Raw genomic sequence first — 56587 nt, forward strand, 5'->3', positions numbered from 1 at the left:
CCCATCTTAAAAGTCCTTGAGGATAAAAAAGTGACCAAGTCCACCTTTTTCCTTTCTGCCCCTTGGAGTAAAACACATCCAGAGCTTGTGAATCAGATTAAAGAAAGTGGATTTGAAATCGGCAGTCATGGCCATAAACATGAAAATTACAGTAGCTTAAGCGATGAAGATATTCGTAAGCAGATTTCAATTGCTCATACCACATTAACCGAACTGACGGGACAGTCCCCGAAGTTGATCCGTATGCCTAATGGCGACTTTGATAAAAGGGTCCTTCAGGTTGCCGGCACTTTAGGCTACAAAACCATTCAGTGGGATACAGATTCCCTGGATTGGAAAAACCCTGGTACTCAGGTCATAATCGACCGTGTTGTAAATAAAGCGTATCCTGGCGATATCGTCCTTCTGCATGCCAGTGATTCCTGTAAACAAACGCATGAAGCCTTGCCCGTCATTATCGACAAGTTGCGTGCACAGGGCTATGAATTCGTGACTGTATCTGAACTGCTTCAACAGGGTACAGTAAAAGGCAAAGAGGTACGCGATCAGGCACTGGGTCTTTAAGGAGTTATTTTACATCGTTCTCAGCTAAAAACCAAAAGCAAATCGACATATTTCTCCCCATTCATCCGCATACTATCCACATTCATGATGAAGGAGGAATACGGCCATGAATTGGACTCGTTTGCGATTTGTTAGCACGGTATGCGTACTGGGCGTTGCACTGAGTGGATGCGGCTCGGATCAGGGTTCTGCGCCCCCCCAGAACAGTTATAAAGAGATGAAAACGATGGTTGTCGATATCCTGAAAAGTGATGACGGAAAAAAAGCGGTAGAGGAAGCTTTAACTGGGGAAAACAGTTCATCCAAAGAAGGACAATCCGGTCAAAGCAGTGAAGAGGGTGGATCTGGTGGTGGGGCTGGTGGCAGCATGGGAATGAAAATGCTTATGCCCATGCAATCGGCTGAGCAGATGAAGATCGCAGTCAAAGATACTTTGATATCACCTGAATATAAAAAAGAAATCGAAAAGATTATGACTGATCCGCGTTTTGCCGGAGAATTTGCCAAAGCCATCAACAGCCAAAGCAAACAGCTTCATATGCAACTTATAAAAGACCCCTCTTATCAAAAATCAATTGAAGCAATGCTCAAGTCGCCAGAATTAACCAAAATGTATATGGACTTAACTAAAACCCCTGAATATCGCAAACAATCTATGACAGTCATGCATGACGCCATGCAAAATCCGATTTTCCGACTTGAGGTTATGAATTTACTCAAAACCGTCGTACAAGAGGAGCTTCAACCCAAGGTTGAGAAAAAAAGTGGTGAGCAAGGCGGTGCAGGCGGCGATAAGCAAGGTGGTGGGGGCGGCGAAGGTGGGGGCGAAGGAGAACAAGGAGGAAGCCAATAATAAAAAGGCTGGTTTAAAAACCAGCCTTCAGATTGTCGAGAAACCCCGTCATTTTGAGACGTGGGTTTCTTTTTTACATCATAATGCTCTGGTCTCTGGAGAAGCAGGGGGGGTACCCCTGTTTCTCCAGGCGAGCTAGGTGGATCGCCATCTTCTTCATGTTCTGCACGGCTGCCGTCATAAGGGCTTGTTCCCTGACGTTTGGAAGACCGCGCAAACGGCAATAGCGAAACCCATGGAGCTCTTTGGCATCCGCGAAGCTTCGCTCAATCGTCTCTTTTCGTTTGCGGTACAGCTTTTTACCAGATGGGCTCAGCCGGTTGCTCCGTACCCACTCTTTGCTGTCTTCCCAGACATGCCGAGTCACCACTTTGCGGTGGTTTCGAGACTGGGTACACTGACTTAGCAGTGGGCAATGCTGGCACTGAGCTGGGTCAGAGGCATACTGCCGGTATCCCTTACGGTCCGTCGTTCGGTAGGGCAGTTCCTGTTGGGCTGGGCATCTATACGCATTGCGTTTGGCATCGTATTCAAACTTCCATTTCGGAAACAGTCCTTGTCTGGGATGGAATCTTCGGTGAGCAATCACGGCAAAAATCTTTCGGTTCTGCAACCCTCGGCAAATCGGCGTTGTTAAATAACCTGAATCTAGTGCAACAGCTTCTACTTGAAAACCAAAACGTTCTCTTTGGCGATCCAAACGGGACAAATAGGGGACAGAATCATGTACATTCCCTGGTGTCACATGCACGTCCGTAATCAGATTGTACTTCATATCCACCGTGCGGTGGTCCAGATAGAAGAAGCCTTCGGGCTTGCCATCACGGATCATATAGCCGCTGTCCGGGTCTGTTTTGCTCACTTTAATTTCTTTTTCTTCGTTCACTTCCTCTCGGGATTTTAAGGCTTTTTTCCGTGGTTTCTCCGGTCATCCTTCACCGCTTCGTTCAGCTCGTCCATATAGTCTTTAGTATTCTGCAACACTTGTTCTTTGGTGTACTGGTGCCTGTTAGCATTGGCTTTGACGTGTGTGGAATCGGTGACGAGAACACGCCCACCCACCATTCGGTGAGAGATCGCCTGCAGCACAATTTCATCGAAGATATCTTGAAAGATCGTGGTGTCTTTAAAGCGAGTGCGACGATTCCAGCTAATCGTCGTATGGTCCGGAACTTTATCCGTTAAGCCCAACCCCAGAAACCAACGATAAGCTAGGTTCGTCTGAATTTCTCGCTCGAGTTGCCGTTCTGAGCGAATGCCATAGAAATAACCGAGAAAGATCATTTTAAACAATACGGTAGGATCAATGGCAGGACGCCCGTTGTCTGCACAATACAGTGGTCGAACTTTATCATCGATAAACGAAAAATCGATATACTTATCTACTTTGCGGAGCAAGTGATCTTGAGGAACCAGATCTTCGATGGAAACAAATTCGTAGGATTGTTGTTTTTCGCGGTTGGAGCGTAGCATATCAACACCATCCGTTCTACAATAGTTACCTATATTATACAACATTAACGCGGTGTCGTCTTAAACAAAATTAACATAAAATAGGCTGTCGAGACTTTCTCGACAGCCTGAAGGCTGGTTTAAAAACCAGCCTTTTTTCTTTATTTAGATTTCGTATGCAAGATCATAATTTGAGCAGCAATATCATTGTAAATGGCTCCTGTCGCCGACTCGGATTTATATACTGATGGAGAAAAGTCGGCTTCTGACGGATGATTATCTGGAATACCCAGCGGAATTTGAGCAAGAAGTTTTGTATGAAGAGTGTCTGCCAGCATAGCCCCTCCTCCTCGCCCAAAAACATAGTCCTTTTCTCCAGTGGAGGACACATAATAAGACATGTTCTCCACAACACCGATGACCTTATGATCCGTTTGAAGCGCCATTGCGCCTGCACGTGCAGCTACAAAAGCCGCCGTCGCATGTGGAGTAGTAACAATGATTTCTTCACTCTGCGGAATCATTTGATGTACGTCAAGCGCTACATCGCCAGTGCCTGGTGGTAAATCGAGAATCATATAGTCCAGTTTTCCCCATTCGACATCACTAAAAAACTGTCTGAGCATTCTCCCCAGCATGGGACCTCTCCAGATCACCGGGTTGTTCTCTCTGACAAAGAAGCCCATAGACATGATTTTGATACCAAATCGCTCTACTGGCTGAATGATACCCTCTACGACAGAAGGCACATCCTCTACTCCAATCATATCCGGCACACTGAATCCATAGATATCCGCATCAATTAAACCCACACGCTTCCCCTGTCTAGCTAAAGCAGCAGCCAAATTTACAGCTACTGTCGATTTTCCGACACCACCTTTTCCGCTTGCAATAGCAATAAACCGGACGCCAGATGCTGGGTTAAGCAGCTCATGTTCTTCCATACCGACAGCATGTCCTTTGGTCAAAACCGGGTCAGCGGCGTCCTCGGTATTCTCCCCAGCTTGAATTGCGGACTTTTCATGCTCAGATGCCTCACGAATACGAATATGGACGTGGCTTAATCCCGCCTCTTCTAAAGTCTGCCGGATTTCCCGCTCCAGTTCTGCAAGCGTCTCTTCCTGGTTATTCAGACTAATAGCGGTCAAGGATACACGTTCCTCTTTAACAACCACATCCCGAATAAAATGGAGATCGACTAGACGGCGTCCTGTATAAGGCTCCCGTACTTGTTGAAGTAACTCTATAACTTGCTCTCTTGATTGCATAATTTATCAGCACCTCTGCTTTGATGAATTTACGGAGTGGTAAACACTTACAGTATACCACTATCTGGCCTCAGGTGCTGGTGAGATCCCCTTTTCCCCGGCACAGTAACGCAAAATCCCCTTATATATGGACGCCGCCACCTGTCTTTGATAGTTCACGTCACTTAGTCGTCTGGCCTCCTCTGGATGGGACAAAAATCCGACTTCAACAAGGGCTGATGGCATTTTGAGAGCTTTCAATAAATAAACTGTGTTCACGGTCTTAGCCACTCTGTCCGTATTTTCCAAGTTGCGTTTGATCTCTTCCTGAATTAAAGACGCCAAATTCTCGTTATCTGCATGGTTAGGTACGTAAAAGGTCTGGGCTCCACTCCAACGGCTCGACGGGATACTGTTCATATGAATACTTAGAAAGAGGTCTGCTTTCTGCTCCTCAATTATACGCACACGCTGCTTCAAATCCTCCGTTTTCCTTCTGGAATAACCTTTCGTTTCTTGCTGCGCCAGGTCACGGTCATCCTCACGTGTCATGACAACAACAGCACCTGCTTGCTGTAAATAATCCCGCAAATAAAAAGCGATTGCCAGATTAATATCCTTTTCAATAATCCCTTCTTTGCTAACCGCCCCTCCATCAGGCCCTCCGTGTCCAGCATCTATGGCAATTACTTTACCTGTAAGGGGTAAACTCCAATGGGTCCAAGCTCTCGAAGCAGGTATCTCATACAATGCCAGTGTAATAAATAGAACGGCGAGACAACAGCCCAACAGCATTTTTTGCAACGTCCGATAGCGAATCCACAGTGTAACCTCGTTTTTACGATTATTTTTTTGCATAACAAAACGCCTCCGTCCTATACAGATACTAATAATCTATATGGGACGAGGCGTGTAGATAGTACAACTCAGGCATGAACAAATTCCTTCATACCTTCAATCAGCACTTGAGCAACCTCCGGTCGTGTAAATTCAGGTGGCGGGCAAACCCCAGAGCGCAACAATTCCCGTACCTTGGTGCCCGAGAGCGTTAAATGTTGCTCCTTGGGATGTGGGCATGTTTTACTTGAAGCCATGTTTCCACATCGGGTGCAATAAAAGCTGTGTTCAAAGAACAATGGAGTAATCCCCAGCTCTTCAGGTGTAAAGTGCCTGAAAATTTCCTGTGCCTCGTAGGTACCATAATAGTCTCCTACACCAGCATGATCCCTTCCAACAATAAAATGGGTGCAGCCATAGTTCTTTCGCACAATAGCATGAAAAATGGCCTCTCTAGGGCCCGCGTATCGCATGGCAGCAGGAAATACCCCCAGAAAAGTCCGATCAGCCGGATAATAATTGTCCAGCAGCACCAGATAGCTCTTCATACGCACATCTGCCGGAACGTCATCTGACTTGGTTTCACCAACGAGTGGGTTTAGAAACAATGCATCCACAATCTCCATCGCGCTTTTTTGGATGTACTCATGTGCTCGGTGTACCGGATTTCGTGTTTGAAAACCGACCACTGTTTTCCAGCCTTTTTCTGCAAAATAGTCGCGTGTCTGTGATGGTGTATAGTAAAACTCACTAAATTGTGTGGCCTCCGGCCGATTCAGCACTTGCACAGATCCACCAACATACGTAGCAGGTCGATCTAACAGTTTGTTTACGCCAGGATGAGCCGGGTCATCCGTCTTGAATACTCTTCTGGCTTCCTCAGCCTGATCTACCTGATAAATACTTTCAATATTAAGTACAGCATAAATGGTACCGTCTGTTTCCCCCACTAAAGCCACCTGCTGACCTAATTTCAATTCACTGGCTATACTTTCTGCAACTGCAAGAGTAATGGGAATACTCCAGACTGTACCATCGGCAAGACGCATATCTGTTACCACTGACCTATAGTCAGATTCATTCATAAACCCCGTCAAAGGAGAGAAAGCCCCCACTCCAATCAAATCCAGATCAGAAATGGTCCATGAGTTTACACGGATAGGAAACAATTCCTCTGCGGCCTGCAAAAGTGCTTTTTGCTTCGGTCCTGTAATGATTTTATCAACAAGTGTTCCGCCATGCGGAAGAATTGCAGTCATAATGCACTTCCCTTCTTCTTCATAAATATGACTCATAGCTACCTGAATATCATTTTATTGATGGAGCCCGCACTCCGTTTTCTCATTGCCAGACCAGCGACCTGCACGAGGATCTTCACCTGGTAGGACCTCACGGGTACATTGCTCACAACCGATACTTGGATAATTGCGGTCATGCAATGGATTATACAGCACTTCATGAGTGCGGATATAGTTCCATACATCCTCGGATGTCCAGCTTGCCAAGGGGTTAAATTTAACGAGTCCAAACTTTTCATCATACTCTATCTTTTTTGAATTCGCACGAGTAGGGGCCTGATCGCGGCGAATACCGGTAATCCATGCATCGTATTGCGACAAAATGCGTGTCAGCGGCTCAACTTTGCGTATACCACAACATGTGTTAGGATCTGTTTTCCACAGTTCCTCTCCATGTTTAGCCGCTTGCTCTTCGGGAGTAATTAAGGGAGAGACTCTAACAAAATCCAAGTTGTACCTGGCCTTCATCTGATCTCGCGTATCGTAAGTTTCTTGAAAATGAAAGTCGGTGTCCAAGTAAAAAATGTCGGTGGAAGGGCTAATTTTTTGAAGCATGTCTACTAGTACTACATCTTCTGCTCCGAAGCTACAAGCAAAGGTAAGATTGGGAAATGTAAGAACAGCATACTGGATAATTTCCTCTGGCGTAGCATCTTCCAGTTCAATTGCCTTGACTCTAATCAACGCTTCTTTCTCCAATAAATTCATTATCAATGCGCCTCCATATGAAGATTCATAAATAGTGTCACTCCAATACCGACTAAACTAATAAGATTAAATACAGTATAAAACTTTCTTAATCATTGTCAATCCAAGGCAAAATGTCCTGATGCAAGCATTTATCCACCCAAACTTGTAGGAATGTTGTTCTGTCAGCATTCTTTAATGCTTTCTTGCGTATCCAACCAAGTACATTGACTTTATATAAAATATTCTTATACCAAACATTTGAGAATGGTACATAAGCTCTTTGGTTACTAAAGGTAACTATTGTAGCTGAAAGTATGCTTGAATTAGGGATTTTTTCCGTCAAGAAAGATGGCTTGTTCTCCACCCTGTCGAAGACAAAGATGTACTAACAGTACGCTTTTAAAAAAAGGCCTTTCTTATACAACAACATATGGAAGTAGTTTGGTCCTTGAAGGAATATTCCCTATGGTGACTTTGGAAGAGCAAACCGAACGTACGGATAAGCATTTTTTTGACAACCTATCATGCTACGTAAAATCACTTGGTTGAATGATTTGATAGCCAAAATGTTTTTTTGTACTTAACGTCTGCTTGCGGATTTTCTGAGTAAAATGCTTTAGAGTCAACTAGGAGCAGCGTATCCTAATCCTGTGCCCAGTGCGAGGCAGCCATCGGTAATACTGAACAGCTTTGGGTTGCTTGATCATGCAAAACTATCTATAGAAGATAACAAGCATCGTTTCTGAATCTAAGATTATCGAAGGACGCCAACTGAGGGATTTGAAAATACCTTTAGCTTCAGAATTCTTATTCTGCATTCAAAAGATGAAGTCCGTATGTGGATAAGTTCAGAAGAGGGTAAAAGCGAAATAGCATTTACCCGAATTTTTAGCCAGATGAAACCACTATACTATTCAGGAGCTCTGGCGTCAGCGATACCTTCATTGTGGAAATTATAAAAGAAATGACTCCGCGCTGAATTCTTATTATGCCTCTATCCAATCCTATAGCGCTTGTAGAGGCAATTACCGAACAATTGATCCACTGGACACAAACAAGGCTCTTATCGCTCTGGAAGTCTTTTTAAAGCTGTCATCAATGAGGAGCGATTTTATGAGGGTAAACAGTCGGACAATGCATAGTGCTCCTGTTTATAGTTTGTGGCGATTGCTGTGTAGACTATTTCTATTACCAGCAACAAGTACATCGCCGTTGCAATTGCAGCAGCCTAGGCAGCCGACAGTTAGGTTAAGGATCGTCCTTCTGCTCAGTACACACAAATAAAAAGAGGTATTCCTTGCTGTATCCCTGCTGCGCCCAAAACAGCTCTACAAGAGGCATAGACAGTGCTCCCAGAACATATCAACGAGAACTTTACATAAACAGGTGAAAGCAAAGTACCCTCGCGAAACAGCACTTAGCAGAGAATATTAAGACCAGGCTAAACTAAATAGCCGGACAATATATTTAGTCACAGGTTATAAACATTACAGAATAAACTACGTTGAAATAGCAAACTGTATTTGTGTATAACAATATCATCTTCAATTCCTTCGTGGATAACTTCTCGTTTTCCGTGCATTTGCATGCGGTTATTTATGTATTCGCTGAAACATGCCGAAACTCATAGCTTTAAACTAGGTCTACTTATCCACATGTGGGTAATGATTAGGAAATTAAAAAAAGAACCCTTTCCATAAGGAAAAGGTTCTTCTGTATTCGAAATATTAACGTTTCGAGAACTGTGGTGCACGACGAGCAGCTTTGAGACCGTATTTTTTACGTTCTTTCATACGTGGGTCACGAGTCAAGAAGCCTGCTTTTTTCAAAGCTGGACGGAATTCCGGATCTGCTTTCAACAAAGCACGGGAAATACCGTGGCGAATTGCGCCGGCTTGACCAGAGATACCACCACCATGAGCGATAACGAGTACGTCATAGCTACCAACTGTTTCTGTCAGGTTCAGTGGTTGTTTTACGATCAGTTTGAGAGTTTCCAAACCGAAATATTCATTAATATCACGCTTATTGATGACAATGCGTCCTTCACCCGGTACGAGACGAACACGAGCTACCGAATGTTTACGACGACCTGTCCCATAGTATTGTACTTGTGCCATGAAACTGTCCTCCCTTTTAATTATCCGCGAAGTTCGTAAACTTCAGGTTTTTGTGCTGCATGTGGATGCTCAGTGCCTCTGTAAGCTTTAAGTCTCAGCTTCATTTTCTCGCCTTGACGAGTTTTAGGAAGCATACCGTGAACAGCCAATTCCAACATGCGCTCAGGCTTGTTCTTAACCATTTCTTGTGCAACCGTTACTTTCAGACCACCCGGATGCAGGGAGTGACGGTAGTATTTCTTGTTCTCCATTTTTTTACCGGTCAATACGATTTTTTCCGCATTGATTACAACAACAAAATCACCTGTGTCCACATGTGGTGTAAACTGTGGCTTGTGTTTGCCGCGAATCAACGCAGCCGCTTCGCTTGCCAGACGACCGAGCGTTTTGCCTTCGGCATCAATGATGTGCCAGTTGCGCTCAACTTCATTTGGCTTCGCCATATACGTAGTACGCATGAAAAGTATCCTCCTTAAGTTCGTTAACAGAAATCATCATTTATCTTCGTTCGTTAAGTTGCTGCATTATTGATGGATTAGATGTTACTTTAAAGTGATTATCTTAATTGGGGCTGTGGGAAAGCCATTAAGAAAACACAACTTTTATATTACAGGATAACCATCAATTCCGCAAGAGTAAAATCAATGTTTTTTGATGTTTTCGTCGTACTCTACATTCCAGAGAGTTAAAGCGTGTCCGACGGCCGTAGGTCCAGCCTTTGAACGATTTTTCGCCTCCAAAATGGAAGGAATATCATCCGACGATTTTTTGCCTTCTCCCACTTCCAGCAAAGTCCCCATAATAATCCGAACCATGTGCTGCAAAAATCCGCTACCTGTAATATAAGTATGGATAATTCCCTGATCATCCGAGCCCGGACGTGAAAAGGAATGGTCTACTGTCATATAGGCTTCGTAAATAGTGCGAACATGATTCGTCTTTTGGGAACGTCGAGATGCGAACGAAGTATAATCAAAGGTGCCAACTAAATGAGCCAACCCTTCCTCCATCGCTCTTACATCCAGACTCGTTGGATGATGGGCCTGTGTACGACGGTGAAAGATGTCCGGAAACCGGTTCGCATTAATACTGTACCGATATGTCTTCCGCTTCGCCATGCGGCGTGCATGAAAGGACATTGGCACCTCTCTCGCATCCGTAACGATGATATCACGAGGCAACCAGGCATTAAGTGCCAGACACCAGCGCTGTATTGGTATCGGCGATTCAGTGTGAAAATTGAATACCTGCCCGTATGCATGTACACCTGCATCTGTACGGCCTGAGCCTGTAATTTTAAGACGCTCGCCCGTCAATGAGTAGATAGCATGTTCAAGGCAGTCCTGAATAGTGTTACCGTTAGGCTGCGTCTGAAAGCCATCATAGTGGGTTCCGTCATAGTTCACCTTCATGCACAAGTTCCGCATGCTTCTCACACCTTTATAGGGGTATTCTCTGGCCTTACAAGGAATAACCGAACATAACAAAGGAGAAGTCCCTCAAGGACTCCTCCAAGAGAAAAAAAGGGTTGTTCAGAATCAAGCCGATTCTGTCCACCCTTCCCTCATCTTCGCCTGTTTACGCGCGGTCAACCAATTCCAGATATACCATTGGAGCGGCGTCGCCACGACGAGGTCCCAATTTCAAGATACGAGTGTATCCACCTGGACGCTCAGTGTAACGTGTAGCCAATTCGCTAAACAGCTTTTGGATTGCATCCTGCTCACCATCCAAAGTTTCACGGCGAACGAACGCAGCCACTTGACGACGTGCGTGCAGATCTCCTTTTTTCGCTTTGGTGATCAGTTTTTCAGCAATAGAACGAACTTCTTTTGCTTTAGCCTCAGTAGTTTGGATACGCTCATACAAGAACAGATCGGTTACCAAATCACGAAACAAAGCTTTACGGGCACTGGAGTTACGGCCCAATTTTTGGTATGCCATGTAATTTCCCCTCCTTCACAAAAACGTTGCTGTACTATTCTTCCGTACGAAGTCCTAAACCAAGTTCCTCGAGCTTCTCTTGTACTTCTTCCAAAGATTTGCGACCCAAGTTACGGACCTTCATCATATCTTCTTCAGATTTAGTCGTGAGTTCTTGTACCGTATTGATACCAGCGCGCTTAAGGCAGTTATAGGAACGGACGGAGAGATCCAGCTCTTCGATCGTCATTTCAAGAACTTTTTCTTTCTTGTCTTCTTCTTTTTCAACCATAATTTCAGCATCTTTAGCCTCGTCCGTGAGACCCACGAACAACATCACATGCTCGGTCAAAATTTTGGCTCCAAGGCTCACTGCTTCCTCGGGACGAATACTTCCGTCAGTCCAAACCTCAAGTGTCAGCTTGTCATAATTCGTAACCTGGCCGACACGCGTATTTTCTACGCCGTAGTTCACGCGTGCAATCGGAGTGTAGATGGAGTCGACGGGAATGACGCCGATCGGCTGGTCATCACGTTTGTTCCGATCCTGCTTAACGTAACCGCGACCGCGATTGGCAAAAATACGCATGTGAAGTCTCGAACCCGGTCCGAGCGTAGCAATGTGAAGATCCGGATTAAGAATTTCCACATCACTATCCGCACGGATATCTCCTGCCGTTACAACTCCTTCGCCTTCCGCATCGATTTCGAGTACTTTCTCTTCATCCGAGTGGATTTTAAGCGATAAAGCTTTCAAGTTCAGAATGATCTCCGTTACGTCTTCCTTCACACCGGGAACCGTTGCAAACTCGTGCAGAACCCCATCGATTTGAACCGATGTGACTGCTGCCCCCGGTAACGAGGATAACAGAATACGGCGAAGCGAGTTTCCAAGCGTCGTACCGTATCCGCGTTCCAGCGGTTCTACTACGAATTTTCCATAGGTGCCATCATCATTGACGTCAACCGTCTCAATTTTCGGCTTTTCGATTTCTATCACTGCAATATCCCTCCTTCAAAACGTCGCTCCTATATGAAACATTCACCTTATCCATAGTCTATCATGCAGTATACCTAAACATCCATTCTTGGCAGTTTGTGCCGGATCTATACTACACGCAGAGGAGAAATCTCATTAGACGCGACGACGTTTTGGAGGACGGCATCCGTTATGAGGTACCGGAGTTACGTCTTTGATCAGGTTAACTTCCAAACCAGCAGCTTGCAAAGAGCGGATTGCTGCTTCGCGACCTGCACCAGGTCCTTTAACCATGACTTCGACAGTTTTCATGCCGTGTTCCATAGCAGCTTTAGCAGCAGTTTCTGCGGCCATTTGCGCTGCGAATGGAGTAGATTTACGGGAACCACGGAATCCCATGCCGCCTGAGCTGGCCCAAGAGATTGCGTTACCGTGTGGATCTGTGATCGTAACGATCGTGTTGTTGAACGTGGAACGGATGTGTGCCACGCCAGTCTCGATATTTTTACGGTCACGGCGTTTTGTACGTACAACTTTTTTCGGTTTAGCCATTGAATGTTATCCTCCCTTCTTATTTCTTTTTGTTCGCTACAGTCCGACGAGGACCTTTACGCGTACGAGCATTAGTTTTAGTACGTTGTCCGCGAACAGGCAACCCACGACGGTGACGAACACCACGGTAGCAGCCAATCTCAGTCAGACGTTTAATATTCAAGGAAATTTCACGACGCAGATCGCCTTCTACTTTAACTTCTTTGTCGATCGTTTCACGTAATTTGCTCACTTCATCTTCAGTCAAATCACGAACACGCGTGTTTGCACTGATGCCTGTTTCCTTCAAGATTTTCTGAGAAGTCGTTTTACCGATTCCGAAAATGTAAGTCAAGGCGATCTCAACGCGTTTGTCACGTGGCAAATCCACACCAGCTATACGAGCCATTTTACGCTACACCCCCTTCTATTAACCTTGTTTTTGTTTGTGTTTCGGATTTTCGCAAATAACCATTACATTCCCTTTGCGGCGAATGACTTTGCATTTTTCGCAAATAGGTTTTACAGAAGGTCTTACCTTCATGTTGATTACCTCCTCCAAGCTTTACCCTGGTAAAACTCGCTTCGTGAACATTCACATCGTTTTGCCGAGCAAAACAAGTTTTTTTAAATGATTTACGTTTAATAAAAACCTGCATGAATTACTTGCGGTACGTTATACGGCCTTTGGTTAAATCGTAAGGCGATAACTGTACAACCACCTTGTCGCCTGTCAAAATACGGATAAAGTGCATCCGCAGCTTTCCGGAAACATGAGCAAGAATTTGATGACCGTTCTCCAGCTCTACCTTGAACGTAGCGTTCGGCAGTGGCTCGATTACCGTACCTTCAACCTCAATGACATCTTCTTTGGCCAAAGTCAGTCTCCTTTCTCTTCAGCTTGGTATTCGGACGAATCCAGGAAAGTTTTCACTGCATGGCGCAGCTTTCCATTCGTCACCCGACCGCTTTCGTTTAAACTGTTTACAATCTCGCTACTAATCTTTGGCTGAGGCACCAAATGAAGAACATTTTTCTTCTTCGCTTGATCAAACTTTCGTTTATCCCCATCCGCAATATATACAAACCTGCTATCTGCTACTGAAACGACAACCGCAATCTGTCCGGCACCTCTGCCTTTCAGAATCTTCACCAGCTGACCGATTTGCAGGTTTCCTTGCTGAATCATTCCAATCACCTACGCACTCAGTTTCGTGAAAATGTCCATGCCGCCCGTTTCGCACGTCACCGCTTGCTCGTTATGAGCACATGAGGTTACGTTCATCGTAACGACCGTCCAGTTGTCTTCCAGCGTCCCTACATGGTGAGAACCTATTTGAATCATAGATTCAATAGCCAGCACAATGCCGGTTTTCAGCCTCGGCCCCTGCTCAGGAATACCACGGTTTGGATTCTCAATATATTGCCGAATGGCATGCGACATTGTAAACTGGCGAGTTTTCGCGATGATATCGCCTTTGTTTAACTTGCGTTTGCCGGGAAATCCGTGCACCAGTTGTTCGTTGACTGAAGCGCAAATGCTAGCAGGAAAACCGTTATAACCTTTAAAAGACGGCACAGCTCCCTGACTGCGAATATACCGATCAGCTAAATGATCAAGTTCACCGGTCGTAATACCGGGCTCGATGTGTCCTGCCAAGAAATGATCCGTTTCCGTAACTATTCTCTCAGCTTTCCTCATAAAGCTTGATTCCGCCCCCGACTTGCAAATGATCATTACAGCTAACCCCGCAACAAGGACACGATATTTTGGGAAACCACATCAATATCCTGTTCTCCGTCGATATGACGCAGAAGATTCTGGTTCTCATAAAACGTGAGGAGTGGTGCTGTTTTATTACTATATTCGTCAAGTCGTGTTCTTACGCTATCTTCATTATCGTCAGGACGCTGATAGAGTTCCCCACCGTCTTTGTCGCAAATGCCTTCAACCTTAGGAGGATTAAAGACAATATGATAGCTAGTTCCGCAGGTTTTACAAACCCGCCGTCCTGTGATTCGTGCCAACAAGTTGTCACTATCCACTTTCAAGTTAATAACGTCATCTAGCTTCGTATTCAAACGACCCAAAATTTGATCCAAGGCTTCAGCCTGAGCCAAAGTTCTTGGAAAACCGTCCAGCAAGAACCCTTTCTTGCAATCTGGCTGTTGCAGCCGTTCTTCAACGATGCCGATTGTTACGTCATCCGGAACAAGTTCACCCTTGTCGATATATTCTTTAGCTTTAATGCCAATAGGTGTTCCCTGTTTCATCGCTAGGCGAAAAGCATCACCTGTCGAGATATGAGGAATGCCAAATTCCTTCACAATGACATCTGCTTGTGTACCTTTACCAGCCCCCGGAGGGCCCATGATCAAAATATTCACAATCTGTCACTCCTCAAGACGACCCCTACACAAGAAACAGCACAAAAGGTGCCGGTAAGCATGCGAACATCCTAAGCCGGTACCTATTGCCTATTTGTTGATGAAGCCTTTGTAATGGCGTTTGATCAGTTGGCTTTCGATTTGCTTCATTGTATCCAATGCTACACCAATGATGATGAGCAATGAAGTACCGCCAATTTGCACGGAACGAGGCAAGCCCGAAAGCGAACCGAAGAATACCGGCAAAACGGATATGACTGCCAGAAACAAAGCTCCTGTCATTGTCAAACGTGACATTACTCGTGTCAAGTATTTCTCCGTGGCTTTACCCGGACGAATTCCCGGAATATAACCGCCGTTTTTCTTCATATTGTCGGCCATTTGCTGCGGATTCATCTGTACAAAGGTATAGAAGAATGTGAAACCGATAATCATTACGACATACAAAACCATGCCCAGCGGCTTGTCATAATACAAGTAAGTGGTAACCCACTTAGCCCAAACATGATCTGCCCAGAAACTCGCAATAATTGTCGGGAATTGCAGCAATGATACCGCAAAGATTACCGGAATAACGCCTGCCGCATTAATTTTCATCGGAATATGCGTATTCTGGCCACCGTACATTTTGTTGCCAACTACACGTTTCGCGTATTGTACCGGGATTTTCCGAATACCTTGCTGGATGTAGATAACACCAACAATAATCAGAACAATCACCAGAGCAATTATAATTGCCTTCAGAATATTCATAAACAGCTGATCCGCCTGAATAAACTGAGATTCTACAACCGTCCGAATATGTCTTGGAATACCCGCCGCAATCCCTGCGAAGATAACAATAGAGATACCATTGCCGATTCCCTTTTCGGTAATTTGCTCACCGAGCCACATAAGGAACGTAGTTCCTGCTGTAAGCACAATGGCAATGACCAGATAATCTGCAAAAGTGGCTCCTGGAATCATCGCTGCACCGTACAGTCGATTAAAGCCAATCGACGTTCCGAATGCTTGAATCAGGCCAAGTATTACCGTACCATAACGCGTAATTTGAGCCAACTTCTTTTTACCATGCTCTCCTTGTTTAGCCCATTCCGCAAGTTTCGGAATCACGTCCATTGACAGCAACTGTACAATGATGGACGCTGTAATATATGGCATAATCCCGAGGGCGAAGATCGAAAACTGATACAATGCGCCCCCTGAGAAGGTGTTAAGGAGTCCAAACAACTCGCTTCCTGCTTGATCCTGAGAAGTAAAGACTTGCTTGTTCACGCCGGGAACCGGCACGAAGGAGCCAATACGATATACAAAGAGTATAAACAGGGTGAACAGGATTCGGGTTCTAAGATCCTCAACCCGCCATATATTTTTCAGGGTCTTGAACATTAGATCACCTCGGTTTTACCGCCGGCAGCTTCAATTTTCTCTACCGCAGATTGAGAGAACTTGTTCGCTTTAACTGTCAATTTCACAGTGATTTCACCGTTACCCAGAATTTTAATTCCGGATTTGGCGTTTTTCACAATGCCATTGTTCAGCAAAAACTCAGGGCTTACTTCTGTACCCGCTGCAAAACTGTTCAAATCTTCGATATTCAAAACCGCATACTCTTTACGAGTAGGATTTACGAAACCGCGTTTAGGCAAGCGACGATACAGTGGGTTTTGACCACCCTCGAAGCCCGGACGTACACCACCGCCGGAACGAGCGTTTTGACCTTTATGACCACGACCAGAAGTTTTACCCGTACCACTACTAGGACCACGACCCAAACGTTTACGTTCTTTGCGGGAGCCTGGAGCTGGGGAAAGCTCATGTAACTTCATCGTTCGTTGCACCTCCTTGATTATTGTTAAAATACTTTATTTCTTAAGCCTCAATTTCTTTAACAGAAACCAAATGGCTAACTTGATTAATCATCCCGCGAATAGCTGCATTGTCGGGTTGAACTACTTTATGGTTGATTTTACGCAAGCCGAGCGTTTTAACAGTCGTTCTCTGATTACCAGGACGGCCGATCAACGAACGAACGAGGGTAATTTCTAATTTCGCCATGATATTCCCTCCTTAGCCCAGCAGCTCTTCGATGGATTTGCCGCGCAATTTTGCAACTTCTTCAGCGCGTTTCAAACGGGACAAACCTTCCAAAGTCGCATTGACCATATTCATGGAATTCGAAGAACCCAAAGATTTTGTCAAGATATCACCTACACCAGCAAGTTCCAGTACAGCACGAACCGGACCGCCAGCGATAACTCCAGTACCTTCCGATGCCGGTTTCAATAGAACCCGGCCAGCACCGAACTTACCTGTAACAAGGTGAGGAATTGTTGTTCCTACGAGTGGAACGTGAACCAGGTTTTTCTTAGCATCTTCAATACCTTTGCGAATTGCATCAGGTACTTCGCCAGCTTTACCGATTCCAGCGCCTACCCAGCCGTTGCCGTCGCCCACTACTACCAGAGCACTGAAGCTGAAACGGCGTCCGCCTTTGACAACTTTAGCTACACGATTAATATTTACTACTCTTTCAGTCAGTTCCAAAGTATTCGGATCTACACGCAAGTCGTTAACCTCCTTTTGAGAAATGTCTTAGAATTCAAGGCCTGCTTCGCGAGCTGCATCAGCCAAAGCTTGAATCCGTCCATGATACAAGTATCCACCACGGTCAAATACGATGTTAGCATGACCTTTTTCTTTCGCACGTTTAGCAACGAGTTCGCCAACCTTACGAGCTGCTTCAACACTACCGCCGTTTTTGATTTCGCTGCTCAGTTCTTTATCCATAGTGGATGCAGATACCAATGTTACACCAGCTACATCATCAATCAGTTGTGCGTAGATATGCTTGGAAGAGCGGAATACGTTCAAACGAGGACGTACAGCCGTACCTTCGATTTTCTTACGTACACGCAGATGTCTTCTAACACGTGCTTTATTTTTATCTTGTTTTGTAATCATCTCAAGTTTTCACTCCCTTCAGTTTGCCTTTTAAATCTTTATACTAAGACGCACTGGGTAAAAAAGAAGTACGAAGTCTTTCCAGCAGAAAGACCGCACAAAGTCGGTAAGAAACTTATTTCTTCTTACCGGCTTTACCTTCTTTACGGATGATGCGCTCGCCTTCGTATTTAATCCCTTTACCTTTGTACGGTTCAGGTTCACGAACGGAACGAATTTTAGCAGCGTAGGCACCTACACGCTCTTTATCAATTCCGCGAACGATGATTTTAGTGTTCGAAGGAACTTCGAATTCGATGCCCGCTTCCGGTGTGATTTCAACCGGATGAGAATATCCAACGTTCAGAACGATTTTATCTCCGGATTTGCTTGCACGATATCCGACCCCAACCAGCTCCAGAGATTTAGAAAATCCTTCAGTTACACCACTTACCATGTTGCTGACAACGCTGCGGGTTGTTCCATGCAAAGAGCGGTGAAGTTTGTTGTCCGAAGGACGAACTACATTAATTTCATTGTTTTCCACAGTAACGGACATGTCTTTATGAAGCTCACGAGTCAATGTTCCTTTAGGACCTTTAACTGTGATCGCTGTGTTGTTCAAAGTCACGTCAACACCACTTGGTACTGTGATTGGTTTACGACCAATACGGGACATATCTGTTGCACCTCCTATCTTTTAAACGTTATCTTACCAAACGTAGCAAACAACTTCTCCGCCGGCTTTAGACTGACGTGCTTCTTTGTCGGTCATGATACCTTTGGATGTTGAAATGATTGCGATCCCGAGTCCACCCAGTACGCGTGGAATCTCATTGCTCTTCGTGTAAACGCGAAGACCTGGTTTACTGATTCTTTTCAAACCTGTGATAACACGCTCGTTGTTCGCACCGTATTTCAAGAAAATACGGATGATCCCTTGTTTGCTATCTTCAACAAATTCCGCATCACGAATGAATCCTTCACGTTTCAGGATGTCGGCGATTTGTTTTTTCATTGTAGATGCAGGCATTTCTACTGTTTCGTGACGAACTGTGTTCGCGTTACGAATACGAGTAAGCATATCTGCAATTGGATCAGACATAGTCATTGTGTATAAACCTCCTTCCCAAACAGGACTTTTTACCAGCTTGCTTTTTTCACGCCAGGAATCTGGCCTTTATAAGCTAATTCACGGAAGCAAATTCTGCAGATCTTAAACTTTTGCAGTACCGAATGTGGACGACCACAACGCTCGCAACGAGTGTAAGCACGAACTTTAAACTTTGGTGCGCGTTGTTGTTTGACTTTCATCGAAGTTTTTGCCACTTAGCCTGACACCTCCTAAATAGTTTCGGAGAACAGGGTGTCTTTAAAATCAGACGCCCGAAACGTTATGCCAACATTATTTTGCGAAAGGCATGCCCAGCTGAGTCAGAAGCTCACGGGACTCTTCGTCAGTTTTGGCAGTCGTTACGATAACGATGTCCATACCACGAACTTTATCAACTTGATCATACTCGATTTCCGGGAAGATCAACTGTTCTTTCAGACCAAGCGTGTAGTTACCACGTCCGTCGAAAGCTTTTGTCGATACACCATGGAAGTCACGTACGCGAGGAAGAGTAATGTTGAACAATTTGTCCAAGAAATAATACATACGCTCGCCACGAAGTGTTACCTTTACACCGATTGGCATGTTTTCACGCAATTTAAAACCTGCGATAGATTTTTTCGCGCGAGTGATTACTGGCTTTTGACCAGCGATCAGCTGCATGTCGTTGAGAGCTGAATCAAGCACTTTGGAGTTTTGGACTGCGTCGCCAACACCCATGTTGATTACAACTTTCTCGATTTTAGGCACTTGCATCACTGTTGTATAGTTGAACTTCTGCATCAAAGCAGGAGTGATTTCTTTCAAGAAACGTTCTTTCATTCTTGTTGTAGCCATGAATCATATACCTCCTTTCTTTAAAAAATAATTAGTCGATCACTTCGCCAGAACGTTTTGCAATGCGCACTTTTTTTCCGTTGTCCAAAACTTTGTAACCAACACGGGTTACTTTTCCGCTCTTCGGATCAATGTGCATAACGTTGGAAACGTGAATCGGAGCTTCTTTCTCGATGATGCCGCCTTGTGGATTCAGCTGATTAGGCTTTTGGTGTTTTTTAATCATGTTAACACCTTCCACAAGCACACGGTTTTGACGAGGGTAAGCAGCGATAACGCGACCTTTTTTACCTTTATCTTTACCTGTAATCACCAGAACAGTGTCGTCTTTTTTGACGTGCAGCTTGTTGTTATGGGATTCCAGAACTTTTTTCACTTTTGGCATTTCGTACACCTCCTACGGGCACATTTTAAGGTGAGTTTAGATCACTTCCGGAGCCAAGGAAACGATTTTCATGAAGTCCTTGTCACGAAGTTCGCGAGCAACTGGTCCGAAAATACGAGTACCACGTGGGCTCTTGTCTTCTTTAACGACCACTGCTGCGTTCTCGTCAAATCCGATGTAGGAACCGTCTTTACGGCGGATAGAACGTTTAGTACGAACAACAACCGCTCTTACTACATCACCCTTTTTGACAACGCCGCCTGGTGTTGCTTGTTTTACGGAACAAACGATCAGGTCACCAATTTGAGCTGTACGACGTCCCGTACCACCGAGCACACGGATACACATCAGTTCCTTCGCGCCGGAATTGTCAGCTACAGTCAAACGTGTAAATGGTTGAATCATTTATTTATCCTCCTTTCGGAAAAACTACACTACATTAGATTATAACAGCTTTTTCAACGATTTCGACCAGTCTCCAGTTTTTGTCTTTGGACAAAGGGCGAGTTTCCATGATTTTAACAGTATCACCGATTTGTGCAGTGTTGTTTTCATCATGAGCTTTGAATTTCTTAGTTACTTTAATGCGTTTATGGTAGAGATCATGTTTTTTGTAAGTTTCTACAGCAATCACAATCGTTTTATCCATTTTGTCGCTGACTACTTTACCGACTAATACTTTACGGGCATTACGTTCGCTCATTGTTGGCCTCCTTCCTAATTACAGGCGGATTTTCCACCCGGTCTGATATCTTAGCTAATCCCAAGTTCTCTTTCACGGATCACAGTTTTAGCACGAGCAATTTCCTTACGCACAGCGCCGATCCGAGTCGGGTTATCAAGCTGACCGGTAGCGAGTTGAAAACGAAGGTTAAAAAGTTCTTCTTTAAAACCGGAGATCTTTTGTTCGATTTCAGCAGTGGTTAGGTTGCGGAATTCACTAGCCTTCATTTGCTTCACCACCCAATTCTTCACGTTTCACAAACTTAGTTTTGATTGGCAGTTTGTGAGCGGCAAGACGCATTGCTTCACGAGCAATCTCTTCCGGAACACCAGCAAGTTCAAACATAATCTTGCCTGGTTTCACTACTGCAACCCATTTTTCTACGTTACCTTTACCACTACCCATACGAACCTCAAGAGGCTTCTGAGTAATTGGTTTATCAGGGAAAATTTTAATCCAAACCTTACCACCACGTTTGATGTAACGAGTCATCGCAATACGAGCAGCTTCGATTTGACGGTTAGTAATCCATGCAGGTTCAGTAGCTTGCAAACCGTACTCACCAAAGTTCAGTGTAGTACCGCCTTTTGCACGACCCTTCATATGACCACGTTGTTGTTTACGATGTTTTACGCGTTTTGGTACCAACATGATTAGTTGCCTCCTTCCTGAGGAGCTTGTTTCTTAGCTGGAGGAAGAACCTCTCCACGATAGATCCATACTTTTACGCCAAGACGGCCGTAAGTAGTATGAGCTTCCGCTGTACCATAGTCAATGTCGGCACGAAGCGTATGCAGTGGAACAGTTCCTTCGCTGTACCCTTCGGAACGAGCGATTTCGGCACCGCCAAGACGTCCGCCTACTTGAGTTTTAATTCCTTTTGCTCCGGAACGCATAGTTCTTTGAATCGCTTGTTTCAAAGCACGACGGAAAGAAACACGACGTTCCAATTGTTGTGCAATGCTTTCAGCAACCAAGATTGCGTCCAGTTCAGGATTTTTAATTTCAGAAATATTGATGTGCACCTTTTTACCGCCTGCGATTTTAGTAATTTCATTACGCAGATTTTCAACTTCGGAACCACCCTTACCGATAACCATGCCTGGTTTCGCAGTGTGAATCGTTACATTGACACGGTTAGCTGCTCTCTCGATTTCAACACGGGATACAGCGGAGTCTTTCAATCTTTTTTTCAGATGTTCACGAATTCTAACGTCTTCCAGCAAAAGATCACCGAAATCTTTGCCTGCATACCATTTGGATTCCCAATCACGGATAATACCGATTCGGAGTCCGACGGGATTTACCTTTTGGCCCACACGTTTTCCCTCCTTATTTTTCAGATACCACCAGAGTAATATGACTGGTGCGTTTGTTAATACGGCTTGCACGACCCATTGCACGCGGGCGGAATCGTTTCATTGTAGGACCTTGGTTTACAAAAACCTGAGATACTACCAATTTATTTACGTCCAAAGAGTAGTTGTGATCTGCATTTGCAATCGCAGAATTCAACAATTTCTCAACGACTGGAGAAGCGGACTTTGGAGTGTGACGAAGAATTGCAATCGCCTCACCAACCTGCTTACCGCGAATCAAATCGATAACAAGTTTCACTTTGCGAGCAGAAATCCGTACGGATTTAGCATGTGCTTTTGCTTCCATTGAGTTTACCTCCTCTCAAACACTACGCTGTGTTGATTATCTTCTTGTTTTCTTATCGTCATCCGTATGGCCTTTGTACGTACGTGTTGGAGCAAATTCGCCCAATTTGTGTCCGACCATATCTTCCGTTACGTATACTGGCACGTGTTTACGGCCATCGTATACACCAAACGTATGTCCGATAAATTGCGGGAAAATCGTAGAGCGACGGGACCAAGTTTTGATTACCACTTTTTTCTCCGACTCGTTCAAAACCTCTACTTTTTTCAACAGGTAACCATCAATGAATGGTCCTTTTTTGAGACTGCGACCCATTTATGAATCCTCCCTTCGTTAAAACGTAGTCGTTCCTTAATATGTTAACGTGCGACTTATGCGCACGTTTTATTACTTAGTACGACGACGAACGATGTACTTATCAGATGCTTTACCTTTTTTACGTGTCTTGTAACCAAGGGTTGGTTTACCCCATGGAGACATTGGAGATTTACGTCCGATTGGAGCGCGACCTTCACCACCACCGTGTGGGTGATCGTTAGGGTTCATTACAACACCGCGAACTTCAGGACGTTGTCCCAACCAGCGACTACGACCAGCTTTACCGATTTTCACCAGTTCATGGTCTTCGTTACCTACAGAACCGATTGTCGCGCGGCAAACTTTCAGAATGCGGCGAACTTCACCAGAAGTCAAACGAATTGTAACATACTTTTCTTCTTTACCAAGAAGTTGGGCTTCCGTACCAGCGGCACGAACGAGTTGGCCACCTTTACCCGGTTTCAATTCGATGTTGTGGATAACCGTACCTACTGGAATGTTTTCCAATGGCAAAGAGTTACCGATTTTAATATCGGAACCTGCACCGGATACCACTTCGTCTCCTACTTTCAGACCTTTAGGAGCGATGATGTAACGTTTTTCACCATCCACATAGTGGATAAGTGCGATGTTGGACGTACGGTTTGGATCATATTCGATCGTAGCAACGCGGCCCGGTATTCCATCTTTGTTACGTTTGAAGTCAATAATACGGTACTTACGTTTGTGTCCGCCGCCATGATGACGAACCGTAATTTTACCTTGGTTATTGCGTCCAGCTTGCTTGCTCAGAGGTGCCAGCAACGATTTCTCGGGCTGATTAGTTGTAATCTCCTCGAAAGTAGATACAGACATAGCACGTCTGGCCGGGGACGTTGGTTTATACTTTTTAATTGGCACTGAGTTTCCCTCCTTACTTTACAGTTTCAATTATACCGTTTCAAAAAACTCAAGCGGCTTACTGTCTTTGCTCAGCGTTACGAACGCTTTCTTCCACTCGCTCGTATAGCCGGAATGACGTCCGTAGCGTTTTGGTTTTGCAGGAACACGAAGCGTGTTTACGTTACTTACTTTCACGTTAAAAATGGCTTCGATTGCTTTTTTAACTTCGACTTTGTTAGAACGAATGTCAACCTCGAAAACGTATTTCAAGTCATTCATCATACCAGCCGTACGTTCGGTGATAACCGGACGTTTGATAATATCACGAGGATCCTTCATTACGCGAGCACCTCCTCTACCTTCTGAACTGCTTCCTTCGTAATGATCAGTTTGTCGTGTCCGAGCACATCAAGAACATTAATGCCATCTGCGGCTACAAACTTCACACCAGGAATATTACGAGCGGACAGTGCTACATTATCATCATAGCTAGGAGCTACGATCAATGCTTTACGATCAGCTTTAAGGTTATTCAAAATGGCTGCGAATTCTTTCGTTTTAGGTCCGTTCAGTGTAAGAGCGTCCAATACGATAATTTCATTCTCAATCACTTTGGATGACAACGCCGATTTGATCGCCAGACGACGAACTTTCTTAGGCAATTTGTATGCATAGCTGCGTGGAGTCGGTCCAAATACAGTACCGCCACCAACCCATTGCGGTGCACGGATCGAACCTTGACGAGCGCGGCCAGTACCTTTTTGTTTCCAAGGTTTACGTCCGCCACCACGTACTTCAGAACGTCCTTTTACTTTGTGAGTACCTTGACGCAGGGAAGCCAATTGCATAACAACAGCGTCATGAAGAACGTGCTTATTCGGCTCGATACCGAACACTGCGTCGTTCAATTCAATTTCACCAACTTGGCTGCCGCTAATATTAAATAGTGCTACTTTTGGCATTTCGTGTTCCTCCTTTCTTCAGTTGTTTATTTTTTCACCGTTTCTAATACTTTAACGAAGCTATTTTTAGGTCCTGGAATGGAACCTTTCACGAGCAACACATTACGTTCTGTATCGATCTTAACAACTTCAAGACGTTGGATAGTTACCGTTTCATGCCCCATGTGTCCTGGCAGGTGTTTACCTTTAGGAACGCGGTTAGCTTGAATGGAACCCATAGAACCTGGACCTCTGTGGTAACGCGAGCCGTGTGCCATTGGTCCGCGGCTTTGTCCCCAACGTTTGATAACGCCGGCAAAACCTTTACCTTTAGAAATACCTGTTACGTCAACGAACTCGCCTTCTGTGAAGACATCAGCCTTCAGTTCTTGGCCAACCTCGTACGCAGCAAGGTCGATGCCACGAAGTTCACGAACGTAGCGCTTAGGTGCAGTATTTGCTTTTTTCGCATGTCCTGCTTCAGGTTTGTTGGATCTTTTTTCTTTTTTATCAGAGAAACCGAGTTGGATAGCTTCGTATCCATCGTTTTCCAGATCTTTCTTTTGCAGAACAACACAAGGACCTGCTTCGATAACCGTAACAGCAAGTACGTTACCTTCAGGGGTAAACACTTGAGTCATTCCGAGTTTTTTTCCTAAGATACCTTTCATGTTGACACCTCATTTCTTTTCCTAATTACATATTACAATTTAATTTCGATATCTACACCGGACGGCAGGTCCAAGCGCATCAAGGCATCCACAGTTTGTGGAGTCGGGTTAACAATGTCGATCAAACGCTTGTGTGTGCGCATTTCGAACTGCTCCCGGGAATCCTTGTACTTGTGTACCGCACGGAGAATAGTAATGATTTGTTTTTCAGTTGGCAGCGGAATTGGCCCGGATACACCTGCGCCCGAACGTTTTGCTGTTTCAACAATTTTCTCAGCGGATTGATCAAGAATTCTATGATCGTAAGCTTTCAAACGGATACGAATTTTTTGCTTTGCCATTTTAGTCCCTCCTTCTATCGCCCAATTTGGTATCGGACATACTCCGTGAAAATTTTCCGACAGCCCTCCCATGGCAAAGGGGCCGGGTGTGTCAGTAACCTCTCACATCATCGCACAGTCACAAACAACATTAGTTATTATATCGAATAGTTCTGCCTATTGCAAGCAAAAACGAAAAAACAATGCATCTTATTTTCAAAAGATACAATTGTGCTCGCAGCTCGCGATTTTTTCAAGAGAAAAGCCCCCGCACCAGGGCAGGGGCTCGTTAAGCTTCGTTCCAATACAACGTTACTCGTTCCAGTACACTGTTGCTCTATTTAAAGGCAAAAGCCTTCTTATTTGGAGATTGTTGCTACGGCACCAGCGCCAACTGTACGTCCGCCTTCACGAATAGAGAACTTAGTTCCTTCTTCGATAGCGATCGGGTTGATCAGTTGAACAGTAACCGTGATGTTATCACCAGGCATTACCATTTCGGAACCTTCTGGCAAAGTAATGATTCCAGTTACGTCAGTTGTACGGAAGTAGAACTGTGGACGGTAACCAGTGAAGAAAGGTTTGTGACGTCCGCCTTCTTCTTTAGTCAAAACGTAGATTTGAGCAGAAAATTCTGTATGTGGGTTAACAGAACCTGGTTTAGCCAATACTTGGCCGCGCTCGATTTGTGCACGATCTACACCACGAAGCAGTGCGCCGATGTTGTCACCAGCTTGAGCGGAATCAAGCAATTTACGGAACATTTCTACGCCTGTTACTACGGATTTACGGGATTCTTCTTGAATACCGATGATTTCGATTTCGTCGCCCACTTTAACTGTACCACGCTCTACACGGCCTGTAGCAACTGTACCACGACCAGTGATGGAGAATACGTCCTCGACAGGCATAAGGAAAGGCTTGTCAGTGTCGCGTTCTGGAGTTGGGATGTAAGTGTCGATTGTTTCGAACATTTCAACGATTTTCTTAGCCCAGTCGCCATCTGGGTTTTGCAGTGCTTCACGAGCGGAACCACGAGTGATTGGAGTGTCGTCGCCTGGGAAGTCATACTCGCTCAGCAAGTCGCGAACTTCCATTTCAACCAATTCCAGCAACTCTTCGTCTTCAACCATGTCGCATTTGTTCAAGAATACAACGATATAAGGAACACCAACTTGGCGGGACAACAGGATGTGCTCGCGAGTTTGCGGCATTGGGCCGTCAGCTGCGGATACAACCAGAATCGCTCCGTCCATTTGTGCAGCGCCAGTGATCATGTTTTTAACATAGTCGGCGTGACCTGGGCAGTCAACGTGTGCATAGTGACGGTTAGGTGTTTCATACTCCACGTGTGCAGTGGAGATTGTGATACCGCGTTCGCGCTCTTCTGGAGCTTTATCGATTTGATCGAATGCTACAGCAGCACCACCGTAAGTTTTGGACAATACAGTTGTGATTGCAGCAGTCAAAGTAGTTTTACCATGATCGACGTGACCAATAGTACCGATATTAACGTGCGGTTTGTTACGCTCAAACTTAGCCTTTGCCATTTGAACAATTCCTCCTCAATAACTTGTATTATTTTAGGCTGCCGGATGCCCTTTTGGTAAAACCCAGAGCATACCGGTCAGCTGATACATTGTATTACTCGCCGCCTTTGGTTTTGGCAACGATCTCTTCAGCAATGCTCTTCGGAACTTCTTCATAATGAGAAAGTTCCATGGAGAACACACCGCGTCCTTGTGTACCGGAGCGAAGTGTAGTCGAGTATCCGAACATTTCGGACAAAGGCACCTTCGCACGAATGATTTGAGCTCCACTGCGGGAATCCATACCTTCAATCCGACCACGACGGGAGTTCAACATACCCATTACGTCACCCATATATTCCTCAGGAACCGTTACTTCAACTTTCATAATCGGCTCGAGCAATACTGGTTTACATTTGTCTTTCGCTGCTTTCAGCGCCATTGATCCGGCAATTTTAAATGCCATTTCATTGGAATCGACATCATGGTATGATCCGTCCACGATTGTAGCTTTAACGTCCACAAGCGGGAAGCCTGCGATAACGCCGTTTTTCATTTGTTCCTCAATACCAGCAAGAGCAGGAGCGATGTACTCTCTAGGAACAGAGCCGCCGACTACCTTACTTTCGAATTGACTACCAGTACCTGGCTCAAGCGGTTCGAACTCAACCCATACGTGACCATATTGACCACGACCACCGGACTGACGAACGAATTTACCTTCGACACGTGCTGGAGCACGGAACGTTTCACGGTAAGCAACCTGTGGTTTACCCACATTTGTTTCTACCTTGAACTCACGACGCATACGGTCAATGATGATGTCCAAGTGAAGCTCACCCATACCCGCCAAGATGGTTTGACCTGTTTCTTCGTTAGTATGAGCGCGAAGAGTCGGATCCTCTTCAGTCAACTTACCGAGAGCTACAGACATTTTATCTTGGTCAGCTTTGGTTTTAGGCTCAACCGCGATTTCGATAACCGGATCAGGGAAGTTCATGGACTCGAGAATAACAGGACTCTTCTCATCACACAGTGTATCACCTGTACCTGTATCTTTCAAACCTACGGCAGCCGCAATATCACCAGAGTAAACTACAGTGATTTCTTGACGACTGTTCGCATGCATTTGAAGAATACGTCCGATACGTTCGCGTTTACCTTTTGTTGCATTCAATACGTAAGAACCGGATTGAAGAACACCGGAGTATACGCGGAAGAATGTCAACTTACCAACGTAAGGATCCGTCATGATTTTGAATGCCAATGCGGAGAATGGCTCTTCATCGGAAGAGTGACGTTCAACTTCCGTACCGTCTTCCAAATGCCCTTGAATACTTGGCACATCAATAGGAGCCGGCAGATAGTCGAGAACAGCATCCAACATCAGCTGAACACCTTTATTGCGGTAAGAAGATCCACAGATAACTGGGAAGATTTTAACTTCTACAACACCTTTACGGAGAGCGGCTTTAATTTCGGCAACCGAAATTTCTTCGCCTTCCAGGTATTTCATTGTCAATTCTTCGTCCAGTTCAGCAACCTTCTCGATCAATTCATTACGAAGTTCTTCAACTTGATCTTTGAATTCCGCAGGAACTTCTACTTCTTCGATATCTTGACCAAGATCATCTTTGTACATATGAGCTTTTTGTTCAACGATATCGATAATACCAGTAAAATCATTTTCTGCGCCGATTGGCAATTGAATCGCAACTGCGTTCGCTTGAAGGCGATCACGCATGTCAGAGACAACATTCAGGAAGTCGGCACCAATGATATCCATTTTGTTTACATATGCGATCCGTGGAACGCCGTAGCGATCAGCCTGTCTCCATACGGTTTCGGACTGAGGCTCAACGCCTTCTTTCGCACTGAAAACACCAACTGCTCCGTCCAATACACGAAGGGAACGTTCAACTTCAACAGTGAAGTCAACGTGCCCCGGGGTGTCGATGATATTGACGCGATGACCTTTCCAGGCAGCGGTCGTCGCAGCGGAAGTAATCGTGATTCCGCGCTCTTGTTCTTGTTCCATCCAGTCCATTGTCGCAGCGCCTTCGTGAACTTCACCGATTTTGTGCGTACGGCCTGTGTAGAACAAGATCCGCTCTGTTGTTGTGGTTTTACCCGCGTCAATATGAGCCATGATCCCGATATTACGTGTATTTTTCAAGGAGAACTCTCTTGCCATGAAATGGGTCTCCCTTCAAAATTGAAGTTATTTTTTTGAGCTGAATCCTACCAACGATAGTGAGCAAACGCTTTGTTCGCTTCAGCCATTTTGTGCGTGTCTTCACGTTTTTTCACGGAAGCGCCTGTGTTGTTGGAAGCATCGATAATTTCAGCCGCCAAACGCTCTTCCATGGTTTTCTCACCGCGGTTGCGGGAGTAGTTTACGAGCCAACGTAATCCCAGGGACGTACGTCTTTCTGGTTTTACCTCGATTGGTACTTGGTAGTTGGCACCGCCGACACGGCGTGCTTTAACTTCCAGGACTGGCATGATATTCTTGATAGCTGCTTCAAAAACTTCCATCGGGTCATTCCCCGTACGTTCTTGGATAAGCTTGAACGCATTGTACAGAATGCTTTGAGCAACGCCTCGTTTTCCGTCGAGCATGATGCGATTGATCAAGCGGGTAACCAACTTGCTGTTGTATACCGGATCTGGCAACACGTCTCTTTTGGTAACTGGACCTTTGCGTGGCATGGATATCCCCCTTTCTTACATGTTAAACCGACATACGCGGTTTATATTCATTAGGATTTTTTAGCTTTAGGGCGTTTTGCGCCGTATTTGGAACGAGCTTGCATGCGGTTGTTTACGCCTGCAGTATCCAAAGCACCGCGAACGATATGGTAACGCACACCCGGAAGGTCTTTTACACGACCGCCGCGAATCAGCACTACGCTGTGTTCTTGAAGGTTATGTCCAATACCTGGAATGTAAGCAGTCACCTCTACACGGTTCGTCAAGCGAACACGAGCATATTTACGAAGTGCGGAGTTTGGTTTTTTCGGAGTCATAGTACCTACACGAGTGCACACTCCGCGTTTTTGCGGGGCACTGATGTCGGTAGCTTCACGTTTCAAGGCATTAAAACCTTTTTGCAAAGCCGGTGATTTCGATTTCTCGATTTTGGCTTGACGTCCTTTACGAACCAGTTGGTTAATAGTTGGCATGTTGGTTGCCACCCCCTTCCTCAATTTTTGCTGTTACTTTACAAACCTTATCTAAGCCCACAGACCCAGGCGGTTCATAAAAGAACAAATGAAAAGTCTTTGCCGCCAAGAATAACGATTCCTTAGACAAAAACGTTCCTTACCCTATTGTTTTACGATAGCAGCCATTGCGGCTCCCACTTCAATCCCACATGCAGCTCCGAGATTTTTCATTGTGTCTACGAGAGTCACTTTGACTCCTTGCTTGTTGCACAAAGCAATGATGTTGGAAGTGAGACGCTGATCTGCGTCTTCTGCCACATATACTTCTGAGGCAAAGCCCAATTCTACCATACGAATGGTTTGTTTGGTACCGATTTTGACATGAGCATCTTGCAGTCCCTGTTCTTTAGACATATCTCATTCCTCCGAAAAGACCCAATAGCATATAGGCTGCTCACGCACCTTTGCTATATTAGCATTGACTATAAGTAATGTCAAGACAAATATAAACCATAATTCATTTAAACAGAATAACACGATTCATTTTTGAAAAAAGCACCGGAGCACCGTCTACTGCAGCTTTTATACAAAGCTTATGTCAGCGGTGTTCCGGTAATCATACTATTTTTGTATTACTCTGCCGAAATTGGTTCGAGCTCCTCAGATGGAGACTGCCCCTCTTCCGGCTGGGCAAATTTCACGCTACGGTAACGGTTCATGCCTGTTCCCGCAGGAATCAATTTACCAATAATTACGTTCTCTTTCAGTCCAAGCAGCTGATCAACCTTGCCTTTAATAGCTGCATCAGTCAGGACACGAGTAGTTTCCTGGAAGGATGCTGCTGACAAGAAGGAGTCAGTTTCCAGAGATGCCTTGGTAATACCGAGCAGTACTGGCTTAGCTACCGCTGGTTCTTGGCCGCTGAGAATCGCTATCTTGTTCGCATTTTCATACTCATGGACATCAACAAAGGAGCCTGGAAGTAAGATTGTGTCGCCCGCATCAATGATACGGATTTTACGCAACATTTGACGAATCATAACTTCTACGTGCTTGTCGTTGATTTCTACGCCCTGGTTCCGGTATACGCGTTGAACTTCCTGAAGGATATAGTTCTGTACCCCGCGAATACCTTTAATACGCAGCATTTCTTTAGGATCAATTGAACCATCCGTCAGTTCGTCCCCAGCTTCAACAGTCATACCTTCGCTTACGCGCAGGCGGGAACCATACGTTACTGAGTATGTTTTCGTTTCAGCTTCACCCTGAATGTCGATCTCACGGCGGTCTTTACCTTCACGAACTTCTTTAACTGTACCGTCAATTTCACTAATCGTTGCCTGACCTTTAGGATTACGCGCTTCAAAAAGCTCCTGGATACGAGGCAAACCTTGTGTAATATCGTCACCCGCTACGCCGCCTGTGTGGAACGTACGCATAGTAAGCTGTGTTCCCGGCTCACCGATGGATTGTGCAGCGATGATACCAACTGCTTCACCAATCTCAACGTGTTTACCAGTCGCCAGATTGCGACCGTAACATTTCTTGCAGACGCCATGTTTAGCACGGCAACTTAATACAGAACGTATTTGAACTTTGTGTACGCCAGCTTTAACAATCGCTTCAGCTTTGTCGGAGTCAATCAATTCGTTACGTCTAGCCAAAATCTCGCCAGTCTCAGGATGACGTACCGTTTCAAAGCAATAGCGACCTTCCAGACGGTCATAGAGATCTTCAATTACTTCTTTACCATCCTGGATACGACTTACTGTGAAGCCTTTATCCGTTCCGCAGTCTTCTTCACGCACGATAACATCCTGTGCGACATCTACGAGACGACGAGTCAGGTAACCCGAGTCAGCCGTACGAAGGGCAGTATCCGCCAAACCTTTACGCGCTCCGTGAGTGGAGATGAAGTACTCGAGTACTGTCAGACCTTCACGGAAGTTTGATTTGATTGGGAGTTCGATAATACGTCCGGATGGATTCGCCATCAGACCACGCATACCGCCGAGCTGAGTAATCTGTGATTTGTTACCCCGCGCTTTGGAGTCCACCATCATCATGATGGAGTTGTAGCGATCCATGGACTTCATCAATACTTCAGTAATATCATCTTTCGCTTTAGACCAAATATCGATAATCCGGTCATAGCGTTCTTCATTCGTAATCAGACCACGACGGTACTGATTCGTTACAACTTGCGCTTTGTCTTCGGATCCCTTAAGAATCTCTTGTTTTTCCACCGGCACGATTACGTCCGATACAGCAACCGTTACCCCTGCACGAGTGGAATACGTAAAGCCAAGCTGCTTGATTTTATCCAGAATTACAGCTGTTTCTGTTGTATGGTAAGTCTCAAAACAACGGGCAATGATATTACCAAGGTAATCCTTGCCTACCCCGCTAGCTTGCGGAGCGTTTTGAATGGCTTCTGTAAGATTTACACCCTTCTCGTAAACAAAGAACTCCTCCGCAGTACCATAAAGCAGGTTCGCACGGGTAGCATCATTGATGTACGGGAAGCTTGCCGGGAAAATTTCATTAAAGATAATTTTACCAACCGTTGTGATCAACATCGCTTCCTGTTGTTTTTCCGTAAAGCTCGTTTTATTCAAAGCTTTAACCGGAATAGCTACACGAGCATGAAGTCCAGCTGTACCACGTTGGTAAGCCGATATAGCTTCATTCATGTTGCGAAGGATCATATTACTTCCTTCTTCTTCTTTGTTATCCATAGTCAGATAGAAAGAACCAAGAACCATATCCTGGGAAGGTGTAACAACTGGCTTGCCGTCTTTCGGATTCAAAATGTTGCCGGATGCTAGCATAAGCAAACGAGCTTCAGCTTGGGCTTCCGCAGACAACGGAACGTGAACAGCCATTTGGTCACCGTCAAAGTCGGCATTATATGCAGTACATACGAGCGGATGCAGACGAATCGCACGACCTTCAACCAAAATCGGTTCGAACGCCTGGATACCGAGTCTATGCAACGTAGGGGCACGGTTCAGAAGAACCGGATGCTCCTTGATTACTTCTTCCAGCACATCCCATACTTCTGCACTCACACGCTCTACTTTACGTTTCGCGCTCTTGATATTGTGCGCCAAACCTTTGTTCACCAGTTCTTTCATAACAAAAGGTTTGAACAGTTCCAACGCCATTTCTTTTGGCAAACCGCATTGATACATTTTCAAGTACGGACCTACAACGATAACGGAACGACCAGAGTAGTCAACACGTTTTCCGAGCAAGTTTTGACGGAAACGTCCTTGTTTACCTTTCAGCATGTGGCTGAGGGATTTCAAAGGACGGTTACCTGGACCTGTAACAGGACGACCACGACGACCATTATCAATCAAAGCGTCAACAGCTTCCTGCAACATCCGTTTTTCATTTTGTACGATAATATCTGGCGCACCTAGATCTAACAGACGTTTCAGACGGTTATTACGGTTAATAACACGACGATACAAGTCGTTAAGGTCAGAGGTAGCGAAACGACCACCATCCAACTGTACCATTGGACGAAGCTCAGGAGGAATAACAGGAAGTACGTCCATGATCATCCAATCCGGTTGGTTGCCTGAGTTACGGAAGGCCTCAATAACTTCAAGGCGTTTGATCGCACGGTTACGACGTTGTCCTTGAGCTGTACGCAGCTCTTCTTTCAAAAATTCTAACTCTTTGTCTATATCCAAATCTTGAAGAAGCTTTTTAACCGCTTCAGCACCCATACCTGCCTGGAAGCCATAGCCGTATTTCTCACGGTAGCTACGGTATTCTTTTTCGGACAGGAGTTGTTTTTTCTCCAAAGGCGTATCTCCTGGATCGGTTACAACATAAGATGCGAAGTAAATGATCTCTTCCAGAGATCTTGGAGACATATCAAGAGCAAGACCCATACGACTTGGAATGCCTTTGAAGTACCAAATGTGCGATACAGGAGCAGCCAACTCAATATGGCCCATACGCTCACGGCGAACCTTAGCGCGAGTAACTTCTACTCCACAACGGTCACAGACAACACCTTTATAGCGTACACGTTTGTACTTACCGCAATGACATTCCCAGTCTTTCGTAGGTCCGAAAATTTTCTCGCAAAATAGTCCTTCTTTTTCCGGTTTAAGCGTACGATAGTTAATCGTCTCCGGTTTTTTGACTTCTCCGCGGGACCAAGAACGAATCTTTTCGGGGGAAGCAAGCCCGATTTTCATATATTCGAAATTGTTAACGTCCAACAAGGAGCAACCCTCCTTAACCAAATCCTGAGTTTTTAGGTTTGATACCGCCCAGCAGCACCGGGCGGTATCAAGAAACCTGATCCATCCTAGAATGGATCAAGGTATATAACAAAGCTGATATGAGTCAGTTAGCAGTCAAACTACTCTACGCCAACCTCAGAGCCTTCCAGATTCAAACTCAGCTTATCGCCGCTTGTGTCATCCTCATCATCAAGCTCTCTCATTTCGATCTCTTGTTCGTCTTCAGACAGAATCTTCACGTCCATACCCAAGCTTTGCAGCTCTTTGATCAAGACCTTAAATGATTCTGGAACACCCGGTTCAGGTACATTTTCACCTTTGACAATGGATTCGTAAGTTTTAACACGTCCAACCACATCATCGGATTTCACAGTCAAAATTTCCTGAAGCGTGTACGCCGCGCCGTAGGCTTCCAATGCCCATACTTCCATCTCCCCGAAGCGCTGTCCACCGAATTGAGCTTTACCACCCAATGGTTGCTGCGTAACGAGAGAGTAAGGACCTGTAGAACGAGCATGGATTTTATCATCGACCATGTGCGCCAGTTTGATCATGTGCATGACACCGACAGTAACTTCACGTTCAAAACGATCACCCGTACGTCCGTCATACAACACAGTCTTACCATTACGCTGCATGCCTGCCTCTTCCATTGTATCGAACACGTCATACTCCTTGGCACCATCGAATACTGGAGTTGCCACATGAATACCAAGACGCATTGCAGCCATACCCAGATGGACTTCAAGCACCTGTCCGATGTTCATCCGTGAAGGTACCCCCAGCGGGTTCAGAACGACCTGTACTGGTGTGCCATCCGGCAGGAACGGCATATCTTCTTCAGGCAAAATACGGGCAACGACACCCTTGTTACCGTGACGTCCAGCCATTTTATCGCCTTCGGAGATTTTACGTTTTTGAGCAATATATACACGAACCAACTGATTTACACCTGGTGGCAGTTCATCGCCATTTTCACGTGTAAACACCTTTACATCTACAACAATCCCATCTGTTCCGTGAGGAACTCTCAAAGAAGTATCGCGAACCTCGCGTGCCTTCTCACCAAAGATTGCGTGTAAGAGACGTTCTTCAGCTGTCAATTCAGTCACACCTTTAGGTGTAACTTTACCAACAAGAATGTCACCTGCACCGATTTCGGCACCAATACGAATGATTCCACGCTCATCCAAGTTGCGAAGCGCCTCTTCACCGACATTTGGAATGTCACGAGTGATTTCTTCAGGTCCAAGTTTCGTGTCACGAGCCTCGGATTCGTATTCCTCAATATGGATCGAGGTGTATACATCCTCCTTGACCAGTTTCTCACTCAGCAGGATCGCATCCTCGTAGTTGTAACCTTCCCAAGTCATGAAGGCAACGACAACGTTACGTCCCAACGCCAACTCACCCATCTCTGTAGATGGACCATCCGCAAGAATATCGCCAACTTTGACAATATCTCCTCTGTTCACAATCGGACGTTGGTTAATGCAAGTTCCTTGGTTAGATCGCATGAATTTGTGTAATTTATACTTAACAATGTCGCCCTTCACTTCAGCACCATCTACAGTTTCGATACGACGCAACCAAATTTCGTTAGCCGAAGAGCGTTCGATAACTCCGTTGTATTTGGATACAATGCAAACACCAGAATCTTTTGCAGACTTGTGCTCCATTCCTGTTCCGACCAATGGAGACTTTGGAATCAAAAGTGGGACAGCCTGACGTTGCATGTTGGAACCCATCAATGCGCGGTTAGAGTCATCATTCTCCAGAAACGGAATCAGTGCTGTCGCAACTGATACGACCTGTTTAGGTGATACGTCCATGTAATCGACACGGCTACTAGCCATTGGAATAATGTTATCAGACTGTTTGTTATAACGGACAATGACGACCTCATCCTTAAAGGTGTTTTCCTCCGTCAATTCCGCGTTCGCCTGAGCTACGATGTAGTTATCTTCTTCATCAGCAGTCAGGTAATCAATCTGGTCTGTAACTTTTCCGGTTTTCGGATCTACCCAACGATAAGGAGCTTCGATAAATCCGTACTCGTTGATACGTGCAAATGTGGACAAAGAGTTGATCAAACCAATGTTTGGTCCCTCTGGTGTCTCGATAGGACACATACGGCCGTAGTGACTTGGATGGACGTCACGCACTTCCATGCCTGCGCGTTCACGCGTCAAACCGCCGGGTCCGAGTGCGGACAGACGACGTTTGTGCGTTAATTCAGCAAGCGGGTTTGTCTGATCCATAAACTGTGACAGCTGCGAGCTACCAAAAAACTCTTTAATCGAAGCAATTACTGGACGTATGTTAATCAACGCTTGTGGCGTAATTACATTAGCATCCTGAATCGACATTCTTTCACGCACCACGCGTTCCATACGGGATAAACCGATACGGAACTGGTTTTGGAGCAACTCACCTACAGAACGTAAACGACGGTTACCCAAATGGTCAATATCGTCCGTACTTCCGATACCGTGAAGCAAGTTAATAAAATAACTGATGGAGGAAATAATATCGGCAGGCGTAATATTCTTAACCGATTTATCAATATTTCCGTTAGCAATCAGTTTTACTACTTTACCGTCCTCAATTGGCGAGAATACATCAATCGTTTGAAGTGGAATATCATTGCTTTCCAGCACGCCGCTAGCAACATGATACGTGCGGTGTCCTACTGATTCCTCCAGTTGGGCCAAAATCTCGTCCAACAGGCGACGATCCACCATTTGTCCTGCTTCAGCGATAATTTCACCAGTTGTTGTATCAATCAATGTCTCAGCAAGACGTTGATTGAACAGACGGTTTTTGATGTGAAGCTTTTTATTGATTTTGTAACGGCCTACGTTGGCCAGATCATAACGTTTTGGATCAAAGAAGCGTGCAACAAGCAAGCTCTTTGCGTTATCCAGTGTAGGTGGCTCACCCGGGCGAAGACGCTCATAAATTTCAATCAGCGCTTTCTCCGTGGAATCCGTATTGTCTTTATCAAGTGTGTTGCGGATATATTCGTCATTGCCGAGCAAATCCAGAATCTCAGCATCAGTGCCAAAGCCAAGTGCACGCAGCAACACCGTAACCGGAATTTTACGGGTACGGTCAATCCGGACATAGATAATATCCTTCGCATCCATCTCCAGTTCGAGCCAAGCCCCCCGGTTAGGAATTACCGTTGCGGTGTATGTTGTTTTCGCATTCTTGTCGACTTTTGTGCTGAAATAGACGCTGGGAGAGCGAACCAACTGGCTGACAATAACCCGTTCCGCACCGTTAATAATAAACGTACCCGTTTCAGTCATCAGCGGGAAGTCTCCCATGAATACTTCCTGCTCTTTCACTTCCCCGGTCTCTTTATTAATAAGCCGGACTTTTACCCGAAGCGGTGCTGCATACGTAACGTCGCGTTCCTTTGCGTCGTCAACGGTATATTTGGGTTCTCCGAGAGAATAGTCGATAAACTCCAAAATCAGATTTCCAGTGAAATCTTGAATTGGTGAAATATCCCGAAACATTTCCCGTAATCCTTCCTCCAAAAACCAATCATAGGATTTTTGTTGGATCTCAATCAGGTTCGGAACCTCGAGTACCTCATTAATACGTGCATAACTGCGCCGAGTGCGTCGACCATATTGAACAAGATGTCCTGCCAACTTAAACTCACCCCTCATGTCTACTCACTTTAAAAATACATTGCGAACCTCTGTTTGTGACCTTATAATAAGACACATACAGAAGATTCAATCTTACAAATACAGAAAAGCCCTTACTCGAATGCATTCGAAAAAAGAGCAACGTATCTGCAGAATCCTCTTACCGGAAGATCTTCATCACTTGTAGATTTGCCCAAAATGGTTGTATTATACGTAATAGCGATAAATACTATACCTACTACGCATAAATCTATTGACATTTCAACAAACTAAAGCCATGGAGGGCATCCTAATACTGACATTTTATAATGATATCACAGACCAGGATTCAAGTCAATGGTCCTATTGCATTTTCTTAAAAACTTTTTTTGGCCTTCAAAATTCGATAGCCTTTATCCTTTGTAACTTCCTCCACATGACCGAAAAGACTCTCTATCTTAGCACTCGCCGAAGGGGCCCCCTGCTTTTTCTGAATGACTACCCACAAAGTTCCACCCTCATTTAAATGCTCATAAGCAAGTTCAAAAATGGTATGCACTGTTTCTTTTCCTGCACGTATAGGAGGATTCGTCAAAATTACGTCAAAACGTTCATTCTTCACTTCCGCAAACAAATCGCTTTGCTTAACGGTGACATTCTTAACCCCATTACGTTCCGCATTCTCTATCGCTAGTTGAACGGCTCGCTCATTAATATCAACCATTGTGACGTGTCCTTCTGGGACAAGCGCGGCTGCCGCCAAACCAATCGGCCCGTAACCGCATCCTACATCTAATACCGAGGCTTGTGCAGGAAGCTGCATCGCTTCAATCAGCACGCGACTCCCATAATCAATGCCCTGCTTCGAAAAAACGCCTGAATCGCTGACAAAACGGTATGACCGCCCCCGCAGCACTGTTTCCAGGCTCCGTCTTTCATGCGCCGTCTCTGGCCGCTTGGAGTAGTAATGATCAGCCATTCATGCCCACCTCTTTCGGTTGTACTACCATCATAGCCTTTACAATTACCTTTCAGACATGCTGGCACTACCGTTTTACAGCAACAAACCCCTTGAAGATCACCTCAAGGGGTTTGTTTTAGTTCATTGTCTGCTAGAAAGCAGTCAATTATTTCACTTCTACAGAAGCGCCTGCTTCTTCCAATTTTGCTTTAATGGATTCAGCTTCTTCTTTAGCGATTTTTTCTTTCAGTGGTTTTGGAGCGTTGTCAACCAGTTCTTTTGCTTCTTTCAGGCCAAGACCTGTGATTTCGCGAACTGCTTTGATAACGTTGATTTTGGAACCGCCAGCGCTTGTCAAGATTACGTCGAACTCGGATTGCTCAGCTTCAGCTGCGCCACCTGCTGCGCCACCTGCTACAGCTACTGGAGCTGCTGCAGTTACGCCGAATTCTTCTTCGATTGCTTTCACGAGATCGTTCAGTTCCAATACGGACATACCTTTAATTGCTTCCAAGATTTGCTCTTTACTCATGGTTGAACCTCCATTTAAATTCGTATTTTTTTGTTCTCAACTGCTATACAGCAGGTTTAATCCCTAACTTATGCGCTTTGCTCTTCTTTTTCTGCAACAGCTTTAACTGCAAGCGCGAAGTTGCGCACAGGAGCTTGAAGCACGCTGAGGAGCATGGAAAGGAGACCTTCGCGGGATGGCAGTTCTGCCAGTGCTTTGATTTCCTCAACACCGATAACGCGACCTTCTACAACTGCACCTTTCAGTTCCAGTGCATTGTTCTTCTTAGCGAAATCGTTCAAGATTTTAGCTGCAGACACTGCATCATCTTTGCCGAACGCGATTGCAGTAGGACCTGTCAATACTGCGTCCAGTTCAGTCAATTCTGCTGCCGCAGTTGCACGGCGGAGCAGTGTGTTTTTCAGCACTTGAAATTCGATTCCGGCTTCGCGAAGCTGCTTACGCAGCTCAGTTACTTGGGCAACATTCAGACCGCGATAGTCTGCAACCACAGTCGTTACGCTCTCACGCAATTTCGCAGCTACAACTTCAACAGCTTCTTGTTTTGCTTGAATCACCTTTGCATTTGCCAAACTGTACACCTCCTGATCAATTTATCCGCTTTGTTCGAAGCACCCGATCTGGTGATCTCACAAAGCTTGCTTTCATAAGCATGAAAAAAGCCTCCGTAGAGTACGAAGGCTTGATAAATCTACATGGACGGGACAAGCCCGTCACATGAAACGTTCTATCATAACACCTCGGTAGGAAATTAAGCCCTAAGGCACCTACTGTCTACGGTAAGCATATTCAACTTTAATGGTCAGTCACAAGGACTCACAACTTTTATAGAATAACAATTTTGATTGAACATGTCAATCAAAATATTATCTGTAAACAGATGCGTTCACACGTGCACTTGGTCCCATAGTCGAAGAAATAGCGATGTTTTTCAGGTATACACCTTTAGCAGCCGCTGGCTTCGCACGGTTCAAGGCTTCAACCAAGGCTTTAAGGTTCTCGTTCAGCTGTTCAGCACTGAAGGAAGCTTTGCCGATTGGTGCATGAATTTGACCGGCTTTGTCGAGACGGTATTCGATTTTACCGGCTTTAATTTCTTGAACAGCCTTGGCAACGTCGAAAGTAACTGTGCCTGCTTTAGGGTTAGGCATCAAACCTTTACCACCGAGCAAACGACCCAGTTTACCAACCTCACTCATCATATCAGGTGTCGCAACGCAGACGTCGAATTCAAACCAGCCTTGTTGGATTTTGTTGATCATATCTTGATCGCCAACAAAATCAGCGCCAGCAGCTTCCGCTTCTTTCATTTTGTCACCTTTTGCAAATACCAGAACGCGTTGTGTTTTACCCGTACCATGCGGCAGGACAACAACACCACGAACAGCCTGGTCTTGTTTACGGGAATCTACGCCCAGACGAACTGCAGCTTCAACGGTTTCGTCGAATTTAGCAGTCGCAGCCTTTTTCACCAGTTCAACGGCTTCTAAAGGCTCGTAAGTTGCTTCGCTGTCAATCAGCTTAGCAGCTTCCAGGTACTTCTTACCATGTTTAGCCATAATGTTTTCCTCCTTATGTGGTATTAGCGGATATTCCTCCCACACTTGCCGGACAGTCAAACTGCCGGCACACGTAGATTAATAAAATTAATCTACGATGGTGATACCCATGCTGCGAGCAGTACCTTCAACCATACGCATTGCCGATTCTACGGAAGCTGCGTTAAGGTCAGGCATTTTTTGCTCTGCAATTTGACGAACAGCAGCGCGATTTACAGTTGCAACTTTCGTTTTATTTGGTTCACCGGAACCTTTTTCGATTTTAGCAGCAACTTTCAACAGAACAGCAGCCGGTGGAGTTTTGGTGATGAACGTAAAAGAACGATCCTCAAATACCGAAATTTCAACCGGAATAATCAGGCCTGCTTGATCAGCAGTACGAGCATTGAACTCTTTACAGAATGCCATGATGTTGACACCTGCTTGACCCAAAGCTGGACCTACTGGAGGCGCTGGATTAGCTTTCCCTGCAGGAATCTGCAGTTTTACCATTTTAATTACCTTTTTTGCCATGGATGACACCTCCTTGACTCAATAGTGGTAGACGGACCTATCGATCCTCCCACAAGAAACCTGTAAGAAAAATCTATATTTTCTCCACTTGAGTATAATCCAACTCAAGCGGGGTTTCCCGTCCAAACATGTTGACGTGAACTTTAAGCTTGCTCTTCTCAACCAAAATTTCTTCCACGGAGCCCACAAAATTCGCAAAAGGACCAACTTTAATTCGCACGGATTCCTTAACATCGAATTCAATCTTCGGTTTCGGCTCTACCATGCCCATATGCTTCAGAATCTGTTCAACTTCTTCTGGAAGCAATGGCGTCGGTTTGGAACCCGAGCCTGTTGACCCTACAAATCCCGTAACACCTGGTGTGTTGCGTACAACATACCAAGAGTCGTCGGTTTGGACCATTTCGACTAAGACATAACCAGGGTAGACTTTACGCATAACGGTTTTTTTCTTACCGTCCTTGGTTACCAGTTCTTCTTCCATAGGAACAAGAACACGGAATATCTTGTCTTCCATGCCCATGGACTCAACGCGTTTTTCCAAATTGGCTTTGACTTTGTTCTCATACCCTGAATAGGTATGAACGACGTACCATCTTTTTTCCATATCAAGCCACCTGGAACCCTTCCTAGATAATCGCTTCGATCACAGCGGAAATGCCGATGTCGAGAACCCAAAAATAAATCGTGACGAACGCAATTGTCCCTATGACAATCAGCGTATAGTTGGTCAGTTCTTTACGATTGGGCCAGCGAACCTTCTTGAGTTCAGCCCAGCTTTCAGAGAAAAAGGAAAACAGAGACTTGAAACTGCGTTTCACGCCGACTACACCTCCAAAAACTATCTGGTTTCCCGATGAGAAGTCTGTTCGTTACAGGACTTACAGAATTTCTTCATCTCCATGCGGTCGGGGTGATTACGCTTGTTTTTCGTCGTTGTGTAATTTCTTTGTTTGCATGTTGTACAAGCCAAAGTAATAATTACCCGCATGATGTGCACCTCCCGAAGACATCCAACACCGGAAGTCTCATAATTGATCCTAAAAAAAACCGCGAATTTAGGCCTACCTAAAACACTTTATCACACGGGGTTTTCCATGTCAACGAATGTTTGCATACAATTCGCAGTCCCGACTGTGGTGCATTTTAACATCTGTGCATCCTTTTAAACTGTTCTCTGAAAAGCCGCTTCAAAAATCAAGGCGATATCTATTATTCGTCTTTTTTAGTATAAATCATTTGTAACACTTATAAACCTGCATAGCCTACCTATAACGAATAAAAAAAGACTCGGACTCGAGCCTTTTTCCCTGTCAGCCTCTACTTTCAACTATCTCTTACTTCCAGATACTTTTCAAGTTTACGCTTGACCCGTTGCAGCGCGTTATCAATGGATTTCACATGGCGGTCAAGATCCTCTGCAATCTCCTGATACGAACGTCCGTCCAGATACAACATAAGTACCTTGCGTTCCAGTTCGCTCAGAATCTCGGACATCTTGTCCTCAAGGCCCACAAATTCTTCCTGATTGATGATCAGCTCTTCAGGGTCACTTACTTGTGTTCCGCAAATCACATCGAGCAACGTCCGGTCTGACTCTTCATCATAGATGGGCTTGTCCAGAGACACGTAAGAGTTCAGAGGAATGTGCTTTTGTCGTGTAGCCGTCTTAATTGCCGTAATAATCTGTCGTGTAATGCACAACTCGGCGAAAGCCTTGAACGAAGCAAGCTTGTCTCCCTTAAAATCACGAATGGATTTGTAGAGACCAATCATGCCCTCCTGAATAATATCCTCGCGATCAGCACCAATCAGGAAGTAGGATCTGGCCTTGGCCCGCACAAAGTTCCGGTATTTGTTGATCAGAAACTCCAGCGCTTCCCCATCACCTTCATGGACTGCTCCGACAATGTCTTCATCATTTTTGTAATCAAACTTTGACAACATGATATCCTTGAGGTCCACACTCACTAACAATCCCTCCGGCTGCAACGCAAGGTACCCGTTACTCTCTCAAATATACGACAAGTATACGCGATGTAACCTGATACCGTCAACCACAACAACCTAAAAAAGAAGAGCGCTAACAAAATTGTCAATGGTTTCAAAATGGAGTGGCGTCCAATTATTGGTTTATTCTCTTCTCCATCGTTCAAACAACTTTCGAAGCTCCGGGCTCAGTTTGGCATCTAGCGAGTTACGGGACAATTTAGCACTATCCTGCTGGATTCGCTTCTGCACTTCCCTTTCGGATTCCTCAATCTCGATCAGTAATTCTCGCGCCGACACCCTAAGTGCACCTTGTCCAAATGCGACATGTTGCTCTACCTGATCGCTTGTCGCTACGTAAATACTTCTTCTTTTACTGCTCAGCTCCCGAACCAATCGCTCGATGCACTCATCAGCAGTTTCTTTTTCTCTGGTAAAATAAATCTGGACTTTGCTCTGAGCAAAAGTTTTACCTAATCCTGGCACCCTGTAAGCATCAAATACGACGATGACTCTTCTGCCGGAATACGCCTGATGATCCGCCAGTCGTTCAAGAAGTCTGTCCCTCGCTTCCTGCATACCAGATTGTACCAGTGCGGAAAGTTCGGGCCAGGCTCCAATCATGTTGTAACCGTCCACAAGCAGAACATCCCGCGTGTCAGCCATATCGTTAGCCCCGTGCCTGTCGTCCGCGCAATACTTCGTACATGACAACACCTGCAGCTACAGAAGCATTAAGGGAATTAATTTGCCCCGCCATTGGCAGCTTGACGAGTACATCGCATTTCTCACGAATCAAACGGCCCATACCTTTATTTTCGTTACCAATGACAATGGCTACTGGTCCAGTGAATACTCCATTCCCAAAGACAGAGTCTGTCGCTGTAACATCCGTGCCAACTACCCATACACCTTCTTCTTTAAGACGATCAATGGTTTGTCCCAGATTGTTTACACGCGCCACCGGAACGTACTCCACAGCACCTGCCGATGTTTTGGACACCGTTACAGTTACAGCTGCAGAACGCCTTTTCGGCACAATAACACCATGCGCTCCAGTACAGTCCGCTGTACGAAGGATGGAGCCCAAATTATGAGGGTCTTCAATCTCATCCAGCAAAATCAAAAACGGCTCTTCTCCCTTATCACGAGCAGTTGCGAGCAATTCTTCCACTTCAACATAGGCAAAAGGCGCAGCTTGCGCGACCACTCCCTGATGTTGAATGCCCGGAACCATTTGATCCAGCTTACGCTTGTCCACCTGCAAAACAATAATTCCTGCTTTTCTCGCCTCAGCTGTAATCGGCAGTGTCAAATGTTTTTGCGCATTATCCGCAATCCAAATTTTATTTATTGTTCTGCCTGAACGCAATGCCTCCGTTACCGAATGCTTACCGGCAATCCATTCTTCTTCCATCTCTAGCTTCCTCCCGGGAAACGGCTGATACTTGTTCCATCCAGTCCATTCCCATTTATGATTTTTCTGTATTTTCCATTTGTGCAATTCCGTACGTAATCAACTCTCTTAATCTGTCCAAATGTCCATCACAATAAAGAGATCCAATCAACCCCTCCAGTGCAGTGGCGTGCCGATACTCAAGCACATCAGCATTTTTGGGCAAACTTCCTGATTTAGCATTTCTTCCTTGTCGGACAATATCGCGTTCTTCTTCCGTCAGTACATTTTCCAATAGCCCCAACATGCGACTCTGCGCCTTGGCGGAGACTAGCCCTGTGGCTCGCCGATGCAGATGATTTGGACGCAGGTTAGGCTGTGCCAACAAATATTGCCGGACAGCTACCTCGTACACTGCATCACCAATGTAAGCTAGTGCAATGGGGGGCATCAAACGTGCTGGCTTGGACGCAGGGTACGGGAACCAGTTCCCCGTACCTTCCGATGCTCCTGAGTTCAGTGGCTTTTCATTCATTTTCGCCGCCACCGCATCCCCTGCGTCGTATCTTCAAGCACAATGCCTTTTGCAGCCAACAGATCGCGAATTTCGTCAGCTCTACCCCAATTTTTGGTCTTACGAGCTTCGACACGTTCAGCAATTAACTGCTCAATTTCGTCATCCAGCAACTCTTCACTCGGCTCCGAATAAATGCGAAGCACGTTATTCATCGAATGAAAGGTATGCAATACAGCTTGTAATTCTGCCTGATGTACGACATCTCGTTGCAACAAATGGTTTGCTTCGCTAACCCAATCGAATACAGCAGTAATCGCATCAGGTGTGTTGAAATCATCATTCATTTTTTCGCCAAACTGCTGCAAAATTCCGTCGAGCTTCGTTTGCAGTTCCGTCGATACTCCCTCATTACCTTTCAGCGCATTAGCTAAACGATGCTTCACATTGGCAACTGCATTGGCGATCCGTTCGACACTGTTCTCCGCCTGACTCATAGTCTCTTGGTTGTAGTTTAACGGATTTCGGTAATGCGTCGACAACATAAAATAACGTATAGCCTCAGGCTTGTGATGAGCGCGCAAATCTTTAACCAAAATACCATTACCGAGTGATTTCGACATTTTTTCATTATCTATGCGAATATATCCGTTATGCATCCAGTAGCGAGATAATGGCTTACCTGTAATCACTTCGGATTGTGCGCATTCACATTCATGATGCGGAAATTGCAGATCCTGTCCGCCCCCATGAATATCCAGTGTATCCCCCAAATAATGGCGAGCCATAGCAGAGCATTCGATATGCCAGCCTGGTCGTCCATTTCCCCAAGGGCTCGACCAATGAATTTCGCCCGGCTTCGCTGCCTTCCAGAGTACAAAGTCCTCGGCATTTTCCTTGCGTTCATCCACATTGATACGAATTCCGAACTGAAGCTCTTCCAGATTTTGACCTGACAGTTGTCCGTAATCTTTGAACTTTTTGGTCCGATAGAACACGTCGCCATCATTCTCATAGGCATAGTCTTTGTCTACCAATTCCTTAATAAAATCAATAATCAGATCCATGCTCTCTGTTACACGAGGGTTCATACTGGCAGCAGGAACATTCAATCCTGCCAGATCCTCATGGTAGGCGGCAATAAATTTCTCAGCAACTGCCGAAACATTCATGTCAAGTTCCCTAGCTTTGCGGATTAGTTTATCATCAACATCTGTAAAGTTCACCACATAGTTTACATCATAGCCCAAATACTCCAGGTAGCTGCGCACCACGTCAAATACAATTACAGGCCGTGCATTACCAATATGAATGTAATCATACACGGTAGGTCCGCATACATACATTTTAACCTTTCCAGGCTCCAGTGGCACAAAGGGCTCCCGACTCCTCGTCATTGTATTATAAATTTGAAGCGGCATTGTTATGTTCCTCCCTCATGAAAATCATTTTTCTAATTTATTCTCTTGGGCCACCTGATGTTTCTGAGCGGTTGGCCCATCCTTCAAATCAGACATTTCTGCACGCAAACGTTCTATTTCCCGTTGAAGTTCTCGCATAGAGTCCACAACCGGATCAGGCAATTGATGACTAAGTCGGTCTGGACGCCTACCATCCTGTCTTACAACTCGCCCTGGGATGCCCACCACCGTACTGTTTGGTGGGACTTCTTTGAGCACAACCGAGTTGGAGCCAATGTTGGACTGTGCCCCGATCGTGAAGGAGCCTAATATTTTCGCACCCGAGCCGATAACAACATTATTCCCAATGGTCGGATGACGCTTCCCTTTCTCTTTCCCAGTCCCGCCGAGTGTGACCCCCTGATACAATACGACATCGTCACCAATCTCACAGGTTTCACCGATGACCACTCCCATGCCATGGTCAATGAACAGCCGATCTCCGATACGAGCGCCAGGATGAATTTCAATACCTGTCATAAACCTCGATACCTGGGATATAACACGGGCTAGAGTACACCAGTTTCGCAAATAAAACCAATGTGCAATTCGGTGTGCCCAAAGGGCATGAACGCCGGAATACGTAAAAATGACCTCCAGCTTACTTCGGGCGGCCGGATCATTATCCAAAACAGTCTGAATGTCGGATTTGAAATGTCTGAACATGTCGCCCTCCTATTCCCTTCATATCCTTGCCGCATCATCACAACACTTCACGTTCCGCCAATTTTCGCATCCACCAGCACTCTTCGACATTTTTCTATCTATAACGAGTCTGAGTCTGATAAAAAAGAAAAAGCGCCTCCGCAGCCTAAGCTGCAGAGACGCATGAACGTGGTCCCACTCTGCTTTCGAACATATCTGCTGCATAAAAAGCAGATAATCCGTCTTTGGCGTCCTGTAACGGGAACGAATCGGCACGCCCTTGTCACATCAGCATTTGATGCTAATGAGGGTTCGGGCGCACGGCTCCCAGGCGCATTTCCTCCGCAGGTCAACTGGACGGCTCTCAGCCTGGGGTTTCCCCTCGACCGTCCTCTCTGGCAGATGCCCTTATGCAGTGTACTTCTCCTGTTCGCAGCCTTTACACGTAAATATCAATCCGTATCAATGGAGTCATTATAGCGAAAAGACAACAAATTGACAAGAAATATCAGCCTTTAATTTGTGCCTTGAGACGATCCAGTACCTTGTCACGTCCAAGCAAAAAGATAGTTTCATTCAGATCCCGTCCATGCGTTTGGCCTGTAAGAGCCACACGAATCGGCATGAATAATTGTTTCCCCTTAAAACCGGTTTCCTTTTGAACTTCTTTGATCAGCTTAGCCATTTGTGGAGCTGTAAATTCCTCACTCGTTTCAACTTTACCTGCAAAAGCTCTAAGTACCTCAGGAACCTGCTCTTCGGCCAATACAGCTGCTGCTTCAGCATCCAGTTCCAGATGTGAACGGAAAAACAACTCAGACAACGTTACAATATCGGACGCAGATGTCATCTGTTCCTGGTATAAGCGAACAAGGGCCTTAGCCCAATCCAGTTGTTCCGCAGACAGCTCAGTAGGCAACAGCCCCGCTGTCTGGAGATGTGGAATCGCCATGCTGGCAATTCGCTCAGGATCAGCCTTTTTAATATAGTGATTGTTCAAATAAGCAAGCTTATTTGTATCAAACACAGCTGGACTTTTGGACAAACGATTAGGATCGAAAATCGAAATCAGTTGTTCCCGATCATAGATCTCTTCTTCGCCTTCTGGGGACCAACCCAGCAGTGCGATGAAGTTGAATATAGCTTCTGGCAAATAGCCCAACTTGTCATACTGCTCCATAAACTGAATAATGGATTCGTTACGTTTACTGAGCTTTTTGTGATCCTCACCTACAATCAGCGTCATATGACCGAAGCGTGGCGGTTCCCACCCGAGAGCTTCAAAGATCATCAACTGCCGCGGTGTATTGGAAACATGGTCTTCGCCCCGTAGTACATGCGATATTTTCATCAAATAATCGTCAACTGCTACAGCGAAGTTATATGTCGGAATACCGTCTTTTTTGACGATAACAAAATCGCCGCTTTCCTTGGAATTGAACGTAATTTGTCCTTTAACGATATCGTCAAACGTATATTCACGATCTTCCGGTACACGAAAACGAATACTTGGTACACGGCCCTCTGCTTCAAATGCCTGGCACTGTTCTTCTGTTAGATCACGATGTTTTCCAGAATAGCGCGGTGTCTCCCCACGTGCCGTCTGCTCTTCACGCTCGCGCTCCAGCTCTTCTTCAGTGCAGTAACAGCGGTAAGCCAAACCACGATCCAGCAAATCCTGCCAGTATGTTTTATATATGTCCAAGCGTTCAGTCTGACGATAAGGTCCAAACTCTCCTCCCACGTCTACGCTCTCATCCCAGTCCATACCCAACCATTTCAAATATTTAAGTTGGCTTTCTTCTCCGCCCTCAATATTGCGCTTCACATCTGTGTCTTCGATACGAATAATAAATTTCCCACCTTGATTGCGGGCAAACAAATAATTAAATAATGCCGTTCTGGCATTTCCAATGTGCAGATGCCCTGTAGGGCTTGGTGCATAACGTACACGAACTTCCGTGCTCATATAATCTCCTCCAAATTGAATTACTCAAGATGATAGCATTTACTTGATAAGACAGACAACCGATTGAGCCGCGATTCCTTCACCCCGGCCGGGAAACCCGAGTTGCTCTGTCGTGGTCGCCTTGACGTTCACCTGGGATAGCTCCTCTGCTTCCAGCGCCCGAGCGATGACTTCATTCATCTGCGGAATATACGATGCCATTTTGGGCTTTTGTGCGATAATCGTAGAATCGATATTCCCCAAGCGATATCCTCGCTCTTTAGCTAGCCCCCACACATGCTCCAGTAGCTTAAGACTGTCAGCATCCTTAAATTCTGGGTCATTATCCGGAAAATGCTTCCCGATGTCTCCCAAGCCAAGCGCGCCCAGGATAGCATCGCTAATGGCATGCAGCAGTACGTCTGCATCGGAATGGCCCAATAAACCTTTTTCATACGGAATATTCACACCTCCGATGATGCATGGCCTTCCTTCCACCAGCTGGTGGACGTCAAATCCTTGTCCCACTCTGATCATTTGATATCCTCTCCCTCTGTTTTCACCCATAGCGCCGCCATATCCAAATCCTCCGGTGTAGTAATTTTGATGTTCTTGTAGCTGCCTTGAACGACAGTAACCGGAATGCCTAGCCGCTCTATCAGCATAGAATCATCTGTTCCCAAGAATCTCGACTGCTCCGCTTCCTCATAGGCTCGCAGCAGATCGGAAAGACGAAAAGTCTGTGGCGTTTGAATACTCCACAGACTTCGGCGATCCGGCGTTGCTGTAATGATACCATCCCCGTTCACTTGCTTGACCGTATCCTTTACAGGTACTGCCGCTACAGAAGCACCAGTACGCTGGGCTGCCTCAAGGCATGAACGTACAAGCTCAGGTTGAATGAGTGGACGCACACCATCATGCACCATCACCCAATCCGCTTGTAAGTGGCGCAGACCGCGATAGACCGAATGCTGGCGTTCACTGCCACCAGCTACCACCCGTACATTTTTACCGATTTTGTATTGATGAATCCAATCTCGGCAGCGTTCCACATCTGCTGTCCCAGTCACCATCACCATTTCATCCACTTCGGGCATAGCTGCGAATATTTCAAGTGTATGTATGAAGATGGGCTTGTCCCGCAAAAGCAGAAATTGCTTGCTCTCCTGCGTCCCCATACGGGAGCCGCGCCCTGCTGCCACAATGACAACTCCTACCCGATTGTTCATTCAAATAACTCCTGCCCTGATCGCACTTGGACGATCCGTATGATAACACATCTACTTCATCATACCGCGTTTATTGAGCTTTTTCCAATAATTTCGGTTTGGCAAAGATCATACGTCCGGCCGAGGTCTGAAGTACACTCGTGACCAGCACCTCCATAAGAGAGCCAATATAGTCACGTCCGCCTTCCACAACAATCATTGTACCATCATCCAGATAGGCTACACCCTGCCCATGCTCCTTGCCGTCTTTAATAATCTGCACCATAATTTCCTCACCGGGCAGTACGACAGGCTTCACTGCATTCGCCAAATCGTTAATATTCAGCACTGATACACCTTGCAGTTCGCATACTTTATTCAGGTTAAAATCGTTAGTTACAACTTTACCCTGTAACACCTTTGCCAGCTTGACCAACTTACTGTCAACCTCTGAAATTTCCTCAAAATCACCTTCGTAAATGAGCACATTCACATCCAGCTCTTTTTGGATTTTATTCAAAATATCCAGGCCCCGTCGTCCACGATTACGCTTAAGTAAATCTGATGAATCTGCAATATGCTGAAGCTCCTCTAACACAAATTCAGGAATCACAATCGTTCCTTCAATAAAACCTGTCTTGCAGATATCTGCAATACGCCCATCTATAATGACGCTGGTGTCCAAAATTTTATGTTCCTCCAGCTTGCGTTCTTCTGCACCCGTTCCCCGACCAAAAAAGCCAGAACTCCAAAAGGATGACAGCTCGTCCCGCTTTTCTAGTCCAACCATTAATCCCACATATCCACATATCACGGTAACAGCCGTCTGGATAAGTTGACCCGGGGCCCCCAACCATGAAAAAAGCGGATAGACTGCTAAGGAAAGTATCAATCCCACCGCTAAACCAATCGCACCTGCCATCATCTCGTTCATCGGAATTCGTACCAAGCCTTCAATGCCCTGTTGCAACCGGTTCGCCACGGATGCTCCTGCGAATGAGCACCCGGCCATAAATAACACTGCTCCCGCCATCATCCAAACAACCATTCCCGGTAAAGACCCATCACTCAACCATTCTGGCATCCACGATACAATGCCCCCTACCCGCTGGTATAACGTATAGCCAAACCATGCTCCGCACAATCCTGTAAAAGTTAAAATAGCCTTTCTCCACATTGAATCTCTATACCTCCTTTATTTTCTTTTCATTAGTCTGCTATTTATTGGATACATAGCATTTCTCTTACCAGTATGATCCATTTCCCACATAACTAACCCTGTGTTTTCACTTTTTATGCATAAAAAAAGCATTTATCTCCTTGAAATAATTCAAGGAAATAAATGCTTATACTTGCTTGATACTACCGCTGTGAATGACGATATTGATCGTCCTGTTCTTCCTGACTGGAACGATCCCGATCACGCCCACGTCTGCGTGATAGTTTACGAATGTTCAGCTTCATACCATACAATGCATACAGCACCAGTGGCACAAAAATCAGCTTCGACAGCTGGTCAGGGAATTTAACAGCCAACACCACCGCTGCAATTACGACCCATGGAGCCACCCAAATTGCTTTTTTCGGGAGGCCAACCTTTTTAAAATTTGGATATTTCATGGAGCTGACCATCAAATAAGAGACCAGCAACATGGCAATCGACATGTATAACAAAGAAATATCGTTATGGAATAAGGACAAAGTGGCTAATACGCCACCTGCTGCCGGAATTGGTAGACCCGTAAAATAACCTGGTACACCAGGACGTACGTTAAATCGAGCCAAACGCAACGCTCCGCACATCGGGAAAATGGCAGTAACCGTCCAAGCGAGAGCCGAATTCGCATCATGAAAAGCAACCATGTACATAATAACTGCGGGAGCAACACCAAAAGATATCATATCTGATAAGGAGTCCAGTTCTTTACCGAATTCGCTTTGGGCATTCAGGACCCGGGCCATTCTTCCATCCAGTCCGTCCAACAACATGGCGACAATAACCATAATAGCGGCAAGACTGTATTTTCCGTCTACAGCCAATAAAATGGCGATCATTCCGAGAAACAAGTTACCTAAGGTACACAAGTTCGGAATTGATTTGGTAATCATCTCTTCACCTCAATGTATGAATTGTTCCATTATAATCCTTTCACTGTATTACATTTACATTTGCCTGTCAATGAAAACTTGTTCCTGCAAACGTTTAAGACCTTCTTTAATCGTACGCGCACGAACCTCTCCAATACCATCCACTTCATCCAGTTCTTCTATCGTTGCTGTGATGACATGTGGAAAACGTCCAAACCGCTCTACCAGATTATGAATAATCACATTCGGTAAACGCGGTATCTTGTTCAGTACCCGATAGCCGCGTGCAGCAATATACTCCTCTGATGTCGCAGCTGAAGAAGGGTAGCCTAGTAAACGTACAATATGATTCACATCCAACAATTCGTCGTCCGTAGAACGTTTGAGTCCCAATATAATTTCACGAATCTTTTCGTCGCTATCGTCTTTGGCATAATCCTTATACAACAACCATGCTTCTTCCTCAATATTGCTGACAAGCTCTTCCATCTGCATACTAATTAGACGGCCCTCATTTCCGAGCTCGTTAATAAATCGTTTGATCTCCATTTTGATGCGCAGCACCATTTCGATCCGTTGGATGACATTAACGACCTCCGGCATGGTAACCAGCTCTTCAAATTCAGATGCTGTCAAATTCGTAGAGGCTTGCCCCAACACAGATCTATATTTTTCTAACGTCTGAATAGCCTGATTGGCTTTCGTTAAAATAACCCCGATTTCCTTGAGCGCATACCGTAATGTCCCCTGATACAAGGTAATAATATTACGCCGCTGGGAAATAGACACCACTAGTTTACCAGTTTGCTTAGCAACTCGTTCTGCCGTCCGGTGCCGAATTCCTGTTTCAATCGACGAAATCGAGGAGTCAGGAATCAGTTGCGTATTAGCATATAAAATTCGTTTTAAATCCTCGCTTAATATGATTGCGCCGTCCATTTTAGCCAACTCATACAAATAGTTCGGCGAAAAATCACAATTAATGGAGAAACCGCCATCCACGACTTCCATAACTTCTGGGCTATAGCCAACGACCAGAAGAGCACCCGTTTTGGCACGCAAAACGTTTTCTAATCCGTCGCGAAAGGGAGTTCCCGGTGCCACAAGCCGCAGCAAATCGTTCATTTTATCCAGTTGGCTCGCTTCTTTCATTCTCAATGCCCCCTAATCTAATGCGGCTGCCAGTGCATCTGCTACCGTTCCTACTCCTATAATTTGTATCCCTTTCGGATGTGTCCAACCCTTCAAGCTTTTCTCCGGCATGATCACCCGTTTGAAACCTAGTTTCTCCGCTTCTCGTACTCGCTGTTCTGCTCGGGATACCGCGCGCACCTCACCTGTCAGTCCCACCTCGCCAAAAATCACATCATACGGCTTTGTAGGAGCATCCCTAAAGCTGGAAGCAATGCTCACAGCTATAGCCAAATCCACCGCCGGTTCATCCAACTTCACGCCTCCGGCTACGTTGAGATAAGCGTCCTGGTTTTGCAAAAACATGCCCATCCGCTTTTCTAGCACGGCTATGATTAATCCCATTCGATGATGGTCGACTCCTGTGCCCATTCGGCGTGGAGATGGAAAATGTGTAGCTGCAATCAATGCTTGCAGTTCAACCAATACAGGTCGGGTTCCTTCCATACTGGCTACAACAGTAGAACCTGCCACCCCCAGTGGCCGTTCAGACAGGAATAGTTCAGAAGGATTCGAAACCTCACGCAAACCGCTTTCAGCCATTTCAAAAATACCAATTTCATTTGTAGAACCAAAACGATTTTTAACTGCACGCAAAAGCCGATACGTATGGTGACGCTCTCCTTCAAAATAAAGTACACAATCAACCATATGTTCCAACAAACGCGGACCTGCAATGGCCCCTTCCTTGGTCACATGTCCTACCAATACCGTAGCAATACCTAGCCCCTTGGCAATTCGCATAAAGCGTGAAGTACACTCTCGCACCTGAGCCACACTACCTGGTGCACTCGTCACCTCAGGCAAATATACAGTCTGTATCGAGTCGATGACCAAAAATTCCGGCTTCAAGCTGTCCACCGCTTCTTCAATCGTCTCCAAATTCGTCTCACATAATACGTATAGGCTGGGGGACAAGGCACCGAGTCGATCTGCACGTAGTTTCGTTTGACGGACAGATTCCTCACCAGACACGTACAGCACCTTTAAACCAGTTAAAGCCAGCTCATTAGATGTTTGCAGCATAAGCGTAGATTTACCGATTCCCGGATCACCGCCCACCAAAACGAGTGAACCCGGCACCACACCTCCACCGAGTACTCGATTCAATTCGCCAATTCCCGTCAAAATTCGTGCTTCTTTACCGCTCTCCACCTCTATAATAGGGAGTGGCTTGTCTTTTGTGCTATGAGTAAGAAGGGAAGACCCCATTCCTTGAGTTTTTACAACGCTTTCTGTTTCTTCGACCATGGAATTCCATGCCTGGCATCCAGGACATTTTCCGTACCATTTGGGCGATTCATAACCACATTCCGTACAGGAAAACTTAGTTTTCACTTTAGCCATACTTTGTTCCTTGGCTCCTTATTGACGACGATGATGTCAAATTTATGTTCATACAGCCCAGAAAGAGCTGTAACAATAAAAGTTTACCATTGAAGCTTGGCGGACGTAAAGCAATATCACAAACTTTCCCAAAGCATTTACCCAACCTTTTCACCGTGTTTTATACACAAAAAGGGTGCCTTCGCAATAGCTTTCCAGCCTGCGAGACACCCTTTTCTACTGTTTATTTAGTAAACTGCTTTAGGACTTGGCAGATACATTATCCTTTTTGGTTACAGTCAATGTACCGTTCTCCTCATCAATGAAGAGAGAGTCACCTTTAGTAATGTTGCCAGTCAACAATTCCTCGGACAGGCGATCTTCGATATGCTTCTGGATTGCACGACGCAATGGACGCGCACCATACGCTGGATCAAAGCCTTCCTTCGCAAGGAATTTTTTAGCGTTGTCTGTCAACTCGAAGTCAACCTCATACTCATTCAGGCGTTTACGCAGCTCCTCAGACATGAGTGACACAATTTCAGCAATATGTTTTTCTTCGAGAGAATGGAAAACGATAATTTCATCAATCCGGTTCAAGAACTCAGGACGGAAGCTTTTCTTCAGCTCATCCATCACTTTGCCCTTCATATTATCGTAATCCGCTCCAGCGTCCACTACAGCTGTAAAGCCAAGCGTGGAGTTACGTTTAATCGCCTGTGCACCAACATTTGATGTTAGGATGATGAGTGTATTACGGAAATCAACGACACGACCTTTGGAATCTGTCAGACGACCGTCTTCCAGTACTTGCAGAAGAATATTGAATACTTCTGGGTGTGCTTTTTCAATTTCATCCAGCAATACAACAGAGTATGGCTTACGACGTACCTTCTCGGTCAGTTGACCGCCTTCCTCATATCCAACGTACCCTGGAGGCGCTCCTACCAGACGAGACGTGGAG

The 56587-nt window shown here is 45.4% G+C and carries 71 protein-coding genes and 1 other annotated feature (2 of these 72 running past the window's edge); of the genes, 3 read left to right on the plus strand and 68 right to left on the minus strand.

What is annotated here, in order from left to right:
* Both pdaB and gerD read left to right on the plus strand, forming a co-directional pair.
* Positions 1-564: the 3' portion of a polysaccharide deacetylase family sporulation protein PdaB gene (pdaB, locus tag MHH57_RS22040; protein WP_342434521.1), read on the plus strand. It extends 216 nt beyond the left edge of the window; the window shows 564 of its 780 coding nt (coding positions 217-780); the start codon falls outside the window, past its left edge; the stop codon is at positions 562-564.
* Between the two features lie 106 nt (positions 565-670).
* A complete protein-coding gene (gene gerD, locus MHH57_RS22045; RefSeq protein ID WP_029517534.1) occupies positions 671-1417 on the plus strand; it encodes a spore germination lipoprotein GerD in 747 nt (248 codons plus the stop codon).
* 73 nt (positions 1418-1490) lie between these two features.
* Here gerD and MHH57_RS22050 read toward each other — a convergent pair.
* The 60 genes from MHH57_RS22050 to cysE all read right to left on the minus strand — a co-directional run bounded on the left by MHH57_RS22050 (position 1491) and on the right by cysE (position 47880).
* Positions 1491-2890, minus strand: a protein-coding gene (locus MHH57_RS22050) for an IS1182 family transposase (RefSeq protein ID WP_342434522.1) whose coding sequence is annotated in 2 segments (ribosomal slippage) — positions 1491-2323 and positions 2323-2890 — 1401 coding nt in all. Because the reading frame shifts where the segments join, the coding sequence is not laid out codon by codon here.
* A 140-nt stretch (positions 2891-3030) separates the two neighbouring features.
* Complete coding sequence (locus MHH57_RS22055; RefSeq protein WP_342434523.1) at positions 3031-4137, minus strand: Mrp/NBP35 family ATP-binding protein; 1107 nt, start codon at positions 4135-4137, stop codon at positions 3031-3033.
* A 60-nt stretch (positions 4138-4197) separates the two neighbouring features.
* Positions 4198-4974 carry an N-acetylmuramoyl-L-alanine amidase CwlD gene (gene cwlD, locus MHH57_RS22060; RefSeq protein ID WP_039274926.1) on the minus strand — a complete coding sequence of 259 codons (777 nt, stop codon included), beginning with the start codon at positions 4972-4974 and terminating at the stop codon, positions 4198-4200.
* 68 nt (positions 4975-5042) lie between these two features.
* Complete coding sequence (gene sat / locus MHH57_RS22065) at positions 5043-6212, minus strand: sulfate adenylyltransferase (protein ID WP_029514482.1); 1170 nt, start codon at positions 6210-6212, stop codon at positions 5043-5045.
* A gap of 54 nt (positions 6213-6266) precedes the next feature.
* Positions 6267-6959, minus strand: a complete 693-nt coding sequence (locus MHH57_RS22070; RefSeq protein WP_029514483.1) for a phosphoadenylyl-sulfate reductase — start codon at positions 6957-6959, stop codon at positions 6267-6269.
* A 1709-nt stretch (positions 6960-8668) separates the two neighbouring features.
* Positions 8669-9061, minus strand: coding sequence for a 30S ribosomal protein S9 (rpsI, locus tag MHH57_RS22075; protein ID WP_013312140.1), 393 nt, complete (start codon positions 9059-9061; stop codon positions 8669-8671).
* 20 nt (positions 9062-9081) lie between these two features.
* Entirely contained in the window at positions 9082-9519 is a 438-nt protein-coding gene (rplM, locus tag MHH57_RS22080; RefSeq protein ID WP_013312141.1) for a 50S ribosomal protein L13, read from the minus strand.
* A 183-nt stretch (positions 9520-9702) separates the two neighbouring features.
* On the minus strand, positions 9703-10488 hold the full coding sequence (gene truA / locus MHH57_RS22085; protein ID WP_029514484.1) for a tRNA pseudouridine(38-40) synthase TruA: 786 nt from the start codon (positions 10486-10488) through the stop codon (positions 9703-9705).
* 151 nt (positions 10489-10639) lie between these two features.
* On the minus strand, positions 10640-11005 hold the full coding sequence (rplQ, locus tag MHH57_RS22090) for a 50S ribosomal protein L17 (RefSeq protein WP_013312143.1): 366 nt from the start codon (positions 11003-11005) through the stop codon (positions 10640-10642).
* 34 nt (positions 11006-11039) lie between these two features.
* The gene (locus tag MHH57_RS22095; RefSeq protein WP_007432558.1) at positions 11040-11984 is read right to left on the minus strand and encodes a DNA-directed RNA polymerase subunit alpha; all 945 of its coding nucleotides are present in this window, start codon (positions 11982-11984) and stop codon (positions 11040-11042) included.
* 135 nt (positions 11985-12119) lie between these two features.
* Positions 12120-12515 (minus strand): 30S ribosomal protein S11, encoded by a 396-nt coding sequence (gene rpsK / locus MHH57_RS22100; protein ID WP_013312144.1) that lies wholly within the window; start codon positions 12513-12515, stop codon positions 12120-12122.
* A gap of 19 nt (positions 12516-12534) precedes the next feature.
* Positions 12535-12903: a 30S ribosomal protein S13 gene (gene rpsM / locus MHH57_RS22105; protein ID WP_007432560.1), complete on the minus strand. Its 369-nt coding sequence runs from the start codon at positions 12901-12903 to the stop codon at positions 12535-12537.
* A gap of 21 nt (positions 12904-12924) precedes the next feature.
* Entirely contained in the window at positions 12925-13038 is a 114-nt protein-coding gene (gene rpmJ / locus MHH57_RS22110; protein WP_003333770.1) for a 50S ribosomal protein L36, read from the minus strand.
* Between the two features lie 118 nt (positions 13039-13156).
* Positions 13157-13372, minus strand: coding sequence for a translation initiation factor IF-1 (gene infA / locus MHH57_RS22115; protein ID WP_006212898.1), 216 nt, complete (start codon positions 13370-13372; stop codon positions 13157-13159).
* A 2-nt stretch (positions 13373-13374) separates the two neighbouring features.
* Positions 13375-13683 (minus strand): KOW domain-containing RNA-binding protein, encoded by a 309-nt coding sequence (locus MHH57_RS22120; RefSeq protein ID WP_013312145.1) that lies wholly within the window; start codon positions 13681-13683, stop codon positions 13375-13377.
* A 9-nt stretch (positions 13684-13692) separates the two neighbouring features.
* Complete coding sequence (locus MHH57_RS22125) at positions 13693-14232, minus strand: M24 family metallopeptidase (RefSeq protein ID WP_069011496.1); 540 nt, start codon at positions 14230-14232, stop codon at positions 13693-13695.
* A gap of 5 nt (positions 14233-14237) precedes the next feature.
* Entirely contained in the window at positions 14238-14882 is a 645-nt protein-coding gene (locus tag MHH57_RS22130; protein ID WP_029514486.1) for an adenylate kinase, read from the minus strand.
* Positions 14883-14972: 90 nt separating this feature from the next.
* Positions 14973-16271 (minus strand): preprotein translocase subunit SecY, encoded by a 1299-nt coding sequence (gene secY / locus MHH57_RS22135; protein ID WP_013312148.1) that lies wholly within the window; start codon positions 16269-16271, stop codon positions 14973-14975.
* On the minus strand, positions 16271-16711 hold the full coding sequence (gene rplO / locus MHH57_RS22140; protein ID WP_013312149.1) for a 50S ribosomal protein L15: 441 nt from the start codon (positions 16709-16711) through the stop codon (positions 16271-16273). Before rplO ends, secY begins: the two co-directional genes overlap by 1 nt.
* A 43-nt stretch (positions 16712-16754) precedes the next feature.
* Positions 16755-16940, minus strand: a complete 186-nt coding sequence (gene rpmD, locus MHH57_RS22145) for a 50S ribosomal protein L30 (RefSeq protein WP_013312150.1) — start codon at positions 16938-16940, stop codon at positions 16755-16757.
* Positions 16941-16952: 12 nt separating this feature from the next.
* Entirely contained in the window at positions 16953-17450 is a 498-nt protein-coding gene (gene rpsE / locus MHH57_RS22150) for a 30S ribosomal protein S5 (protein WP_013312151.1), read from the minus strand.
* A 27-nt stretch (positions 17451-17477) separates the two neighbouring features.
* Positions 17478-17846 carry a 50S ribosomal protein L18 gene (rplR, locus tag MHH57_RS22155; RefSeq protein ID WP_007432568.1) on the minus strand — a complete coding sequence of 123 codons (369 nt, stop codon included), beginning with the start codon at positions 17844-17846 and terminating at the stop codon, positions 17478-17480.
* Between the two features lie 115 nt (positions 17847-17961).
* Positions 17962-18504, minus strand: coding sequence for a 50S ribosomal protein L6 (gene rplF, locus MHH57_RS22160; protein ID WP_029514488.1), 543 nt, complete (start codon positions 18502-18504; stop codon positions 17962-17964).
* 33 nt (positions 18505-18537) lie between these two features.
* Positions 18538-18936 carry a 30S ribosomal protein S8 gene (gene rpsH / locus MHH57_RS22165; protein WP_007432570.1) on the minus strand — a complete coding sequence of 133 codons (399 nt, stop codon included), beginning with the start codon at positions 18934-18936 and terminating at the stop codon, positions 18538-18540.
* Between the two features lie 32 nt (positions 18937-18968).
* A complete protein-coding gene (locus MHH57_RS22170; RefSeq protein ID WP_010348808.1) occupies positions 18969-19154 on the minus strand; it encodes a type Z 30S ribosomal protein S14 in 186 nt (61 codons plus the stop codon).
* Positions 19155-19230: 76 nt separating this feature from the next.
* On the minus strand, positions 19231-19776 hold the full coding sequence (gene rplE / locus MHH57_RS22175) for a 50S ribosomal protein L5 (protein ID WP_007432571.1): 546 nt from the start codon (positions 19774-19776) through the stop codon (positions 19231-19233).
* Positions 19777-19807: 31 nt separating this feature from the next.
* Entirely contained in the window at positions 19808-20161 is a 354-nt protein-coding gene (gene rplX / locus MHH57_RS22180) for a 50S ribosomal protein L24 (RefSeq protein WP_013312155.1), read from the minus strand.
* A gap of 36 nt (positions 20162-20197) precedes the next feature.
* The gene (rplN, locus tag MHH57_RS22185) at positions 20198-20566 is read right to left on the minus strand and encodes a 50S ribosomal protein L14 (protein WP_007432573.1); all 369 of its coding nucleotides are present in this window, start codon (positions 20564-20566) and stop codon (positions 20198-20200) included.
* Positions 20567-20600: 34 nt separating this feature from the next.
* Positions 20601-20864, minus strand: a complete 264-nt coding sequence (gene rpsQ / locus MHH57_RS22190; protein ID WP_007432574.1) for a 30S ribosomal protein S17 — start codon at positions 20862-20864, stop codon at positions 20601-20603.
* 50 nt (positions 20865-20914) lie between these two features.
* Complete coding sequence (rpmC, locus tag MHH57_RS22195; RefSeq protein WP_007432575.1) at positions 20915-21112, minus strand: 50S ribosomal protein L29; 198 nt, start codon at positions 21110-21112, stop codon at positions 20915-20917.
* Positions 21102-21536, minus strand: a complete 435-nt coding sequence (gene rplP, locus MHH57_RS22200; protein ID WP_007432576.1) for a 50S ribosomal protein L16 — start codon at positions 21534-21536, stop codon at positions 21102-21104. Before rplP ends, rpmC begins: the two co-directional genes overlap by 11 nt.
* Before the next feature lie 2 nt (positions 21537-21538).
* Positions 21539-22204, minus strand: a complete 666-nt coding sequence (gene rpsC, locus MHH57_RS22205) for a 30S ribosomal protein S3 (protein ID WP_013312156.1) — start codon at positions 22202-22204, stop codon at positions 21539-21541.
* Positions 22205-22217: 13 nt separating this feature from the next.
* The gene (gene rplV, locus MHH57_RS22210; protein ID WP_013312157.1) at positions 22218-22550 is read right to left on the minus strand and encodes a 50S ribosomal protein L22; all 333 of its coding nucleotides are present in this window, start codon (positions 22548-22550) and stop codon (positions 22218-22220) included.
* A 36-nt stretch (positions 22551-22586) separates the two neighbouring features.
* On the minus strand, positions 22587-22865 hold the full coding sequence (rpsS, locus tag MHH57_RS22215) for a 30S ribosomal protein S19 (protein ID WP_029514489.1): 279 nt from the start codon (positions 22863-22865) through the stop codon (positions 22587-22589).
* Between the two features lie 72 nt (positions 22866-22937).
* Positions 22938-23768, minus strand: coding sequence for a 50S ribosomal protein L2 (gene rplB / locus MHH57_RS22220; RefSeq protein ID WP_029514490.1), 831 nt, complete (start codon positions 23766-23768; stop codon positions 22938-22940).
* 30 nt (positions 23769-23798) lie between these two features.
* Positions 23799-24089, minus strand: a complete 291-nt coding sequence (gene rplW / locus MHH57_RS22225) for a 50S ribosomal protein L23 (RefSeq protein ID WP_013312159.1) — start codon at positions 24087-24089, stop codon at positions 23799-23801.
* Positions 24089-24712: a 50S ribosomal protein L4 gene (rplD, locus tag MHH57_RS22230; RefSeq protein ID WP_013312160.1), complete on the minus strand. Its 624-nt coding sequence runs from the start codon at positions 24710-24712 to the stop codon at positions 24089-24091. Before rplD ends, rplW begins: the two co-directional genes overlap by 1 nt.
* Positions 24713-24738: 26 nt before the next feature.
* Positions 24739-25362, minus strand: coding sequence for a 50S ribosomal protein L3 (gene rplC / locus MHH57_RS22235; protein ID WP_013312161.1), 624 nt, complete (start codon positions 25360-25362; stop codon positions 24739-24741).
* A 32-nt stretch (positions 25363-25394) separates the two neighbouring features.
* Entirely contained in the window at positions 25395-25703 is a 309-nt protein-coding gene (rpsJ, locus tag MHH57_RS22240; protein ID WP_005544556.1) for a 30S ribosomal protein S10, read from the minus strand.
* A gap of 338 nt (positions 25704-26041) precedes the next feature.
* Positions 26042-27232 (minus strand): elongation factor Tu, encoded by a 1191-nt coding sequence (gene tuf / locus MHH57_RS22245; protein WP_023990558.1) that lies wholly within the window; start codon positions 27230-27232, stop codon positions 26042-26044.
* A gap of 94 nt (positions 27233-27326) precedes the next feature.
* The gene (fusA, locus tag MHH57_RS22250) at positions 27327-29405 is read right to left on the minus strand and encodes an elongation factor G (RefSeq protein ID WP_029514491.1); all 2079 of its coding nucleotides are present in this window, start codon (positions 29403-29405) and stop codon (positions 27327-27329) included.
* Positions 29406-29452: 47 nt separating this feature from the next.
* Entirely contained in the window at positions 29453-29923 is a 471-nt protein-coding gene (gene rpsG, locus MHH57_RS22255) for a 30S ribosomal protein S7 (protein ID WP_007432586.1), read from the minus strand.
* 50 nt (positions 29924-29973) lie between these two features.
* Positions 29974-30396, minus strand: coding sequence for a 30S ribosomal protein S12 (gene rpsL / locus MHH57_RS22260; protein ID WP_007432587.1), 423 nt, complete (start codon positions 30394-30396; stop codon positions 29974-29976).
* Between the two features lie 144 nt (positions 30397-30540).
* Positions 30541-30792, minus strand: coding sequence for a ribosomal L7Ae/L30e/S12e/Gadd45 family protein (locus MHH57_RS22265; protein ID WP_007432588.1), 252 nt, complete (start codon positions 30790-30792; stop codon positions 30541-30543).
* 218 nt (positions 30793-31010) lie between these two features.
* The gene (gene rpoC, locus MHH57_RS22270) at positions 31011-34625 is read right to left on the minus strand and encodes a DNA-directed RNA polymerase subunit beta' (protein ID WP_029514492.1); all 3615 of its coding nucleotides are present in this window, start codon (positions 34623-34625) and stop codon (positions 31011-31013) included.
* A gap of 140 nt (positions 34626-34765) precedes the next feature.
* Positions 34766-38311, minus strand: coding sequence for a DNA-directed RNA polymerase subunit beta (rpoB, locus tag MHH57_RS22275; RefSeq protein ID WP_029514493.1), 3546 nt, complete (start codon positions 38309-38311; stop codon positions 34766-34768).
* 355 nt (positions 38312-38666) lie between these two features.
* Entirely contained in the window at positions 38667-39269 is a 603-nt protein-coding gene (locus MHH57_RS22280; RefSeq protein WP_029514494.1) for a class I SAM-dependent methyltransferase, read from the minus strand.
* 148 nt (positions 39270-39417) lie between these two features.
* The gene (gene rplL / locus MHH57_RS22285) at positions 39418-39783 is read right to left on the minus strand and encodes a 50S ribosomal protein L7/L12 (RefSeq protein WP_029514495.1); all 366 of its coding nucleotides are present in this window, start codon (positions 39781-39783) and stop codon (positions 39418-39420) included.
* 68 nt (positions 39784-39851) lie between these two features.
* Positions 39852-40355: a 50S ribosomal protein L10 gene (gene rplJ, locus MHH57_RS22290; protein WP_013312168.1), complete on the minus strand. Its 504-nt coding sequence runs from the start codon at positions 40353-40355 to the stop codon at positions 39852-39854.
* 74 nt (positions 40356-40429) lie between these two features.
* Positions 40430-40581 (minus strand) — a sequence feature (ribosomal protein L10 leader region).
* Positions 40582-40649: 68 nt separating this feature from the next.
* Positions 40650-41342, minus strand: coding sequence for a 50S ribosomal protein L1 (gene rplA, locus MHH57_RS22295; protein ID WP_209950199.1), 693 nt, complete (start codon positions 41340-41342; stop codon positions 40650-40652).
* Between the two features lie 87 nt (positions 41343-41429).
* The gene (gene rplK / locus MHH57_RS22300) at positions 41430-41855 is read right to left on the minus strand and encodes a 50S ribosomal protein L11 (RefSeq protein WP_007432595.1); all 426 of its coding nucleotides are present in this window, start codon (positions 41853-41855) and stop codon (positions 41430-41432) included.
* 73 nt (positions 41856-41928) lie between these two features.
* Positions 41929-42462 (minus strand): transcription termination/antitermination protein NusG, encoded by a 534-nt coding sequence (gene nusG, locus MHH57_RS22305; protein ID WP_007432596.1) that lies wholly within the window; start codon positions 42460-42462, stop codon positions 41929-41931.
* 22 nt (positions 42463-42484) lie between these two features.
* Complete coding sequence (gene secE, locus MHH57_RS22310; RefSeq protein WP_013312170.1) at positions 42485-42676, minus strand: preprotein translocase subunit SecE; 192 nt, start codon at positions 42674-42676, stop codon at positions 42485-42487.
* 20 nt (positions 42677-42696) lie between these two features.
* Positions 42697-42846 carry a 50S ribosomal protein L33 gene (rpmG, locus tag MHH57_RS22315; RefSeq protein ID WP_023990562.1) on the minus strand — a complete coding sequence of 50 codons (150 nt, stop codon included), beginning with the start codon at positions 42844-42846 and terminating at the stop codon, positions 42697-42699.
* A 335-nt stretch (positions 42847-43181) separates the two neighbouring features.
* Positions 43182-43826, minus strand: a complete 645-nt coding sequence (gene sigH, locus MHH57_RS22320; protein ID WP_016324748.1) for an RNA polymerase sporulation sigma factor SigH — start codon at positions 43824-43826, stop codon at positions 43182-43184.
* A 162-nt stretch (positions 43827-43988) separates the two neighbouring features.
* Positions 43989-44510 carry an NYN domain-containing protein gene (locus MHH57_RS22325; RefSeq protein WP_007432599.1) on the minus strand — a complete coding sequence of 174 codons (522 nt, stop codon included), beginning with the start codon at positions 44508-44510 and terminating at the stop codon, positions 43989-43991.
* 4 nt (positions 44511-44514) lie between these two features.
* Positions 44515-45261: a 23S rRNA (guanosine(2251)-2'-O)-methyltransferase RlmB gene (gene rlmB / locus MHH57_RS22330; protein ID WP_209950198.1), complete on the minus strand. Its 747-nt coding sequence runs from the start codon at positions 45259-45261 to the stop codon at positions 44515-44517.
* Between the two features lie 55 nt (positions 45262-45316).
* Positions 45317-45775, minus strand: coding sequence for a ribonuclease III domain-containing protein (locus tag MHH57_RS22335; RefSeq protein WP_039274946.1), 459 nt, complete (start codon positions 45773-45775; stop codon positions 45317-45319).
* Entirely contained in the window at positions 45772-47175 is a 1404-nt protein-coding gene (gene cysS, locus MHH57_RS22340; RefSeq protein ID WP_209950197.1) for a cysteine--tRNA ligase, read from the minus strand. Before cysS ends, MHH57_RS22335 begins: the two co-directional genes overlap by 4 nt.
* A gap of 24 nt (positions 47176-47199) precedes the next feature.
* Positions 47200-47880: a serine O-acetyltransferase gene (cysE, locus tag MHH57_RS22345; protein ID WP_039274948.1), complete on the minus strand. Its 681-nt coding sequence runs from the start codon at positions 47878-47880 to the stop codon at positions 47200-47202.
* Positions 47881-48042: 162 nt separating this feature from the next.
* Here cysE and MHH57_RS22350 point away from each other — a divergent pair, with 162 nt between their 5' ends.
* Complete coding sequence (locus tag MHH57_RS22350) at positions 48043-48339, plus strand: hypothetical protein (RefSeq protein WP_203055994.1); 297 nt, start codon at positions 48043-48045, stop codon at positions 48337-48339.
* A gap of 28 nt (positions 48340-48367) precedes the next feature.
* Here MHH57_RS22350 and gltX read toward each other — a convergent pair whose 3' ends face one another.
* The 8 genes from gltX to clpC all read right to left on the minus strand — a co-directional run.
* On the minus strand, positions 48368-49828 hold the full coding sequence (gltX, locus tag MHH57_RS22355) for a glutamate--tRNA ligase (RefSeq protein WP_029514500.1): 1461 nt from the start codon (positions 49826-49828) through the stop codon (positions 48368-48370).
* 39 nt (positions 49829-49867) lie between these two features.
* The gene (gene ispF / locus MHH57_RS22360) at positions 49868-50344 is read right to left on the minus strand and encodes a 2-C-methyl-D-erythritol 2,4-cyclodiphosphate synthase (protein ID WP_025723806.1); all 477 of its coding nucleotides are present in this window, start codon (positions 50342-50344) and stop codon (positions 49868-49870) included.
* Positions 50341-51039 (minus strand): 2-C-methyl-D-erythritol 4-phosphate cytidylyltransferase, encoded by a 699-nt coding sequence (gene ispD / locus MHH57_RS22365; protein WP_029514501.1) that lies wholly within the window; start codon positions 51037-51039, stop codon positions 50341-50343. The genes ispF and ispD overlap by 4 nt, the downstream gene beginning before the upstream one ends.
* A 70-nt stretch (positions 51040-51109) precedes the next feature.
* Positions 51110-52195, minus strand: a complete 1086-nt coding sequence (locus tag MHH57_RS22370) for a PIN/TRAM domain-containing protein (protein WP_342434524.1) — start codon at positions 52193-52195, stop codon at positions 51110-51112.
* 185 nt (positions 52196-52380) lie between these two features.
* A complete protein-coding gene (pssA, locus tag MHH57_RS22375) occupies positions 52381-53127 on the minus strand; it encodes a CDP-diacylglycerol--serine O-phosphatidyltransferase (protein WP_069011498.1) in 747 nt (248 codons plus the stop codon).
* Between the two features lie 54 nt (positions 53128-53181).
* Positions 53182-54258 carry a DNA integrity scanning diadenylate cyclase DisA gene (gene disA, locus MHH57_RS22380; RefSeq protein ID WP_013312183.1) on the minus strand — a complete coding sequence of 359 codons (1077 nt, stop codon included), beginning with the start codon at positions 54256-54258 and terminating at the stop codon, positions 53182-53184.
* Between the two features lie 12 nt (positions 54259-54270).
* A complete protein-coding gene (gene radA / locus MHH57_RS22385; protein ID WP_029514504.1) occupies positions 54271-55644 on the minus strand; it encodes a DNA repair protein RadA in 1374 nt (457 codons plus the stop codon).
* A gap of 240 nt (positions 55645-55884) precedes the next feature.
* Positions 55885-56587, minus strand: the end of a protein-coding gene (gene clpC / locus MHH57_RS22390; protein ID WP_340933292.1) for an ATP-dependent protease ATP-binding subunit ClpC. 1742 nt of this gene lie beyond the right edge of the window; the window shows 703 of its 2445 coding nt (coding positions 1743-2445); its start codon lies beyond the right edge, outside the window; it ends in the stop codon at positions 55885-55887.

Source organism: Paenibacillus sp. FSL H7-0442, from assembly GCF_038593105.1.
Lineage (GTDB): Bacteria > Bacillota > Bacilli > Paenibacillales > Paenibacillaceae > Paenibacillus > Paenibacillus polymyxa_D.

Bases quoted from the DNA above. Each gene is read 5' to 3' on its own strand.
- gerD (WP_029517534.1), top strand. From the start codon at position 671: ATGAATTGGACTCGTTTGCGATTTGTTAGCACGGTATGCGTACTGGGC.
- MHH57_RS22055 (WP_342434523.1), bottom strand. From the start codon at position 4,137: ATGCAATCAAGAGAGCAAGTTATAGAGTTACTTCAACAAGTACGGGAG.
- cwlD (WP_039274926.1), bottom strand. From the start codon at position 4,974: ATGCAAAAAAATAATCGTAAAAACGAGGTTACACTGTGGATTCGCTAT.
- sat (WP_029514482.1), bottom strand. From the start codon at position 6,212: ATGACTGCAATTCTTCCGCATGGCGGAACACTTGTTGATAAAATCATT.
- MHH57_RS22070 (WP_029514483.1), bottom strand. From the start codon at position 6,959: ATGAATTTATTGGAGAAAGAAGCGTTGATTAGAGTCAAGGCAATTGAA.
- rpsI (WP_013312140.1), bottom strand. From the start codon at position 9,061: ATGGCACAAGTACAATACTATGGGACAGGTCGTCGTAAACATTCGGTA.
- rplM (WP_013312141.1), bottom strand. From the start codon at position 9,519: ATGCGTACTACGTATATGGCGAAGCCAAATGAAGTTGAGCGCAACTGG.
- truA (WP_029514484.1), bottom strand. From the start codon at position 10,488: ATGCGGAACTTGTGCATGAAGGTGAACTATGACGGAACCCACTATGAT.
- rplQ (WP_013312143.1), bottom strand. From the start codon at position 11,005: ATGGCATACCAAAAATTGGGCCGTAACTCCAGTGCCCGTAAAGCTTTG.
- rpsK (WP_013312144.1), bottom strand. From the start codon at position 12,515: ATGGCTAAACCGAAAAAAGTTGTACGTACAAAACGCCGTGACCGTAAA.
- rpsM (WP_007432560.1), bottom strand. From the start codon at position 12,903: ATGGCTCGTATAGCTGGTGTGGATTTGCCACGTGACAAACGCGTTGAG.
- rpmJ (WP_003333770.1), bottom strand. From the start codon at position 13,038: ATGAAGGTAAGACCTTCTGTAAAACCTATTTGCGAAAAATGCAAAGTC.
- MHH57_RS22120 (WP_013312145.1), bottom strand. From the start codon at position 13,683: ATGATTCAGCAAGGAAACCTGCAAATCGGTCAGCTGGTGAAGATTCTG.
- MHH57_RS22125 (WP_069011496.1), bottom strand. From the start codon at position 14,232: ATGATCATTTGCAAGTCGGGGGCGGAATCAAGCTTTATGAGGAAAGCT.
- secY (WP_013312148.1), bottom strand. From the start codon at position 16,271: ATGTTCAAGACCCTGAAAAATATATGGCGGGTTGAGGATCTTAGAACC.
- rplO (WP_013312149.1), bottom strand. From the start codon at position 16,711: ATGAAGTTACATGAGCTTTCCCCAGCTCCAGGCTCCCGCAAAGAACGT.
- rpmD (WP_013312150.1), bottom strand. From the start codon at position 16,940: ATGGCGAAATTAGAAATTACCCTCGTTCGTTCGTTGATCGGCCGTCCT.
- rplR (WP_007432568.1), bottom strand. From the start codon at position 17,846: ATGATTACAAAACAAGATAAAAATAAAGCACGTGTTAGAAGACATCTG.
- rplF (WP_029514488.1), bottom strand. From the start codon at position 18,504: ATGTCCCGTATTGGTCGTAAACCAATCACAGTACCAAGTGGTGTTGAC.
- rpsH (WP_007432570.1), bottom strand. From the start codon at position 18,936: ATGACTATGTCTGATCCAATTGCAGATATGCTTACTCGTATTCGTAAC.
- rplE (WP_007432571.1), bottom strand. From the start codon at position 19,776: ATGGCTACAACAAGAATGAAAGAACGTTTCTTGAAAGAAATCACTCCT.
- rplX (WP_013312155.1), bottom strand. From the start codon at position 20,161: ATGCCAAAAGTGAAAAAAGTTCTGGAATCCCATAACAACAAGCTGCAC.
- rplN (WP_007432573.1), bottom strand. From the start codon at position 20,566: ATGATTCAACCATTTACACGTTTGACTGTAGCTGACAATTCCGGCGCG.
- rpsQ (WP_007432574.1), bottom strand. From the start codon at position 20,864: ATGAGCGAACGTAATGCCCGTAAAGTATTAGTCGGTAAAGTAGTCAGC.
- rpmC (WP_007432575.1), bottom strand. From the start codon at position 21,112: ATGAAGGCTAGTGAATTCCGCAACCTAACCACTGCTGAAATCGAACAA.
- rplP (WP_007432576.1), bottom strand. From the start codon at position 21,536: ATGTTGGTACCAAAACGCGTAAAACATCGTAAACAACAACGTGGTCAT.
- rplV (WP_013312157.1), bottom strand. From the start codon at position 22,550: ATGGAAGCAAAAGCACATGCTAAATCCGTACGGATTTCTGCTCGCAAA.
- rpsS (WP_029514489.1), bottom strand. From the start codon at position 22,865: ATGGGTCGCAGTCTCAAAAAAGGACCATTCATTGATGGTTACCTGTTG.
- rplW (WP_013312159.1), bottom strand. From the start codon at position 24,089: ATGAAGGATCCTCGTGATATTATCAAACGTCCGGTTATCACCGAACGT.
- rplD (WP_013312160.1), bottom strand. From the start codon at position 24,712: ATGCCAAAAGTAGCACTATTTAATATTAGCGGCAGCCAAGTTGGTGAA.
- rplC (WP_013312161.1), bottom strand. From the start codon at position 25,362: ATGAAAGGTATCTTAGGAAAAAAACTCGGAATGACTCAAGTGTTTACC.
- rpsJ (WP_005544556.1), bottom strand. From the start codon at position 25,703: ATGGCAAAGCAAAAAATTCGTATCCGTTTGAAAGCTTACGATCATAGA.
- tuf (WP_023990558.1), bottom strand. From the start codon at position 27,232: ATGGCAAAGGCTAAGTTTGAGCGTAACAAACCGCACGTTAATATCGGT.
- fusA (WP_029514491.1), bottom strand. From the start codon at position 29,405: ATGGCAAGAGAGTTCTCCTTGAAAAATACACGTAATATCGGGATCATG.
- rpsG (WP_007432586.1), bottom strand. From the start codon at position 29,923: ATGCCACGCAAAGGTCCAGTTACCAAAAGAGACGTGTTGCCAGATCCG.
- rpsL (WP_007432587.1), bottom strand. From the start codon at position 30,396: ATGCCAACTATTAACCAACTGGTTCGTAAAGGACGTCAAGCCAAAATC.
- MHH57_RS22265 (WP_007432588.1), bottom strand. From the start codon at position 30,792: ATGTCTAAAGAACAGGGACTGCAAGATGCTCATGTCAAAATCGGTACC.
- MHH57_RS22280 (WP_029514494.1), bottom strand. From the start codon at position 39,269: ATGGCTGATCATTACTACTCCAAGCGGCCAGAGACGGCGCATGAAAGA.
- rplL (WP_029514495.1), bottom strand. From the start codon at position 39,783: ATGAGTAAAGAGCAAATCTTGGAAGCAATTAAAGGTATGTCCGTATTG.
- rplA (WP_209950199.1), bottom strand. From the start codon at position 41,342: ATGGCTAAACATGGTAAGAAGTACCTGGAAGCTGCTAAGCTGATTGAC.
- rplK (WP_007432595.1), bottom strand. From the start codon at position 41,855: ATGGCAAAAAAGGTAATTAAAATGGTAAAACTGCAGATTCCTGCAGGG.
- nusG (WP_007432596.1), bottom strand. From the start codon at position 42,462: ATGGAAAAAAGATGGTACGTCGTTCATACCTATTCAGGGTATGAGAAC.
- rpmG (WP_023990562.1), bottom strand. From the start codon at position 42,846: ATGCGGGTAATTATTACTTTGGCTTGTACAACATGCAAACAAAGAAAT.
- MHH57_RS22325 (WP_007432599.1), bottom strand. From the start codon at position 44,510: ATGGCTGACACGCGGGATGTTCTGCTTGTGGACGGTTACAACATGATT.
- rlmB (WP_209950198.1), bottom strand. From the start codon at position 45,261: ATGGAAGAAGAATGGATTGCCGGTAAGCATTCGGTAACGGAGGCATTG.
- MHH57_RS22335 (WP_039274946.1), bottom strand. From the start codon at position 45,775: ATGAATGAAAAGCCACTGAACTCAGGAGCATCGGAAGGTACGGGGAAC.
- cysS (WP_209950197.1), bottom strand. From the start codon at position 47,175: ATGCCGCTTCAAATTTATAATACAATGACGAGGAGTCGGGAGCCCTTT.
- cysE (WP_039274948.1), bottom strand. From the start codon at position 47,880: ATGTTCAGACATTTCAAATCCGACATTCAGACTGTTTTGGATAATGAT.
- MHH57_RS22350 (WP_203055994.1), top strand. From the start codon at position 48,043: ATGAACGTGGTCCCACTCTGCTTTCGAACATATCTGCTGCATAAAAAG.
- gltX (WP_029514500.1), bottom strand. From the start codon at position 49,828: ATGAGCACGGAAGTTCGTGTACGTTATGCACCAAGCCCTACAGGGCAT.
- ispF (WP_025723806.1), bottom strand. From the start codon at position 50,344: ATGATCAGAGTGGGACAAGGATTTGACGTCCACCAGCTGGTGGAAGGA.
- ispD (WP_029514501.1), bottom strand. From the start codon at position 51,039: ATGAACAATCGGGTAGGAGTTGTCATTGTGGCAGCAGGGCGCGGCTCC.
- MHH57_RS22370 (WP_342434524.1), bottom strand. From the start codon at position 52,195: ATGTGGAGAAAGGCTATTTTAACTTTTACAGGATTGTGCGGAGCATGG.
- pssA (WP_069011498.1), bottom strand. From the start codon at position 53,127: ATGATTACCAAATCAATTCCGAACTTGTGTACCTTAGGTAACTTGTTT.
- disA (WP_013312183.1), bottom strand. From the start codon at position 54,258: ATGAAAGAAGCGAGCCAACTGGATAAAATGAACGATTTGCTGCGGCTT.
- radA (WP_029514504.1), bottom strand. From the start codon at position 55,644: ATGGCTAAAGTGAAAACTAAGTTTTCCTGTACGGAATGTGGTTATGAA.